Below are 55390 nucleotides of genomic sequence, written 5' to 3' on the forward strand. Positions count from 1 at the left end.
GGGCGAAACGGGCGTTTTTTGTAAAGCCGGGCAGCTCTGTAACCCAGTCGTCAGTTCGATCTTTGCAAGAGCTGTGTTGTTTGTCGGGAGCGGCTTGTACCGCTTGCCGAAAACGCGTTTCGCTGGATTCTTGCGCTTGTGCCGCCGGAAACGCGAGGATTGCGCTTCCCAGAAGACCTGCGGTGATCCCAATGGCGTAACGCATTAGGAAGTTGCCTTGGACCATCTCAGATTCCTTTGTCCATTCTACTGGATCGCTGCCTGCCAAGCAAAGCAAGTGGAATGCTCTTGCTATCATTCCCTGCAAGAGCGGCAATAGCAGACAAGTTCGTATGGCGCATGAGGTAGATACCTCAACCTTATATAGTCGCATCTGCGCCTATGCGATGGTTGGAAAATTAGGGTACCTACCTAATCGCAAGGGCACGAGCATCGACCAAGTTGACTATTTGAAAGAGTGAATAGCTCGATACAAATTTTTGAAAGCATGGAGATAGTGCATGGAACGGTTTGACCTCATCGTTCGGAATAGGCTGGTTTGGCTTGGGCTTGGCATTGCAGCTCTTATGATAACGGTGATGTGGTGGCGTGGCTGGTTCATCGAACATGCATTTGGCGCTGAGCGCAATCAGGAGGAGCCAACTCCCCTTAATCCCAAAGGCTTTGGAGACGGTAATTTTGATAGTTTTCGAAGTATCGAAAGCCAAGCTCGGATCAATATTGCCGCAGGGGATCTGCGGCCGTTCATTTCGCACGGTTTTAATGAACCGATTCCGCATGGATTCTCTTGCGAATACAATTTCTACGATGATTCTCACAGTCTCGGGTTCTTTTCAGATATCGAGGGTGAAACCGAAACAGAACCTGCCATACCTTGGACCGATGCGGAGACTTATAACATCATTCTGTCAAAGGAACCGAAGTTCAAGGAGATCACTAATTGCGTGCCATATTCCTTCAACCGATGACTTGGTTTGATAGTGATCCTTCCGCTTCAGTGACCACGGAGCCTAAAGCAAGCCGTCCGCTTTCACCCCCAAATACAGATACAATCCCCTCTAAGTTGTCGCCCGCTTTTCCAGCTCCTCCAGCAATTCCTTCAGCTGATCCTCGATAATCGCACCGCTGTCGCCGCCGCCATAGTTCAGCGCGCCGCTTGAAAAGGTGGTGCCGAAGGTCTCGGCGAGCGTGTGCGTTTGCAGCACGCCGCTGGCGAAGTCGCGGGTGGTGAGGCTGTCGAGCGGATGGATAAAGGCTCCCCAGACGAGGCCTTGGCCGATGGCGTAGCGTGCATCGAGAGCCGTGTCGAAATTGGCTTGCATCAGGCGCTCCATCGCACCTTCGGGCAACCCGGCGACCTCGGCGATTGGCGTAATCACCCGCATCCGCCCGGCATTGGTGTCGGTCACCACCAGCATCATCCGCTCGTCGATCTGGAATTGCCAATTGTTGCCGGTTCGCTCGGCCTCGCCGTCGAGCGCGGTGATCACTTCGTTCATTTGGTCCAGCACTTCGAGCATCTCGGCCGGTGTCTCGGGGGCTTCGCTGTCCGGGGCTTCGCCTTCCGGCTCTTGCAAGTCGGAGAAATCGTCGGAGAGTTCTGGCGGCGGCGCGCGGTCCTCATCCTGCGCTGCCACAGAGATCGGGGAGGCGAGCGCCACCCCGGCAGCCAAAGCAAAAACGGGCAAGCGATGAGACGGCGTGCGGGACATGACAGAACTCCTGAAAAAGCGAGACGACAGAAGAGCTTCGCAGGCTAGCGGAGTAAAGTTACAGCGCCAACGCGGCGCGCGCTACGGTGTGAGAGGTTTTCCTACACGCCGGATTGCCGCTAGATTCCGCGCGGCTCTTTCAAATTTTCGATCCGCAAGCGCCAACGCGCGAACCGTTTCAGGTTGGAGAAGTGTCAACTTCGCCAGAGGGTTATATTTCTATTCTTCTTCAGATGCTTACCCTGAAAACAAGAGGGTGACAGAGTGTCAATTGTGTCAACTTCCTTCGCGCCTGCAAAACAAAAGGCCGCCAGATCGCTCTGACGGCCTCTCGAATTTCAGTGAGCGAAGCCCCTAGCCCGCCGGATCGTTGAACATGTTGGGCAGCGCGGCATTCACGACGCCGCCATCGACCGTCACTGTATCGCCGATCACGTAGTCGCCTGCGCGGCTGCACAGGTAGATCGCGGCCGCAGCCATATCTTCCTTGGTCCCGATCCGCTTGGCCGGGATCATCGAAGCGCTGGCATCCGGCGCGTTCTTCGCAGCCTTGTTCATTTCGCTGGCGAAAGCGCCGGGAGCGATCGAGGTGACAATGATGTTGTCCTGGATCAGGCGCGCCGCCATCCGCCGGGTCAGCTGGATCACACCAGCCTTGGACGCCTGATAAGCATAGGTTTCCCACGGATTGATCCGCTGCCCATCGATCGAGGATACATGGATCACCTTGGCCGGGTGATCACCCTTGCCCGCCGCGACCAGCAAATCGTGCAGCTTCTGCGTCAGGAAGAACGGAGTCTTGACGTTCAAGTCCATCGTCCGATGCCAACCTGCCTCGTTAAATTCGAGATATGGCTGGCCCCATGCCGCACCTGCATTGTTGATCAGGATGTCGAGCCTGTCCTCGCGCTTCGCCATCTCGTCGGCGAGCGACTGGATGCCGTCCATCTGGCTCAGGTCTGCGGGGATACCGATGACCTTATCCTCGCCAAATTCCGCAATGGTCTCCTGCATCTGATCGACCTTGCGTGCCGAGATGTAGACCCGCGCGCAGCCTGCCGCGAGGAGACCCTCGACGAACATCTTGCCGATGCCGCGCGAACCGCCCGTGACGAGCGCAATGCGGCCGTCGAGACCGAAGAGTGATTGAATGTCCATGTCAGTGTCCTCAGTATCCGCTCATTTCAGCGACGCGGTTGGCGTGGAAATAGGCATCGCCAAGGAACTCCTGAAGCGCGCGGTCACGCTTCATGTAAAGGCCGATATCGTATTCGTCGGTCATGCCAATGCCGCCATGCATTTGAACACCTTCCTTGACCGCAAGACCGGCGGTTCTGGAAACCTTGGCCTTGGCGACCGAACTCATCAATTCGGCTCGTTCGCTGCCACCATCGAGAAGTTGCTGGGTTTTGATGACGACCGCACGAGCGATCTCGACTTCGGAATAGAGGTGCGAAGCGCGGTGCTGGAGGCCCTGGAACTCCCCGATCAGCTTACCGAATTGCTTGCGCTGCTTGAGGTAATCGACGGTCATATCCATCGCACCGCGAGCAACACCGACACCTTCGGCAGCGGCACCGATCCGGCCTGCCGTGAGCATGGAGTTGAGCACTTCGCGCCCGCCATCGACTTCGCCGATCACAGCATCGCCGTCCAATTCTACGCCGTCGAACTTGGTGTGCGTGGCAACCGAGCTGTCCACGAGCCGTACCGCATCGTGGCTCATGTTTGCGGCGTCCTTCGGAACCGCGAACAGCGTAATGCCATCATCGTCATCATCCGCGCCGCTGGTACGGGCGGCAACGATCAGCATATCCGCGCTCGCGCCTTGGATCACAAAGCTCTTGGAGCCGGTCAGCTTGAAACCGTTGCCCGATTTCTCAGCCTTGGTCGTGATACGTTGCGGACGGTGTTTGGCGGTTTCATCGACCGCGACTGCGAATACGCTTTCGCCTTCGATCAGACCGGGCAGGTAGCGCCCTTTAAGATCGTTCGATCCGTGTTTGAGCGCGGTTGCCGCCAGAACGGACGAGGTCAGGAACGGCGAAGGCGTCAGATTGCGACCAATCTCTTCAAGCACGATCCCCGCTTCGACATGACCCATGCCAAGCCCGCCATCGTCCTCGCCCACCAGCATTCCGGTAAAGCCCATCTCAGCCATCTGCTTCCACAGGTCATGGCCAAATCCATCGGGGCAATCGCGGTCACGCCAATGGCGCAGCTGTTTCGCAATATTGCCTTCTTCGGCCATAAAACTGGTCGCGGTGTCCGCCAGCATTTGCTGATCGTCGTCGTGATAAAGGGGCATTGGAGTTCCTCTCCCGGAATTCAATTCGTCATCCCGGACTTGATCCGGGATCGTTGTTCAGTTTTGGAAACGATGGCGGGGCGGCCCCGGATCAAGTCCGGGGCGACGCCTTGTTTACGATCCCGGCAGGTCGAGAATGCGTTTCGAGATCACGTTGAGCATGACCTCGCTGGTTCCGCCTTCGATCGAGTTCGCTTTGGTCCGCAGCCAATTGCGCGACGGCTTGCCGCCTTCGGTCTCTTCGCTTTCCCATTCGAGACTGCGCGAACCGCCGGTTGCCATCATCAGTTCGTGGCGGCGCTTGTTCAGCTCGGTCCCGGCATATTTCATCATGTTCGGCTGCGCTGGATGCGCCTTGCCGACCTTGATTTCATCGAGGAACTTCTCGCCCATCGCGCCATAAGCCAGCGCATCGACATCGAACATCGCGAGTTCGGCGCGCAGTACGGGATCGAGCTCGTCGCCGTTCTTGGCCGCATGGCGCGACATGGCCGCACCGATAGCGCTGGTGCGATCGCCGCCGCCAGCGCCAGAGATCATCTCACGCTCATGGCCGAGCAAATACTTCGCCACGTCCCAGCCGCGATTGATCTCGCCGACATAGGCAGGAAGACCTTCGCCATAGCTCTTGGGCACCTTCACATTGTCCATGAAGGTTTCACAGAAGGGCGAATTGCCGCTGATCAGCTTGATCGGCTTGGTCGAGGCGCCTTCGCTCTCCATGTCGAACAGCATGAAGGTGATGCCCTGATACTTGTTCTCCTTGTCCGTGCGGACAAGGCAGAAAATCCAATCGCACTGATCGGCGTAGGAGGTCCAGACCTTCTGGCCGTTGACGACCCAGTGATCGCCCTTGTCTTCGCCAAATGTCTGCAAGCTGACAAGATCGCTGCCCGAACCCGGTTCTGAATAGCCCTGACACCAGCGGATCTCACCGCGGGCGATCTGGCCAAGGAAGTGCACTTTCTGCTCTTCCGTACCGAAATGCAGCAAAGCTGGGCCAAGCATCCAGATGCCGAACGAGCTGAGCGGTGGACGCGCATTGATGCGGCTCATCTCCTGACGCAGCACCTTGGCTTCGGCAGGGTTCAGACCAGCGCCGCCATATTCCTTGGGCCATGCCGGAACGGTGTAGCCTTTGGCGAGGCATGCCTCGAACCACGCCTTTTGCGCGTCGTTCTTGAACTCAGCACGGCGACCGCCCCAATAGACGTCTTCTTCGTCACGCACGGGCTCGCGCATTTCGGCCGGGCAATTTACCTCAAGCCATGCGCGCGTCTCAGTACGGAATGTTTCCAGATCGGACATGGTGCCGACTCCTCTCTCAATAAGCTCCCACTTGACGCTAACGTTATGGTGATTTGCCCGGTGCCTGCAAGCACGGAAATGGGAGGTGCGCATGCCGTAGCGTCAGCCGGTTTACGTTGACGCACCCGTCAGTCCGCTTAGGTTGCAAATCGGGATTGAGAGAGGAAATGCTTGATGCGATTCTCTGGAAAGGTCGCTGTCGTCACGGGCGCAGCGTCGGGAATTGGGGCGGCCAGTGCACGGCTATTGGCGAGCGAAGGCGCGATCGTTTTTGCCAGCGATATTGATGATGAAGGCGGGCAAAAGCTCGCCTCCGAAAGCGATGGCGACATTCGTTTCAAGCATTGCGATGTCAGCGATCCCGCTTCGATCAAAGCGCTTATGGACGACGCCGCAGCAGAAGCGGGCGGCATCGACATTGTGCTCAACAACGCCGCTGCTGGCGGTGCACGACCTCCAATCGACGAGATCGAACCTGCCGAATGGGACGGGACGATGGACCTTGTGCTGCGTTCGGTCGCATTCGGCATTCGCTACGCCGCGCCGCATATGAAACAGCGCCCTGGCGCAAGCATCGTCAACATCTCTAGCGTCGCGGCAGTTGGCCCCGGATATTCACCAACGGCCTATGCCGTCGCGAAAGCTGGCGTACTGCATCTCACGAAATGCACGGCAACCGATCTCGCGCAGTTCGGAATTCGGGTAAATGCCATCCAGCCCGGCTTCATCAACACCAACATCTTCACTTCGTCGCTCGAGATTCCTGATGAGATGAAGAGCACCGCCAACGCGGCCATCGCGCAGATTTCCTCTAACACACAGCCGATCCGACGCGGCGGACAGCCGCAGGATATTGCCGAAGCCTTTGCCTATCTAGCGAGCGATGCCGCCAGCTTCGTCACCGGCACATCCATACTGGTGGATGGCGGGCTTACGGTCGGCCCCCGGCACAGCTGGGACCCGGAAGAACAAGGCATCCTGAGCGCGCTTGAATCTATGGAAGAGCAGGCGCGCGCTGCAGCGCGAACAGACGCCCAAACGAGCGGGGCGAACGCCGAATGAGCCGCATTCAGGGCAAGCTGCCGCTCAAGCTCAAACTGATCCATGGTTTCGGTGCAGTCGCCTTTGGCGTGAAAGACACCGGCTTCCAGTTTTTCCTGTTGTTCTTTTACAGTCAGGTGATGGGCATGGATGCGGGACTTGTCAGCCTCGCTCTGCTGTGCGCGCTTCTGATCGATGCAGTTGTTGATCCGATCCTCGGCAATCTCTCTGACCGGACCTACACTAAATGGGGCAGACGCTTGCCTTGGCTCTATGCAGCGCCAATTCCGCTTGCGATTGCATGGGTGATAATGTGGTCTCCACCGGGCGGCGAGGCGCCCACATTTCTAGGTTTACTGGGAATTGCGGTGGTCGTTCGCATTCTGCTGTCGGCCTGCGAAGTGCCATCAATCTCTCTGCTCCCCGAAATCACAAGCGACTATGACGAGCGGACGACCCTGTTCCGGTTCCGCTATATTTCCGGATGGCTTGGCGGCATATTGATGATGGTGCTTGCTTACACCGTGTTCATGGCGGGTGAGGACGGCCTGCTGAACAGGGAAGGCTACAGGGCATGGGCAGTAACCGGCGGCTGCCTGATTGTGCTGTCTGTGATGGGATCGGCCTGGGGTCAGCACAAGCTGGTTGCTCACCTCCCGGAAACAAAACCTGCGCCATTCACGATAAAGGCCTGTTTCGAGGAAATCTTCGAGGCATTCAGGGAGCGGGCTTTTCTGATCTTCGCTGCAGGCGGACTTGCGGCCTATATCAATCAAGGCCTGACTTTCTCGCTCACCAATTATCTAACGCTGTATGTCTGGCGCCTGGATACCGCGCAAATGCCCTTGCTGCCCGAAGGAGTGACTGCGCTGAGCCTTTATCCGCTCGCACTTTTCCTGTCAGCGATCCTGATGTTCTTTGTGGTCGGGCCGATGCACAAACATTTGGGAAAACCCAGAAGCGCGGCGCTTTCCGCGATTGGGACAATCATCTTCACGCTCGTTCCATACATGGCGCTTTATGCGGGGATCTGGCCACCGCTGAACACTGCCGTTTCTGGTCTTATGCTCCTTGGCTTGCTGATAATTGGCAACACGCTCGGGATCGTTGTGTTGATTTCGGCAAGCTCGATGATCGCGGAAATCGTCGAAGCCTATCTTGAGCGCACAGGCAGACGTGCAGAAGGCGCATTCTATTCGGGCAATTGGTTGATCCAGAAATGCGCGACCGGGCTTGGCATTTTCCTGACTGGTCAGGTCTTGTCCTTCATCAGTTTTTCGCGCGATGCCGCCCCCGGTGAAGTGCCTGAGGCAACTATCGGCAGCCTGATCCTGTTTTATGCGCTTGCAACATCAATGCTTATGGCAATCGCAGCATTCTGGCTGGCCCGCTTCCCGATCGATCGCGAGCAACACGAGGCCAGGGTTAGCGCTTTGACCGCCGCGAAGAGTTGAGCTGACAGGCATAAATGAGAGCTTGGCGCAGGTGGCACGCTCTGCCACGGTCTGCGCAACAGATTCGATTGCATTTCAGGACTTGAGAGAGGAACTCCCCCATGGATTTTGAACCCACCGAGCGCCAAGCCTATTGGCGCGACCGCGTGCGCGACTTCATCGAAACGCATGTCCGCCCGAACATAGGCACCTATTACGAACAGGATGCCGAAGGTGATCGCTGGAAAGTCATCCAGATCATCGAGGACAAGAAGAAGCTGGCGAAGGAAGCCGGCATCTGGAACCTGTTTATGCCCCCGCGCAATGACAGCCACCACCATGTCGACGACACATTCGAATTCGACGGCCCCGGCCTGACAAACCTCGAATACGCGCTCTGCGCCGAGGAAATGGGCCGCATCGGCTGGGCCAGCGAAGTCTTCAACTGCTCCGCACCCGACACCGGCAATATGGAAGTGTTCCACCGCTACGGCACGCGCGAGCAGAAGGAAGAGTGGCTCAACCCGATCATGAATGGTGAGATTCGCTCCGCCTTCCTGATGACCGAACCGTTCACCGCTTCGTCTGACGCGACCAATATCGAAACCCGCATCGAGCGGGATGGCGACGAGTACGTCATCAATGGCCGCAAATGGTGGTCTTCGGGTCTCGGCGATCCGCGCTGCAAAGTGTCGATTGTGATGGGCAAGACCGATTTCGAAGCCAAGCGCCATGCGCAGCAATCAATGGTGCTGATGCCCAACGATGCGCCGGGCGTGAACATCATCCGTCACCTGCCCGTGTTCGGCTACGACGATGCGCCCCACGGCCATATGGAAGTCGAGATGAAGGACGTTCGCGTCCCTGTCTCCAACATGCTGCTGGGCGAAGGACGCGGTTTCGAGATCGCACAGGGTCGCCTCGGCCCAGGCCGGATCCACCACTGCATGCGCACCATCGGCGTTGCCGAAGAAGCGCTGGAGAAGATGTGCAAGCGCCTGCAAGAACGCGAAGCCTTCGGCAAGCCGATCTACAAGCATTCGGTTTGGGAAGAGCGCGTTGCCCGTGCCCGCATCGATATCGACATGACCCGTCTGCTGTGCCTGAAAGCGGCCGATATGATGGACAAGGTCGGCAACAAATCTGCCAAGCAGGAAATCGCGATGATCAAGGTTCAGGCGCCGAACATGGCCCTGAAAATCATCGACGATGCGATCCAGGCCCATGGCGGCGGCGGCGTTTCGAACGATTACGGCCTCGCCAGCGCCTATGCGCACCAGCGCACTTTGCGCCTCGCCGATGGTCCGGACGAAGTCCACGCCCGCTCAATCGCGCGCATGGAATTCGGCAAGCACATCCCGCAGGAAGGGCCAACAGCCAACGCCCTTCGCGGCGGAGCGGGTGGCGCGGCCAATGACGGCGGAGCGTTCAGTTCCGGCGACATGGGCGTAGCGCGCTAAACACGCAAAAGCTCTAGGGAGAGGGAGCCAAGCATGGCGAAAGCAGCAATCCTGGAAACTCCGGGCGAAGGGCTAGTGATCGGAGACGTCGAGTACTCCGATCCGGCCCCGCACGAAGTGCTGATCGACACCAAGGCCTGCGGGCTTTGCCATTCGGACTTGCACTTTATCGACGGAGCCTACCCCCACCCGCTTCCGGCTGTACCTGGCCACGAAGCGGCAGGCGTGGTGCGCGCGGTCGGCAGTGAAGTGCGCTCAGTGAAACCGGGCGATCACGTTGTCTCGTGTCTGTCGGCGTTCTGCGGCCAGTGCGAGTTCTGCGTGACCGGGCGGATGTCGCTGTGCCTGGGTGCAGCCACTCGTCGGGGCAAAGGCGATGCGCCGCGCATGACCCGCGCCGATGGTTCGCCGATCAACCAGATGCTCAACCTCTCCTCTTTGAGTGAGCAGATGCTGATCCACGAAAACGCCTGCGTTTCGATCGACAAGGACATGCCGATGGATCGCGCGGCTGTGATCGGTTGTGCGGTGACCACCGGTGCTGGCACGATCTTCAACGCCTGCTCCGTGACACCCGGCGAAACCGTACTGGTCGTCGGTTGTGGCGGCGTTGGCCTCGCTGCGATCAACTCGGCCAAGATTGCGGGTGCGGGCAAGGTGATCGCCGCCGATCCGCTGCCGGAGAAACGCGCGCTGGCGGAAGCATTGGGCGCGACGCACACAGTGGACGCCCTTGCCGATGATGCAGCCGCGCAGATCCTTGAGATTTCCGGTGGCGGTGTCGATTACGGGATCGAAGCGGTTGGTCGTCAGGCAGCAGCAGATCTTGCGGTGGCCTCGCTAAGGCGCGGCGGGACGGCTGTGATCCTCGGCATGATGCCGCTCGATTGCAAAGTCGGCCTGTCGGCGATGGACCTGCTCAGCGGTAAGAAGCTGATGGGCGCAATCATGGGCGGCAACCACTTCCCGGTCGACCTCCCTCGCCTCGTCGATTTCTATATGCGCGGCTTGCTCGATCTCGACACAATCATTGCGGAGCGCATTTCGCTCGACGACGTGAATGCAGGCTTTGACAAGATGCGCGAGGGTCATTCGGCGCGCAGCGTGGTGGTATTTGACTGATGGCTAAGAACGAAAGCGGCATGCCCGACATCGACTTCGACAAGGAAATGGTCGGCACGGTCGAAGTGCCAGACGCGGACAAGCTCGATCTTGAGAAACTGACGACATGGTTTGAAGCCAATGTCGAAGGCTTTGAAGGGCCGATCAGCTACACGAAATTCAAGGGCGGGCAATCGAACCCGACCTATAAGATTGAAACGCCCGGTGCGAACTACGTGCTGCGCCGTCAGCCATTCGGCAAGTTATTGCCAAGCGCGCACGCGGTTGACCGCGAATACAAAGCTATGACCGGCCTGCATCCCACCGGCTTTCCGGTACCAAAGACATACGGACTTTGCGAAGACCCCGACGTGCTCGGATCGAAGTTCTTCGTGATGAGCATGGCCGATGGCCGCTCGCTCTGGAATGGCGCATTGCCCGGGTGCACGCCGGAGGAGCGCCGCGAGCTCTACAACGCGCTGATCGATACCATCGCCGATATGCATCTCAACAAGCCGGACGAAATCGGCCTTGGCGATTATGGCAAGCCAACCGACTATTGTGCGCGGCAAATCTCGCGCTGGTCGAAGCAGTACAAGCTGTCCGAAACAGAGCACATGCCCAAGATGGAGCGGCTGATCGAATGGCTGCCGGAAACCATTCCGCCGCAGCACGAAAGCAGCGTTGTTCACGGTGATTACCGGCTCGACAATGTGATCTTTCACAAGACCGAAAACCGGATCATCGCGGTGCTCGATTGGGAGCTTTCGACACTCGGCGATCCGATTGCCGATTTCAGCTATCTGATGCTCAACTGGTTCCAGCCTGCCGATGGGCGTGCGGGATTGCTCGGTCTTGATCTGCCGGAACTCGGCATTCCGACAGTCGAGGAAGCGGTCGAACGTTATGTCGCGCGCACTGGCTATCCGGTGCCGCCGATGGACTGGTACTTCGCCTACAACCTGTTCCGGCTCGCAGGGATCATGCAGGGCATCAAGAAGCGCGTCATCGATGGCACCGCTTCATCTGCGCACGCCAAGTCAATGAGCGACCGGGTACTGCCGCTGGTCGAACGCGCGTATATGTTCGCGCGCGACGCCGGGATGCCCGAGTAAGCTCTAGAACGAAGCGTTGAAGCCGACTAGCACGCCCGTATCGGCGGGTGCGTTGGCGAAGTGTCCCGGTTGATGCCGGTAGAAGAAGCTCGCATTTGCGTAGCCGAATAGCAGTGGCGAGCCCCACGCCAGCTCGCCCATGATTTCGCGACCCTCGGGCGAGAGCGAGAGGGTCTGGCGTCCGATGATCGGGCTTTCGGTTGCGTAATCGTATGCCACTGGCAAGTCGAGGGCGAGCGTACCTCCGCTGACACGAAGGGGCTGACTCAGGCGCAAGCCAATACTGTCGCCTGATGCGAATGTGCTGCGCTTCGTCAGGTCTAGCGACCATGCTTCACTGAACAATTGCGACCCGTCGCCTATCAGTGAACCACCACGCGGGCGGGTCAGTCCGCCTCGCAAGGCCGCGCTGATACGCCAATTCCGTGCGAAGGAATGCGCAGCCTGCGCGTCGACGAAAAGCGTGTCAGCCCCTTGTAGCCCGAACGCCGAGTTGAAGTGCGCGCCAAGTAATGTGTTGTCTTCGGTCAACCACGTCGCTGACAGCACTGTGTCCAGCCCGCCAAACGCTCTGTCCGCAGCCAAACTGAAGCTCGAAGTTGGTCGTCGTTCACGCAATCCAAACACAACGTCGCCCGCGCGGCGCCTGTCCCCTAACCAGGCGCGTCCGCGCTCAGCTGAAACTGTCAGACCCCACGGGCCGACCGTGTGCCGGGCTGCAAAGGCAATCTCGCTGCTGTCGAGGAATCCAGCATCGCTGCCCGCTTGGGGCCCAATGGCGAAGGCAGGTCGGTCTGCGCCTTGCAGTTGCCCGACGAGCCCCTTCGCTCCCTGCGAAATCGCAAAGCCCAGCTGTAAATCGGGTGCCACGCGCGCTGCAACGCGGGCGGCCAACACGCGTGCGCCATCAGCTTCATCGGGCGTCAGTTGCAGATTGCCGGTCCAATTCAGCCCCGCAGCACGCTGCCCCTCGCCTATCGTTACGGCGGCGGCGAAACCGCCGCCTGAAACCGAGCGGTTGATCCCGGCCCGCTCAACCGCGCCTCGCAAACGCTGAAGCTGCGCTGCATTTCGGGCGTTGCCGCCCAACGCGACATTGTAGGCCCGGTCATAGCTATCGAGCACCGTCGTGTTGATCTGCGCGCCGCTTAGAGCATCACCCATCGCTGCAGACCCGAGCGCAAAATCGTCCGCCAGAGCCAGTGCCGTCCCAGTACCCGCCACAGTGGTCGTCCCCTGCGGTGCAATGGCGGCGGCGATGTCGAGAATACCGGTTCCGAAGACCGCATCGTCGCCAGTCGTCCCGGCATCGCGCGCCGTATCGAGCAGGATCTCGACGATTTCATTGGCCGTCAGGTTTGGAAAAGCCTGGGCCAGAATTGCGACCGCCCCCGCCACCTGCGGAGCGGCAAAACTGGTGCCGGAAAACAACGTTACAAATTGATCGCCGCCGATCGTTTCAACGAACACTTCGCCGTTGTCGTAGACGCAGCAAATGCGATCTCCGCGCGCCGAAATATACGATCCAGCAAAGTTTCCGGCGCGATTGCTGAACCCGGAGGCGTCGCCATTGGCGTCGACCGAGCCGACGATTATGACATTGCCATTGCCCGCCTGCAGGATGCTTGAAGCAAACGGGTCGGGTTGATCAGGGTCGATGCCGGGCTCCGATCCATCGCCGCCATTGCCTGCTGCCACGACAACCACAATCCCGGCATTCGCGGCACGGCCAATCGCATTGAGCAACACTTGCGAGGCAGCGCCGCCGCCGAGACTAAGATTGACGACTGTGGCACCGTTGTTGACTGCCAAATCGACACCAGCAGCGATATCGCTATCTGCAAACACACACCCAAGCGTGGCATCTTGCGGAGTGTCTGCACCGCACGAACCCGGTTGATCCGCCCGAGCCGATAGGATCTGCGCATCGAATGCGATGCCAAGCACACCGTCATCATTGCGAGCGGCGGCCGCGACGAGGGCGACGTTTGTTCCGTGATCGTCTTCAGGATCAATCCCGCGATTGCCCGCGACGTCGGCAGAATTCGGGTGGACGCGTCCCGCAAATTCGGGGCTGTCGCTGTCAATGCCGGTGTCGACCACCGCGATGATCTCGCCATCGCCAGTGAAGTTTTCCGTCCATGCCGCATCGGCACCGTGAAATTCGGGTCCATCGGACCGACGAAACTCGGCAGTGTCGAAATTCGTTGGCGGAGGAGGTGGTGGAGGCGGAGGCGGAGGGGGCGGCGGGGGTGGAGGTGGCGGTGCCGCAATCGGACCAGGATTCACACCGCCTCCCCCGCCCCCGCACGCAGTCAGTGCAGCGCACGCGACGCTCGCCGCAACCACCTTCCAGGTGATAGGAGCGCGCGGATCATTCGCGACGGGAACAACCTTCTGGGAATGCAGCGTGGGGGTTTTGGGCATATGGTCCATCCTTACATCACCCCTTGGCATCGATTCATACGCACATGGTTATCGCGATTACAAGGGATTGCCCGTGGGTCAGGTGCAACTTTGCGTTAACGCGCTCAGCGGCCTTGCCGCGCTTGTCGCACCCCGCTAGCAGCGCGAGCGCAACCACGCGGGCGTCGATTTGTTCGCGTGCCATTCTTGGCCTGTCGCCGGAGGAACTATGACCGACACCCTTATCGCCGAAATCGAAGCCGCTTGGGAAACACGAGGTGAGATCACGCCGGGCAGCGAAGTTCGTCATGCCGTCAGCGACGCGCTGGCACTGCTCGACAATGGCGAAGCGCGCGTTGCCGAGCCCGATGGGAGCGGCGGTTGGCGTGTCAATCAGTGGCTGAAGAAAGCGGTGCTGCTGTCATTCCGGCTCAAAGACAACCGGGTGATGGAGAACGCATCGGGCGGCGCACCGGCTTTCGATAAGGTATCGACGAAATTTGCCGGATGGGGTGATAATCGTTTCAGAGAAGCTGGCTTTCGCGTGGTGCCCGGTGCCGTGGTGAGGCGCGGCAGCTTTATCGGCAAAGACGCTGTGTTGATGCCGAGCTTCGTCAATATCGGCGCCTATGTCGGTGAGGGCACCATGGTCGACACTTGGGCAACTGTCGGCTCGTGCGCGCAGATTGGCAAAAACGTCCACATTTCGGGCGGTGCCGGGATCGGCGGCGTGCTCGAACCTTTGCAGGCGGAGCCGGTGATCATTGGCGATGGTGCGTTCATCGGAGCGCGCAGCGAAGTCGCCGAAGGCGTGCGCGTGGGCGAAGGCGCCGTGCTTTCGATGGGCGTTTACCTCGGAGCGTCGACCAAGATCGTCGATCGCGCGACAGGCGAAGTCCACATGGGCGAAGTGCCGCCCTACGCTGTGGTTGTGCCCGGATCGCTGCCGGGCAAGCCACTACCCGACGGGACACCTGGGCCGTCGCTCTATTGCGCAGTGATCGTGAAAACCGTCGATGCTCAAACGCGGTCCAAGACTGGCATTAACGACCTGCTGCGCGATTGATTGGGCAAGAGATTTCCCAATCCTTCTCGGAACGAGTACACTGCCTTTCCGTTAGCATCCCATAGGGAAAACACCGGAGGGACTATGACCGACCAAGACGAAGCCATTCACATCGAAGACGACGATGCACGCGCTGCGAGCACGCCGGGCATTCTTCGCTATGTTCTCGGCATCAGCCTGTTCCTCGCGGTGATCGCGATGAGCCTAGTCTGGATTATTCCAGCGCTTTATGGCTGATCACTCTCCGTCGCCGGTTGGGATCAAAGACTCAATCGGCGGCTGACTGGTGACGCTAGCGGCGTATTGTTCGGCCTGACGCAGCACGCGAATTGCGTTGCGGCTGGAGATCAGTTCCAACTCGACTTGCGAGTAGCCACGCCGGGCGAGTTCTTCGAACAGCGCAGGATAGCCGCTGGTGTCTTCGAAACCGACGGGGCCAGTCGGCATACCATCGAAATCGGCGCCAATCCCGATGGATTCCACACCAGCATTCTCGCGAATATGATCGATGTGGTCGGCCATGTGGCTGACCATGGTTTGTGGTTCGGGGTTTTCAGCGTCCCAAGCATCCATCGCCGCCTTCACGACATCCGGCTGCCCTTGAAACAGCGATTTCTGCTTGGCCTCAAGCGCTTCCCGCTCGGCATACCACTGCCGGCGCTCGTCATTCAGGAAGCCGGGTAGCGCCACGACCATCACGATCCCGCCATTTTCGGGCAGGCGCTGGAGCACGCTGTCGGGTACATTGCGCGCATGGCCATTGATCGCGCGCGCGCCCGAGTGGCTGAAAATAACCGGAGCCTGCGCAACATCCAGCGTGTCCATCATGGCCGCTTCACTGACATGGCTTAGGTCGACCAGCATGCCGATGCGGTTCATTTCGCGGATCACATCCTTGCCGAAATCGGTCAGACCATCGTGCTCGGGCGTATCGGTCGCGCTATCGGCCCAAGGTGTGTTCTTCGAATGCGTAATCGTCATGTAACGCGCGCCCAGTGCGTACATCTGGCGCAGCACCGCGAGGCTTGATCCGATCGAGTGGCCACCTTCCATACCGAGCAACGATGCGACCTCGCCATTCGCCATCGCGCGCTCAACCTCATCGGCGGTCTCGGCGTAGCGCAGGCTGCCCGGATAGCGCGCAATCAAGCGCTTCATCACGTCGATCTGCTCCACCGTCATCTGCACCGCCTCCGGCTCGCTAAGGCTGACGGGCACGTAGACCGACCAATATTGCGCGCCCACTTTCCCTTCGGCGAGGCGCGGAATGTCGGTATGCATCACGCGGCCTTCCGGATGGGTTTCGCCGGTACCGGTCGTGTCGAAGAAATCGAAGTCGTTAATCTGGTTGTCAAATCGCGCGCGCAGCTGGATCGGCACGTCGTTGTGGCCGTCGAATATGGGAGCCGCTTCAAGTGCTGCGGTCGCCGTGATCACCGCTGGGTCGGTCTCAACCACTGGGGCGATGTCTTCCTCCACGCTTTGCGCGGCTAACGGAGTGGCCAGACAGGCGGCGATGGCGACAAGCGAAGTGGCGAAACGTTGCATGATGATCGAAACTCCCAGTAGGGCGGCGACAAAGGGGATGTGTTGTGAAACAGACCGATAGCGCGCGCGCACTGATCGAACAATTGGAACTCGCACCTCATCCTGAAGGCGGATGGTATCGGGAGACGTGGCGCAGCGATGAAGAGGCGTCTGGCCGGGCGAAGGGTACCGCGATCCTGTTCTTGCTGACGTCAGATCAGCGATCGCACTGGCACCGGGTTGATGCGGATGAACTATGGTTCTGGCAGAGCGGCGATCCGCTCGATTTGTTGATTGCCGATGACGATGCCGGACCCGTCAAGAGCATCACCCTTGGCAGAGATGTCACGTCAGGTCAGAGTTTGCAGGGCCTCGTTCCGACCGGAGCTTGGCAAGCAGCCGAGCCATCCCCGCCAAGCGAAAAGGCCGCCGGCTACACACTCGTTTCCTGCGTGGTGGTACCTGGCTTTGAATTCGCTGGGTTCGAGCTTGCTGCGCCGGGCTGGAGCCCGGGCGCGTGATCAAATCCGGTTTGCGGATATTGCTGGCGGCATTCTACGCCTTCGCAGGGTATGCGCATATTGTGAGGCCGGAGCCGTTCCTGACGATCACACCCGACTGGGTGCCCTATCCTGAGGCGGTGATCTTTTGGACCGGCATTGCAGAGGTTGCCGGTGCTATTGCTCTCGTACAACCGTTCTCAATGAAGCTGCGTCAAGCCGGAGGCGTGGGTCTCGCCCTCTATGCGCTGTGTGTCTGGCCGGCGAACATCAATCATTTCGCGATAGATATGGCGCGCGAGGATGGCGGGTTGGGCCTCGTCTATCATGTGCCGCGCATGATCGCTCAGCCACTGTTGATCTGGCTCGCGCTATGGGTTGGTGGCGTGATCAAAAAGCCATGACATCTGACGCCGAAAGCGCGATCATCGAATTGCTCGATCAGCGCGGGGCAGGAAAGACGATCTGTCCGAGCGAAGCGGCACGGAGCTTAGCTCACGGCAGTGGCAACTGGCGCGAGCATATGGATGGGGTCCACAAAGCTGTCGACACGATGGTCGAAGCCGGGTCGATTACCCTATCGCGGAAAGGAAAAGCGACCAGCCGGCGGCGCGGGCCATATCGCATCGCGCGCCGCCAGCCGACCTGATGTGCTTCACCTGAACTTAGGTGAGGTGCTTTGAAACAGCAGCAGTCATCTTGAACATGGAGATCTGGTCCTTGCCGATCACCGCGCCAAGCTTCGCATCAGGATTGATCTGACGCTTGTCTTTGCTGTCCTGAAGGCTGTTCGCCTTGATGTATTCCCAGACCTTTGAGGTCACCTGAGCGCGAGTCATCGGACCTTTGCCGATCACTGCTTCGAGTTCACCCGAAAGTTGCACCGGTTTCTGCAGTGCGTTGGTTTTTCCAGCCATGATATTCTCCCTTGTAGTTCTGGCAGGTTAGTCGAGATCTTCGTCATCCCATGCCTCATCATCACCAGCCGTGCCGGTGAACGGAGCGGTTAGTACCGCGCAGCCCATGACATTGCCTTCGAGTGTCTTGATGAGATCGGCCCGGCTTGCGCCCGGCATGAGAGTGAGTGGAAGGTCGGTTGCAAAAATCTGAAACACATAGTGCCGCGTTTCGCCTTCGGGCGGATCGGGCAAAAGCCATTCCGAGTTGCCTTGAGCATTCTTACCCGTGCGCGGCGGGACTTCTCCTTCGAGGAGCTTACCGCGCTGTCCGGCGAGGCCCCATACCAGCCAATGGCACTGCGGCTCATCACCAGCGGTCGTCGCGTCCTCGACAATTACGATCAGCTCCTGCGCGCCAGGCGGCGGTGCCGTCCATTCCAGCGGCGGCGCGACAGCGTCTTCTTCTTTCGCGGTAAAGCACGGATCGAGTTCTTCGCCGCTATCGAACGCAGGGCTGCTTAAAGCAAAGCCTCCGCGCCCAAACGAGCGCGCATCACCAAGGCTCGCAATCGCGAGGCCTCCGTGGCGCGCGGCTGCGGGCAGCTTCGAAGAGAGCCAATCGGGCAGTTCAGGCATGATTCTGTCGTCTCATGATGGGGCGACGCTAGTCCCTTCCCCGGCGAGAAACGAGGGACGCCCAAGGAATTTGCCCCGGATTCTGCGGAAAACCCGACGAAAATCGTGTAAATTCAGCCACGGTCCATCGGGAATGGGGTGATTGTGGATGCAAATTCTTGCTCAGCAGCCCGTCGGCGGGCATGTTTTGCCTGAATTTGTCGCATACCAAAAACGGAATATCCGGAGTCGCACCCCCATGAAAATCGGCCGCACAACGCTTTCTGCAACCCTTGCCCTTGCGCTTGTCGCATGTGGAGGTGGTGGTGGAGGATCCAATGCACCTCCCACGCAAGGCGGCCCGACCCCAACTCCAACCCCGACCACCGCAGCCTGCGCAATCTCGGAACAGATCGACTTTGCGGATCGCGTGCTGGACGAATGGTATCTATTTCCAAACCTGCTCGACAATTCGGCCAATGCCGCAAGCTTCAGTGATGTTCAGTCATTCCTGGATGCTCGTGTTGCGCCAGCTCGCGCGCAATCCTTTGACAAGGGTTTCACCTTTGCGACCTCGATCCAGGCCGAAAACGATCTGATCAATTCAGGGGCGAGCGCCGGCTTCGGCATTCGTCTGGCCTATGACACGGTCAATAATAGAGTTTTCCTGCTCGAAGCATTCGAGAACGCCAATGGCTTTGCCGCCGGGATGGACCGCGGCACGGAATTGCTCGCGATCGGAACCTCCAGCGCGAATCTGCAGACGATTAGCTCGCTGATGGCGTCAGGCGGACCTCAGGCGGTCGTGAACGCGCTGGGCCCGTCGAATGCCGGTGTTTCGCGCGTGATCCGCTTCGCGCAGCTTGGCGGCAATGTGATCGAGACCACAGTTACCAAGACCGATTTCGCGCTCGATCCGATATCGGACCGCTATGGTACCTTGATCCTCGACGACGGCGGCAAGAAAGTCGGCTACCTCAATCTGCGCACATTCATTGTCTCCGACGCAGCCGATCAGCTTCGCGCTGCCTTCGGTGAGTTCGGACGCGAAGGTGTCACCGAGTTGATCCTCGATCTGCGCTACAATGGCGGCGGATTGGTAAGCGTTGCGGACACGATGGGCGATCTGATGGGACAGGGCCGTGTCGGTCAGTTGTGGAGCGAGACTGTGCTGCGCGCGTCGAAGTCATCGGAGAACTCTTCCGAGCTGTTCGAAAACGAAGTCAACGCGATTCAACCGACCAAGATCGCAGTGATCGGCACGCGCAGCACAGCTTCGGCTAGCGAGCTCGTGACCAATTCAATGATACCCTATGTCGGCAACGGCATGGCTCTGATCGGTTCGAACACGTCGGGCAAGCCTGTCGGCCAGTTCGGATTCGACCTCGCCGCCTGCGATCTGCGCGTGCGCGCAGTGACCTTCCAGACGCTGAACGCTGACGGCAACGGCGAGTACTTCACGGGCCTTGCCAGCGTGATGCCAAATACGTGCCGTGCCGACGACGACATCACGAAAGCGTTCGGCGATCCGACTGAGGATTCCATCCGGGTCGCGCTCGACTTCCTTGGTGGGCGGACATGCGCCGCTCCGATTAGTGGCGGTGCGGGCCAAACGGCGCAAAGCGTCGGCGGGCGCGAGGTTCTCCAACCGACGCGTCCTAACGCGGCGCAGTACGAGATCCCCGGATTGTACTAAGAGCGGCTTCGACCGCGATCAGTCGGCAGACAGTCCAGCGCCTGGCGATCCCGGACCAGCCGATGCGACAACAGCGGTCGAAATGACGTATTCGGCAGCGGCGGGCTTGGCGATCAGCTGAGCGTGCAGCTGACGAATGCGTTCATTGTGTCTGTCGAGATCACCGGAATGTAGCACGTATGGGATTTTCCGGCGATCCAATTCTTGGGCGACCGGAAAACACGTATGCCCTTGTCCCAGTGACACATCGAGCACCGCGACATCGATGGCATCGCCGCAGTCCGCAAGCAGATCGAGCGCCGCCTCGCATGTCGTTGTCGAATGCACGGTGTAACCCTGATCCTCAGCCGCAAACTCAAGATCCATCAGGATCAGCGGCTCATCTTCGAGCAAGAGGATGGTAAGCTTGTCCGCCATCACTCTTTTCGCGTCGGCAGCGAGATTGTCGCTGTCAGGCCGTTTCCATTCCACTGACGATCAATCGAGCCTTGCCCGGCTGCGAGGAGCCGGTCGACGATTGCCGTACCTGTTCCAGCCATGATCGCATCGGGATCGACACGTGGCCCTCCTTCTTCGGCCCATGTTATGACCAAGGCAGATTCATCGTCCGTGGTCTGCCAATCGACCACGATTTTGCCGTTTTCGTTCGCCCACGCGCCGTGTTTGGTCGCATTCGCGGCCAGTTCGTGCAGGATCAGGCCTACGATCGAGATGGCAGTGAACGGCATGCGCACGTTCTCGCCTTTGAAGATCAGGCGCTCCTCATCGCGGTCATACGGCAGCAACACCGCCTTGATCGCTTCGCCGATTTCGATGCTGCCGCTTGAAGCGTCGTCGAGTGTGGTCTCATAAGCGCGGCCCAAGGCCTGAATGCGCGAATTGATCTCACCCGCCTCGCCTTGAATGCCGCGAACCCGGCCCGTCACATTGACGATGCCAGATATCACCGCGAACATATTTTTCATGCGGTGCGAAAGCTCACGCGCCATCTCTTTGGCGTGGCGCTCTTCGGCTCGCGCGGCGCGGACGTCGGACACGTCCCACTGACTTCCGAAGAAGTAAACGAGTTCGCCTTTGTCATTGTAGATCGGACCAAGGTGCAGCGCGTTCCAGAACGTCGTGCCGTTCTTGCGGTAGTTCAGCATCTCAACCACCACGACGTCTTCGTTGGCGATCGCCTCGCGAATGCGCGCCACCGGCTCCGGATCGGTCTTCGGGCCTTGAAGGAACCGGCAGTTGCGGCCCAGGGTTTCTTCCTCGGAATAGCCGGTCAGCCGCCGAAACGCGCGGTTCGCAAAGACAATGGGCAGATCGGGTTTATGCGGGTCGCACAGCGTGATCGCCATGCGCGTTTGCGCCATCGCCTGTTCAAACAGGACACCTGAAGCGCCAGAAAACTGGTCACTCGTATTGCCCGCTCGAAAGCGATCGGGTGCATCGTCGAACCGCAAGGAGGCCTGGTCGGACCTCCTCCGGTCATTCTCGTCGTCGGTATTCACTGTTACCTGCTTTCCCGCCGCTCACTCCGATTTAGGGGAGAGTGCCGGCGGTTGATATGTCGTTACCTGCTAAACGGAGCGACGCACTGCGCGTTCCGAAAAACTGGGCTTTCGACACGAAATTGGAAGCAAGTATCCGAGTTTCCTAGTGTTTATTTTGCAACTCATTTGCAATCTTTGCAGGCCAGATCGACTGTCAAAGCAAACGAACTCGATCTCACTCAAAGCCCGTCGGGCACAGTTTCAAATCCGGGGATGTCGCCCAACCCGATCCAGTCCTGCTTGCTCTTGGTATAGCAATGGAATGCCGGCTTCAGGTTTGACGTGTCGTCGAGCGTGCCTGCCTTCACAAACATGACACCTTTTGGCTCATCGACCAATGTGAAGACCGGCGATCCACATTCGGGACAGAACTGCCGCCGAACAGTCGCGCCGCTATCACCGGTGTCGTTGTACGTTTTGAGCTCTCCCGTGAAGCTCACCGCATCTTCTGGAACGCCCACGATGACGGAAAGCGCAGTGCCGGCCTGTCGCTGGCAGTTCTTGCAATGGCACGTCACGCACATCAGCGGCTCAGCTGCCACCGTGTAGCGCACTGCTCCGCAAAGACATCCACCTGTTTGTTCCATGCTGCGTTCCTTGTCGTGCGGGGCGGTTATCGCCCGCTGCTGCGTGTCAGAAGAAATGCCAAAAAGCCGAGCGCGAACACAACGTCCAGAACCAAGACTCCAGCAATCAGTGGCTCACCACCCTCTCCAAATGTCTCTGGCCCCAGAAGCGCAACCACACCCAGTTTGCCGATGACACCGGCCCACAGCACGGGAGCAAAACGCAGCGGGTCACGCGCGACCAACAAGTAGATCACGCCCATACTGAAAACCAGGAGGCCGATGATGCGCGCGTCGATCGTGGCTTCGGGCGATAGCATGCCCGCGAGACCGACAAGAAAATTGAACACGGTTGCCGCCCAGAAGAAGCCGCGCCACCCTTTGCCGACGGTCTCGTCACCGCCCAACTGCATGCCGATCTGTGATGCGTTCATGATGCCTCCTCACCGGTAAATGGCTGACTATCCGTGTAGCCGCAGCCAAGCAGCGTAGCCTCGCCCCATGATATAGTCGCGGTGAACGGGTAGGACCGATCGCTCATGCCGTCGCTGCAATCGCCCGGCGTGATCGCGATCTGGAGCGGTTCGTCTTTCAGCTCGCCCGAATATCCCAGCCCGTTATTCCCGGCGAAGCGGGTCACCGTGATGCCGACCCCGTCGAGATCCTCTGGCGAGGTGAATTCTGCGGCCTCGCCCGAAATCTCGAAGCTCCAAAAGGGCTCCGTGCCCAGCAGATGCAAAGTCTCGTCCTCGGCGATTCCGTCATAGGGTTCAGGATTGTTGCTGATCGAGTCTCCCTGAGCGCACCCAGCAAGCAAGATGGCAGCAGCAACACCGCTACATTTCGCAAATCGAGCGATCATGACTTCCCTTCCCTCAACGCGGCTGATCCTACCGTGCAGTCTACTCAAACGCAAAAGGCGGACCTCGCCAGAGGCCCGCCTTCGCAAATGTAGATAGGTCGTGCTGCGCTTACTGCGGCATCAGAACCGTGTCGATCACGTGGACCAAACCGTTCGACGCTTCGACATCGGTGGCGGTCACGGTCGAGGTGTTGCCGGCTGCGTCGGTCAGTACAACTGCGCCGTCGACCGCGGATGCAGTGAAGGTTCCGCCGCCAACGGTTGTCACCGTGTAGCCACCTTCACCAGCTTCTTCGATCGCTGCGGTAAGTGTGCCGGCGTCGATTGAGCCTGCGACGACGTGGTACTGCAGAATCGCACCAAGCGTTTCGGTGTCATTGGTGGTCAGCTCGGTCAGCGTCGCTTCGTCAATCTTGCCAAACGCATCATTGGTCGGCGCGAAGACGGTGAACGGACCTTCGCCCGACAGTGTGTCACCGAGGCCAGCTGCGGTCACGGCAGCAACGAGGGTAGAGAAGGTTTCGTCGCCCTGTGCGACTTCGACAATTGTGCCGTCTGCGGTCGCTTCTTCGGCAATTGCGGTTTCATCGGCGGTGGTGTCATCGGTCGCTTCGCCGCCGCATGCAGCAAGCGAAAGCGCGATGGCCGAGACAACTGAGAGTTTGAGGGTGTTCATGGCAAATCCTTGGAATTGGTTGATTTTTAAGTGCGAGGTTTGGGTCGCGAGGACACGGTAGTAAAGCGCGGCCTCTGTACATATACGAATGCATCGTCCCGCCGGATGTTCCGAAAGATATGTCTTGCACGTGAAACATAATTGCGCACTCCAGCTTCGTTCGGGGGAACCGTAAAGCCCAGCTCTGGTTGCTACTGCATGCACTTTGACGCGACCCGTGAAGCCGGTCTTGCCCGCCTCGCCGAATTCCTCCCGCGCGCCGGACGCGCCTATGCCAACAATCGCAATCATGACGATGGGGTCGAGCGAACCAATGTGTCGCAGCTCTCCCCTTGGCTCCATGCCGGGTTACTGAGCGAAGCGGAAGTGGTGGACGCAGTGTTGGCTCAGCACAGCCCTGGTGCAGCCGAAAAGTTCATCGCCGAGGTTTTTTGGCGGGTCTACTTCAAAGGCTATCTCGAACAGCGGCCAGCCATTTGGGATGATTATTGCGAAGGGCGCGATGCGGCACTCTCCGCGCTCAAGGGCAATACTGGCCTGACCACCGCCTACACCAAGGCTGTTGAGGGTCGGACCGGGATTGAAGCGTTCGATCACTGGGCCCGCGAACTTGTCGAAACCGGATACCTCCACAATCACGCAAGGATGTGGTTTGCGAGCATCTGGATCTTTACGCTCAAGCTTGATTGGCAGCTTGGCGCGGATTTCTTTCTTCGGCACCTGATCGATGGGGATGCTGCGTCGAACACGCTAAGTTGGCGTTGGGTCGGCGGACTGCACACCAAGGGCAAGACATATCTTGCGCGGCCCGACAACATCGCGCGCTACACCGCCAATCATCCCGATGGACCGTTCGCTGCGGATGGCCTTTCCGACGACGCTCTGCACCTTGAAGAAGGTCACGAGTATAGTCGGCAACAGCTCGACCTGCCTGGTGCTCCGCCTTCCAGCATGTTCGACAAACCCTACGCGCTGCTATTGCACGATGAAGCCGCCAGCCATGTGCCGCTCGACCTGCCAAGCCCTCCGACACTCGTAATTGGCGCGGCCCGGCCAGAGGCTCGTTCGTCCGGTGAGATAGGTGCTGATGCGCGCGTATTTGCCAATGGTGCCGTGCAGAGCGGGATGGAAGAAGCTGCAGCCGCTTTTGGATGTCCGGCACGCCCATGGCCGGCCGAAACCAAGCTCGCCGATATCATCGCGCATGACGGGATCGAGCGCATCGCCGTCCCCTACCTGCCAACTGGCTGGACCCGTGATGCGTTGATGCCGGAACTCGCGCCGATGAGCGATGCTGGCCGGACCGTCTTCCTGCTCGACGATCTGAACCGAGCGACCTGGCCACATGCCAGAGCCGGGTTCTTCGGAGTGAAGAAGAAGATCGACGGCGTGCTAAGCGAACTTGGCATTGCCGGGACCCGCGACGAGGCACAGTCCGCGCTCCCACTCGGCTAGTCGATACTCACCGGCCCGCCGCCCGCACCACCGCATGCTGTATTCTGCTTAAGCAAGGCAGCTTCATTGGGCACCGAAGGGGCCGACAGAGTGTACTGAAAACCGGAGAAACTGTTCACCTGCAGCATATCGCCGCCTTGCGCGCGGTAACGTGACGTGAACGCCCTGTAGCGCTCTTCCAATTGCTTTTTGGCTGCGTCACCCGCGGCGCCAACGGCATTGGGAACCTTGCGGCTGATCCGGCGGATCACCCAGCGATGCGCGTTCGGATTGCCGGGTTCTGCGGTCATCGAAACCAGCACAGTGGTCGGATTGCCTCCGCCAGATGTGAAAGTGCCCTGCATCGTCTGCGTCTCGCAGGCGGCGGTCACGCCTTTCATGCCCGCCAGCGCGCCATTGTCGAACCGGCCATCCGCGAGATAGCCGATGATCCCGGCGAATGAGCCGCGATAGCGGTTGTTGGTCCGGTTGGTTTCACCGCGCCCGAGCGAGCGGGATTTGGATGGCTCGGGATTGCGCTCGCTTCCCGGCTTGATGGCGGTGTCCCATTGAACGCCTTCGAGCGCTTCGATCCCATCGCCCAGACAGAGATTGTCGACGCAAGCGCGCCCTTCCTTTGCATACTGCGCCCAAGCAGGCGCCCCAGGCAGTCCTGCCACCAACACAGCACCGCTCAGTGCCAAACATCGCTTGATCATGTTTCCCCCTCTCATTGTTCCAGCCTCAATGCCCAAGGCGGCGCCCGAAGAATTGTAAAACCTCGTCAGAGGCGCAGTTAACCATCCGATTACGCCTGATCTTTATGGTCCCTTCGAGGAATCAACCAGGGTCGGACATCATGCAATATCCCAACCGCATTCAGGCCGCGCTTGTCTTCGACGAGCGGATCGACGTGCTCGATGACATCGTGCGCGATTTCGCCAAGGTTGAAGAGATGAAGACAGGGACGGTCTTCAACGTGCCTGAATCCAACCCCGGCAAGTTCCACCGGCTGTTTGGCGGCGGCGAATTGATGCTAACCTTTGAGTACATCGAAGGCCCTGCAAATCCGGAAGCGTTTCGAGGGGCACTCTCTTCGGCGATCACCGGGATCTACTGCCCAGACATTCGCCAGCGTCTGGAACGTTCGAAGAGCCATATTCTTTTGGAGGCATCGCATGGTGCGCTGGGCGGGGTGGAAGAGAACCCCAAGATCGCGGCAATGTTCGAACAGATCGGGCGCCGTCCGTCCGGTTTCAGCCAGGCGGAGTTCGAACGCAGGCTAGAAGTTCTGGCATTGATGAGCCGCATCGTGACCGATCATGCAATGCCGAGCGCAGTGCATTGGACCCAGTCGGACCAGTTGATCGCGGGCGAAAATTTCGACGATTTTGCGGCCGCTGAACCGCCCAGCCCACTGCACATCCACCCCTATCTGTTCAGCCCACCCAAGGCGCTCGGCGAGCAGCAGGCGGTGGGCATACGCACATTCGGAGCGCGCCACTGGCTGGGCCGCGAAATCCTGATCGAGCCCAGCGTTCTGCCATGGGCTGCAAACTACGAGACAATCCTGACCTTCCTGCGCATCGCGACGGTCGAGAACGGCTACGTCATTCCTGATGGCGACACCTTCGGCCCTGAAGATCGCAGCCAATCCTACCGCGTGACTTATCACGATGCTGGACAGACCGAGGACGACCTGACCGCCGAAGAAGGTGGCGTCCCGCTCTACAAACTCACTCCGCTCAAACACACCGAATATGACTTTCTCGATGAGAGCCATGTGCCGGACGAGAACGTGATCGACGACCGCACATTTCCCCCAAATCTGATGCCTGCCGATCAGGACGCCAAGATGGAAGAGGCCAATCGCTGGCGTGAGAGCCGCGCGCTCGCCGAAGGCATTGGTGCAACTTTCGAAGTTCGTGCACGCGGCGAAGGCAGTGAAGCTCCACCCGAGCCACCTGCTCCGCCGCCGACACAGGTCAGCGCTCCAACGCCCAGCAATCCCGGGCTTCCAGCGGTCAGCGGTCGCGGCCTGCGAGCAAAGGTGTTTGGGCGCAAAGAAGCGTAAAGCCTAGGCACCACGCCCCAGATTGCGTGCCCGAGCACGCACCGAAGCTGCCGTATCCTGTTCCGCCGCTTGCAGCGCAATGCCAAACCGCGCATCATATTTCGGGTGCTCCCTGGCAAGCCGGCCAAGCGCATCAAGCGACCAAGCCCGCAGGAACGGGCGCTCGTGATTCAAAAGCGGCTTGAGCCAATCGGCCAAGCCTGCCGCACTGGAAGTTGAGATTGGCAAGTATCGTACCGACTGGCAAAGATGCAATTGCGCTGGCCATGATCTGACCTGAGGCAGCTGAGCAAACAGCGCATCGACTTGATCCAACTCAATCGCCGTCCCCGCTTCGATCGCCGCCTTGAGCAGCCACGTTGCACCATCAGCAGTGTTGCCATCGGGGTCCGCAGCGAGATCGATCAGTGACCGCAGATAGTCAGTCCCGCCTCCAAACTCCGCTTCGATTTCGCCAAGAATTGTCGTCGCACGCCCATCATACTGAGCGAGCCTTTTGCGAAGCGACTGCGCAAGCGTTCCTGCCATGCCGCAACCTAAACAGAGGCGGCTTGCCGGGGAAAGGTCACATCACCTTGTCGGGACGCTCGTCGTGCTTGTGCTTCTCACCCTTTCCGAAGATGCGCTCCAGACGCTGGGCGAGCGTGTTCGCCGCGATGCGTGCAGCGGAATCCACGTCAGAAGCCTTGCCTGTCACGCCAATCGGCTTGCCACCACGCGGGCGAGCTTCGATTGTGCAGTGCTTGTCATCGTCGCCGCCTTTGCGGGCGTTCTCATCGGACACATGCACTTCGACGCGGGTCAGCCGGTCTTCGAACCGCGCGATCTTGTGACGGACCGCAGCCTCGATACGTTCGGCAACGTTCTCCGTGCCCATAACCGAGCTGTCGGAGTTGAACTGGAACTGCATGCTGGACATGGGGGATGCCTTCCTCTCGAATGCTATTGTGTACCATTCGATATGGTGAGCAGCGCGCGATTTGCCAGCGAAATCGCATTCGATTTGCGGCACAAAGTGCCAGGCCAGCGTTACTCGCTGGCAAGCGCCTCGGCTTCGCGTTTTGCAGCGCGCTCGGCATCGGCCTTGGCCCGGTCATGCGCGACTTTGCGAGCCTGGTCGGCAAGTGCGCGCCAGGTCTTTTCGGAGCGAAGCTCGCGCTCTCGCACATTCTCAAGAGTAGCCTTTTCCGCAGCAGCAGCAGCAGCGTCAGCGCGCTCGGAATAGAATTCGTATGTCTGGGCCATGGGCCAACCTTTTCCTGTCTTTTGGGCTTTTCGGAGAATCGGTGAAGGGCGCACGCCGTAGCGCGCGCCCTTCCGAATGCGATTAGTCAGCAGCCGACAGGTTGACGGCGGCTTCCTTGCCATTGCGACCAACTTCAACGTCGAAATTGACGCGCTGGTCCTTGTCGAGCGACTGCATGCCAGCGGCCTGAACGGCGCTGATGTGCACGAAGCTGTCGTTGGAACCATCGTCAGGCTGGATGAAACCATAGCCCTTGTCGGTGTTGAAGAATTTTACGGTGCCAGTCTTGGCCATGTGGTGTTCCCTTCGAGAACGTAAGTGCCCGCAAGCGAAATTGCCTTTGGGTGTAGTGTACAGCCGGTTCGCGGATGCGAACTGGAGGCGTCAAATCGTTCTGAGAAAGGAAGTCGTCGTCTGGTTTTCGCCGGGGGCCTGTGAAGCCAAGCGGCGGTCGTCAAATCTCGAAGTCCGTCGCAAATTCCGACGTCGGCACAGGTCTACTAGCAGGTCTTGTGGAAAACTCCTAATTTCCGCGTCGCGGCGAGTCTTTACCGCGCTCGTGGCAATGATCGGAATGCCGCTGGCCTTGCCGCCCAATCCGAGGCAAGATCAACGCTTATGATCCGAACTGCGCCTCACCCTTTCTCCATCCGAGCGTTCATTCTGGCAACGTGCGCGGCGGGATTGTCCGCCTGTGTCGGTGCGCCCGGCCCTGTTGGGAATGCCTCGGTCCCGGAGCCTGCCCGCCCGGTTTCGCTCGCCGCATATCTTGGCCAATGGTACGAATATGGCCGGTACGAAGCGCCGTTCCAGAAAGGATGCGAGGGAGTTACGGCGGAATACTCCCTGCGTGAAACCTCAGGCGACGCCCGCATTCGTGTGATCAATTCGTGCTACAAAGATGGACTGGATGGCGAGTTCGACCAATCGACCGGCAAGGCCAAGGTCGTCGAAGGCAGCGACGGAGCCAAACTGAAGGTGAGCTTCTTCGGCCCGTTCTATGGCGATTACTGGGTGCTGGATCGCGGCGAACCGGGAGTGGACGGAACCTACCCATGGTCAATCGTGGGCGAACCGAGCGGCCGGTATCTCTGGATGCTGACCCGAGAGGCGCAGCCGGATGCGGCGCTGAAAGCTGCTCTGGAAGCGCGGGTAAGAGAGCTTGGCTATGATTGGAGCCTCGTGCGACTGACCCAGCAGCCGCCCCCATGACGGCCCCCGCAATCACCATCCTCGTCGATGCCGACGCCTGCCCGGTGAAGGACGAGGTGTACCGCGTGGCCGACCGCTTCAAAGCCGAAGTCCGGATCGTCTCCAACTCCCCGTTCCGCATCCCGGACAATCCCCGCATCAAGCGCATCGTTGTCGATGATGGCTTCGATGCCGCCGATGACTGGATCGCCGAGAACGCGACCGACCGTTCGGTGGTGGTCACCGGCGACATCCTGCTGGCCGAGCGCTGCCTGAAAGCGGGCGCACAAGTGCTTGCGCACAATGGCAAGCCCTTCGATGCCGCCAGCATCGGCAGCGCCATCGCCACCCGCGCGATCATGGAAGACCTGCGCGCCGGAATGGACGGCATCGGCGGAGGGCCGCCGCCGTTTTCGAAAGCAGATCGATCAAGGTTCCTGCAGGCATTGGACCGGGTGCTGGTGGGTCTAAAGCGGTAGGTCCGCCACCCAGCCAATCTACACAGAACGCTCCCACCCCTCATTCTGGAGCACCAGCGACTGGATCGCGACCGCATTGCTGTTCGCGTCCAGCTCCGGCATCGCTTGGTATTCGGACACCCAGCAGCGATAGATGTTGTAGGCCATCACAAGCTGCCCCGCCTCGTTATAGACCTCCAGGACAATGTCTTTGCGAAAATCCTTGAGCGACACGTCCTTGTTGCCGCTCGAACTTCCCTCTTCGCTCACCGTATTGTGATAGTCCCAGACCTTGTTCGCCCATTGCTCGAACGCGGGATCATGCGTCACGCCGCGCTCAAGCGTGATGGCTTCATATTCGCTCTGCCCTGGCATGCGGCGCGGGCCCGATGGGTCTCCGCCTGACCGATGAGCGACAATTTTGGTGGACCGTGAAAGCCCGCTGACCTTGGAAATGGCGGCGACATAACGACCGTCCCATTTCACCCTGAACTTGAATGAACGATAGGGATCGATGCCGGCAGTAGCTTTGGGAAAATCACTCATGAGCCTTCCTCTGCCACCGGCGTTACCCGCGCCACGATCTTGATCTCGACCAGCCCGTCTTCGGCGAACAGTCGGTCGATATCGATCGCAGTCCAGGCCGGGAACGGCGCCTTGATCACCTTGTCCTTCGCGGCAGAGAGCGCGGGCATCGACTGCTCGATATCGACATGGAACGTGGTGATATCCAAAGCGTCGTCCCAGCTTGACCCGGCGCGCTCCAGCACGAACCCCAGATATTCGAATGCGCGGTCATAGACCTCCGCCTCAGTTTGTCCCTCACGCGGCGGGCCTACGATCACGCCGGAGAGGTAGACGGTGCCATCGTGGATGACCGCTTCGGAGAAACCGAACTCTTCGAACATTGTCCGCCCGCGCTCGCTGGAGGGCATGATCGTTTGCTTGGCGGCAGGGGCCTCACTGGTCTGGTGCTCATCGGCCAGAGCCGGGACGGCCGAGATCGACAGGGAGGCGGCGATTGGAGCGGCGAGTTTGATCATGCGGCAGGGTCCTTTGCGAAATGCACCTATCTGCCCGCAAGCTATCGCAGATGGCCCGCATCGGCCACCGCCTCTGCCAAAGGCTCAGTTCCGCACCCGCCGCAGCAAGCTCGCGGCGACATGGCCCTCCACCTCAGGGCAATAGCGCCAGTTGCGGTTCGGGATGTCCGCCGCATCGGGAATGGTGCGCCCGCAGCGCACGAAGTCGCCGGTTTCGAGGCGGTCGAGCATCGTGCTGCCAATGGTAGGGCGTGAGCGGACGGCGGCCCAGCCATCGCTGCGAGAGACCACCACGAACATCCGGGTCTCGGTCGCATCTCGGCTGGTATCGGCGGGTGTCTCGTCACGGCCCACGGCGTCGCTCAGCTCAGCCTCATCCTCGCCCACTTCCGGATCGGGCATGTCGGGCACGTCCGCGGGCGCGTCCGGATCGGCTGGATATTCCTGCTCTTCCTTGGCTCCGCCGCCTTCGCCGATGACGCCGGAATTGCTGAGCACCGTGATCAGCCCGCCAATCGCGACGATCATTCCGGTGCAGGCGGTGATGATCCCTTTGACCGAGCCGAGAAAGCCCAGCGACATTCCGGATGCAGCGCCGCCCTCGCTGTCGCCCTCTTCTTCCTCGCCGCCCTCTTCCAAGAGATCTTCCTCAGCCCTCTCTTCGGAGGCTGGCCCGTCACCATCTTCCATGTCCTCGTCGAGCATATCTCACCGCCCCCTACCGTCCAGATTTGCCTTTCAAAGACCAACAGGCACACCGTGTCCATGGATGAAGTAAAGATTGGCGCGAACATACAATGCTATTCAAGAATACTGTCGGGATTGTACAAATTTGACATTCGGCACGGCCGCCAATCACTTACCGTTTCGAATCAAATATCAGATTCATTTCTAGCGAATCCAACCGAAGTTGACACAATTGACACCCTGTCACCCACATGGCTGAGCCGGAAACCCGCAGAACTCTGCGAAAAATCGCTGGTTTTGCGAAGTTGACACTTGTCCAACTCGATCAACCCTCCGCTTCCTCGCCAAAATCCTCGTCGTCGAAGTCATCGTCATGGCAGTCTTCATCGTCGGCATATTCCTCGTACAGCGCCTCGCGCTCCAGCCGCATTTCCTCAGCCCACGTCTCCGGCCCGGTTTCGACCCGCGTCAAGAGCCGTCCGAACTCTCCATCACGGTAGGCAAAGCCGGGATGCGTTTCGCCCATATAGGGCGGAGCAAACCGATCACGCATCAGCAGCAGCGCGACCGTCAGCCGCTCATCGAACTTACGCGAGGTATGGACCAGCTCGCCTTTGTAGAAGTGCGGAACTTCGACGCCGTTCAACGCCCGCTCCATCGCTGCCTCGGCAAGCGCATCGAGCCTGCAGCGCAAGGCCGCACCCCAAGCCAGATCGAACGGCTCCCCCTTGAGCCGCGCCCTCAAGGCATAGGCGGATTGCCGCGACATCCCCGCTGCGCGAGCGGCCTGCGCGACGGAGTGCGACGAGGCGAGCGCGCGCAGGAAAGTGGACTGGCGGTCGGTGGTCCAGCCATCGTGGCGCCGGGTTGTGGTGAGGGCGCCAAGAGAGGCTGGAGTGAGGGTGTTTTCGGTGCTGATCATCCTGGAGGATAAGGCAGAATTTGGCTGAGTAGGAAAGGCGCGCCCGCAATGGGACTTGCTCCATTGCGAGCGCGCAATTCCAGCTATCCCGGCCATCTGGTGGCCGGATCGTGAACGTTCAGACTTTAGTTGAACAGATTGTTGTCGACGACGGTCGTCCCGTCTGCAGCGAGGATTGCGTAGCCATCATCCTGGACATCATTCGACTTGAGACGGCCTTCATAGCCAACCCGGTACTGGAATGCCGAGCCATCGCTTTCGAACGACACCTGCGTCCATGCGTGGGCGCTGTATTTCTCGTCCAGCTGCGCAGCATTGTCCTCGAAGAACTTGGCGATCGGAGCAGCGTCCACTTCCGAAAGCGGGATCAGGTAGTTTTCCAGATCGAAATCCTCTGGATCGCCGGAAACGGAAACTTCGACCGGATCGGGACCGCTGAACATCTTGGTGTAACCGTTATAGGAAAGGCCGACCAGTTTGCGGGGATCTTCCGGGTCCTGATAGTAGATGTTGCAGACTTCGACCGCACCGGCTTCTAGTGTTTCGCTGGCATCGACGTCGGTCCCGGCGCTGAACATGGTGGTGATGTCGGAAACCTTGGTTTCCGGGTCCAGCTTTTCCCTGGCCGCCTGGAAACACACATCATGCCCGTCGGCAAAATTCATCTCCCCAGCGCCAGCGACATTGGCAAGCTCACCCGCCAGATCCTGCGCGCCATCACAGGCGGCAAGGCCTAGCGAGAGCGAAGAGACAAGCAATACGGAACGAACAGACTTGGATTGAAACACAGTAATAACCCCCCTTGAAAATACGACAGCGCAGGTCGCTAGCGCAAATGGCGGCGCAGTCAAATTTGCTTGGGTAATTTCAGGGGGATGGGGAGCTTGGTTTGGCTCTTTGAACAAGTCGAAGCTTATGACTGAACTCTTGGTTCCAGCCTCTTCAAATGCGCCCAAACTTCCGACCGAGCCTCTCACATCGGCAAATTTCAACGTTCGGGCCCGCAATTACAACGCTGGCTAACACGCTGGCTACAACGCCACGCCGTTATTGGCGATCACCTGCAGCGCGATTTGCCTGCAGCACGTGAAGGGTCGCAAGCCCGCCCGCTCATCGGACCGGAGAGCGAAAAGGTGATGGCTTGCGACCCGGATCGCAGAAACCGGTCCAACAAGGAAATTCGTAATGGCTACCCCCTCTACTTGCTCGTCAAACTTCCGCCTTTGCCTGCTGGGAACGTCCGCAGCCGCTGCCATCCTCATCGTCAGCCCCGCGCAGGCACAGCAGACCTGTGACGCAACGGGCGCTGGCACCCCCGCAACTGCATCTGGCACCGGCAGTGTGGCTTGCGGCCCTGACAGCGTCGCCAATGGTGAAGCTTCGGTCGCAGTCGGTTCGAATGCTTCTGCCGCAGGCGACGAAACCGTGGCTGTTGGCTCCGGCGTTGTGGCAACCGGCGAAGAGGTCTCCGCAGTCGGCGTTCGTTCGACTGCGCTCGGACTGGAATCGTCGGCAATCGGATACGAAAACCTCGCAGACGGCTTCGGCGCATCGGCGCTCGGCGGTGAAAACGAAGCGACCAGCCAATTCGCCACCGCGGTCGGCTGGGCCAACACCACCACTGGTCAGAATGGCCTGACAGCTGGACGCGGAAACCAGGCCACCGGTCTGAACTCCGCCGCAATCGGCAACCAGTCGCTTGCCAGCGCTGAAAGTGCACTGGCTGTCGGTGACAATGCGCAGGCGACAGGCCTTGGCAGCGCGGCTGTCGGCCTTGGATCGATCGCCAGCGGCGAGGAAGCATCGGCCATGGGTGTCCGTGCAAGCGCACTCGGGCTCGAATCTGCGGCGTTCGGTTATGAGGTCGTCGCAGACGGCTTTGGCGCCACGGCTGTCGGCGGGGAAAGCGTCGCCACCAGCCAGTTTGCGACTGCGGTAGGCTGGGCGAATACCGCCAGCGGTCAGAATAGCCTTGCCTCCGGTCGCGGGAACCAGGCCACCGGACTGAACTCCGCCGCAATCGGCAACCAGTCGGTCGCAAGCGGAGCGAGTGCACTCGCCGTTGGTGACAACGCGCAGGCCACCGGCGAAGGCAGCGTTGCTGTCGGTGTCGGTTCCGTTGCGAGCGGTGAGGAAGGCTCGGCTGTAGGCGTCCGCGCAACCGCGCTTGGTCTGGAATCTGCCGCTTTCGGTTATGAAGTCGTCGCCGATGGTTTCGGAGCAACCGCGCTGGGCGGTGAAAGCGTAGCAACCAATCAATTCGCAACATCGGTCGGCTGGGCAAACACCGCCAGCGGCCAGAACAGTCTTGCCGCCGGTCGCGGAAATCAGGCCACGGGGCTGAACGCGGTCGCTATCGGCAACCAGTCTATTGCGTCGGGCGATAGCGCGGTCGCAATTGGCGACAACGCCCAGGCCACAGCCGCATCGAGCGTCGCAATTGGCACAGGCTCCATTGCCGAGGAAGAAAACGTCGTCTCGGTCGGTTCAGCTACCACGCAGCGACGGATCGTAAACGTCGCCGCAGGCACCGCCGCGACAGACGCTGTCAATGTCGCGCAGCTTCAGGATGCGTTCGATACACAGTCGCAGCAATTCCAAGACGCCTTCGATGTACAATTCGGGCAGCTTTCGAGCGGCCTCGCCGATCTCGATTTCCGGTTGGAAGACGCGATCGACGATTCCAACGCCGGTATCGCAGGCGCGATGGCGGTCGCGAGCATCCCTCAGCCGATGAATGTCGGCAAGACAATGATCGGCATGGGCACCGCGACGTGGGGCGGCGAAGTCGCCTTTTCCTTAGGCGCCTCGCACGCGTTCAACGGCGGAGTGTTCAAGGCTGGCGCGACAATCGACGGGCGCGGCAATGGCGGCGCGAACGCCGGCGTCGGCTTCGAATTCTAATAACAACTCGGGAGGGTGCGCGACCCGATCCTCCCCTGACTGTGCCACTCTCGCTGACGCGGGAGTGGCCTTTTTTTGCCTGCCGCGCCTTACCCGATCACAAGCAGCCCAGCCTTCACGACCTCCGCAAAGTGCCCACGCGCCAGCGTGTGATTGTGATGCGCGATTATCTGTTCGGCTACGGCTAATAGCGCAAGCATATCAAACGCCGTGTGTCCGTCCGCGATCGACACCTCCGCAGTTCACCCAGCCGCCAAACATCTGTCGAATCCGTACAACGTGATCCCGGACCAAGCTGGTAGCCTGATCACCGGTCTGGCTCATAAAACTGCTTGGCTAGATAATATGTCGACGTGGCAAGGGGAAAACCAATGGGCCGTTCAAACACGCTCTTCGCAGGTGTGGCGCTGCTCGGCGGAGCCTCGCTTGCGGTGGCTCAAGATAGCCGGCCGATCATGAATGTCTGGTCCACCTCCGAAGGCGAGATGGAGCTACCCGTCGAACCGTTCGTAGGTGCCCCTTTCCGTGCGCGCTACGATCAGGACAGCGGCAGGATCATCGGGACATTCTCGTATAACGAAGACGGCGAGCTTCAGTTGGTCGGGAACTGGATTGAAACCTCCTCGAGCCGGAACTGCGACTATCCTATCGACGGCAGCATCAATTGGGGCACATTCGTCTACACCTTCAAAGGCAACTACTCATCTTTTGAAGGGCTCTATGGGTGGTGCGACGAGAGGCCCAATGCCTACTGGACCGGCCAGCATTCGCGCAGCAAAACCGACGCCAATGCCGCCCCTTCCAGCGCTGCAGTCAAGAATCTGATCGAGCGGCTTAAGATTGAGCGCCAGCGATCTGGTCCGCGACCGGCGGGCAGCGGGCCTGCAGATTATAACGACTACGACCTGTCCCAGCTTGGCGATCGGCTGGATGAGCTTGGGATCCCGGATCAGGACCTCCAGACGCTGATCAGCCAATTCTTTGGCGAAGACGGTGCATTCGATCCGGGCAAGTGGGACAAGTTCTACGATTTCGCCAAGAGGATGCGCGTTACGCCATCGCAAAGGCAGGCCGCCCGCAGCTTCGAACGTGATTTGCAGGACCTGCTCAAACTACCGGACGAGGCAATCGAGTACCTCAAGGGTCGCTTCTACCAAAGCGATGGGCTGCATGACGACATCATGAATCAGGTCTTCGGAGGGAGTTACCAGGACTTCGCACTCAACTCGCTCGCCAAAGATCCGAAACTTATCGAGCTAATGGGTGAGGATGCGAAAGCACGCCTGTCGGAGCTGACGGACACCAGCCCCAAATTCCCAACGGTTCGCGCACGCGGCGCTGATGATACCGATCTTCACCCCCGCGATTGCAGCTACAACGCAGTCCTTGAAAGAATGAACCGCGCGGATCCGAGCTTTGCCATCAAGTACCGGATACATGTCCTGTATGGATCTGCCCTATCAACGATTTCAGGCCGCCAGGGCGGCGTCGGTTCTGCGGTGACCCGGACCCGTTTGATAGCGGGAGTTCGAGACGCAATTCGTCAATGCGAACGCGACCGAAGCAAGTTGTGAGCAGGGGGCATTGGCTAAAGAAGTGCGGCGTGGGCTGCGTACCCGCTCACCTTGCCATAATGCCAGCAACCTAGCTTACGCCCTCACCGCTGCCGCACCCATTTCTTTCCGTCGGACAGGCGCCATTGCAACTGGCCAGGAAGCTTGATCGAGTTGGGATCATTCTTGGGAATGAAGATGGTCGCTCGGGTTTGGTTCCACGCGGCCTGACCGAACTGCTCCCCCGCCTCTCTGCTAGGCATCTTGGCCGAGAATTCGGCGCCCGAATTGACCCACACAAGCCATGTCCCGCCATCGACACCAGCGAGGCGATAGCCGCGCAAGATCTCCATCCCATTGCTGTAGCCGTAATACTCCATCCGTTGATTTGCGGCGCCAACGAATGCGGACAATGTGCGATCTGCTTGCAAGCGAAACTCAATCGATCCACCCAGCTCAAGGTTGACCCAGGTTCCCAGGATCGGAGCCAAAAGGTTGCAATCACGCTCATAGTCCGGGTCGAGCAGCTCGCCATCGACACGCTCGCACAGGTCTTCTCCCAGCGGATCGGCCGCTGGCTCGGGTGGAGGGCCAGACACATCGTCAAGCTCGATCACTTCGCCATCTGTACAGACATCGCCGCCATTCGGCGTCGACTTCTGCTTCGCACGGTAATCGCGGACGGCTTTCTCGGCACCCTCGAAAAAGGGCGGCGCGTTGACCGTCCAGATGCTCACAGCCTCGACGTCGATCGCTGCCGTGTTTGCGACGCCGACGCCACCCTTGCTCACTGTCCGCATCTGATCGCCGATCAGTTTCAGCTGACGGCGAATTCCTCTGAGCTTGCCGAGTTTGGCTTCCGCACTGTCCAGATCGCAAGCCTTCAAATCCGCATCCAAAGCATCGCTGAGGTAGCGCGGGTGACAGGCCTTTTTCATGCGTGTGTGATATTTGTCGATCGCGGTTTTGGCGTTCCCCATATCGACGATGGTCTTGAAACGCCGGCGTCGCTCCGCAGTCGACTTTCCTCGTATGGTTGCAGTCAGCAGAGCGATACGCTGATCGTAGTTCGTTTTCGTTTGCTCGAATTCTTTCTCGAGGAGGAAATATTCGGCCACAACGCAGCCTGCCTCCATGTCCGCAACCCGCTGTCCAAACACGGTCTTCATCCGAACGGTTTCGCGGTTTTCGTCGGTGATTGCGGTCTCTTCTTGCGCGGACGCTGATTCCGCAAAAGCCTCACAGAGTGGTGTTGTAAGGGTGGCTGCGACGACACAAGTAGCGGTGAGCAGCTGGCCTGAGAATGATCTGCGCATGCCTGTCCCCCTTGTGAGTGCGAGCGACCGCAGGAGAACGATTAGCACGGTGCTGCGAAACAAGGTTGTAACGCCGCGACAAGCGGTCGATCACGCATCTGCCCGCGAGTTCAAAATCCAAACCCAAGCTCCGCAGCTTCCACAACCTCCGCAAAATGCCCACTCGCCAGCGTGTGATTGTGATGCGCGATGATCTGTGTTGCGGGCAGTGCCGTTGTGTCGAAGGTCGTGTGTCCGTCCTCGATCAGTGTCACAGCCAGACCGCGCTCGAATGCGCCGCGCACGGCGGTGTCCACGCAGAATTCGGTTTGCATGCCGCCGATGATGAGTTCGTCGATGTTGGCGGCGCGCAGTTTGTTGATCAGGTCCGTGCCGTGAAATGCGCTGCATTGGCGTTTGATCGTTACGTCTTCATCGCCTCGCGGGGCGAGTTCGTCGACAAAGTGAAAGCCCTCGCCATCGCGGGCCAAAGGGCTTCCTTCCCCACCATCATGCTGGACGAAGAACACGGGCATGCCGTGCGCGCGGGCCTGTGACAGCATGCCTGCGAGCTTTTCGACCACCTCGCGGCCCTTGTGAGGCTCGCCGTGGCTGAACATGCCTTTCTGGACATCGATGATCAAAAGCGCGCGTGTCACGGTATCCCTCACTCTTCCGGCAAATAGTGCCGCTCGCCAATCGCTTTGTACACCCGGCTCAATTCGCCGGTTCGAGCACCCGGGGCGTTGCCACGAAGGGCTGCTCCTCGATCACCCGCAGGCATGATGCGATGCGCGTCCTGTCGCTGATCAGTCGGACGAACTGCGCGTCGCAACCCGATATCGGCTGCGGGTAATCGGTAATCTCCGCCCCAAGCAACTCTCTAGCTCGTTCCAATGCGCGCTGCGCCGTTTCCAGTTCGGCCTCGTAGGGTAGCTGACTCATCTTGGATCCTCCGCCTTCACATACAGATCCCCGCCGTCGCGATATTTCTCGCTCATCTCTTCCATGCCCTTCAGCGCGGCGGCCTTGCTGGCTTCGGCGGTGTCCGCGCCCAGCTTCTCTGCGGCGAGGAAGGTTTCGGGGCTTTCGTTCTGCCTGGCGGCGAAATCGCGGACTTCCTGGCTGATCTGCATCGAGCAGAATTTTGGCCCGCACATGGAGCAGAAATGCGCAGTCTTGGCGCCTTCGGCAGGGAGCGTCTGGTCGTGGAATTCCTCAGCCGTCTCCGGGTCGAGCGACAGGTTAAACTGATCCCTCCAGCGGAATTCAAAGCGCGCTTTTGACAACGCATCATCGCGGACCTGTGCAGCCGGGTGACCTTTCGCAAGGTCAGCGGCGTGAGCGGCGAGCTTGTATGTAACCACGCCGACCTTCACATCGTCGCGGTCGGGCAGGCCGAGGTGTTCCTTCGGAGTCACGTAGCAAAGCATCGCGGTGCCGTACCAACCGATCTGCGCTGCGCCGATGCCGCTGGTGATGTGATCGTATCCCGGAGCGATATCGGTGACGAGCGGGCCGAGCGTATAGAATGGAGCTTCGCCGCACACCCGCAGCTGTTTCTCCATGTTCTCCTTGATCTTGTGCATGGGCACGTGGCCCGGCCCTTCGATCATGACCTGCACGTCATGCGCCCATGCGCGGTGGGTCAGCTCGCCGAGAGTGTAGAGTTCGGAGAATTGCGCTTCGTCATTGGCATCCGCGATCGAGCCGGGACGCAGGCCATCGCCGAGCGAATAGGCGATGTCGTAGGCCTTCATGATCTCGGTGATGTCGTCGAAATGTTCGTAAAGGAACGATTCCTTGTGATGCGCGAGGCACCATTTCGCCATGATCGATCCGCCGCGGCTGACGATGCCGGTAACCCGCTTGGCCGCCATCGGGACGTAAGCGAGGCGCACGCCTGCGTGGATGGTAAAATAGTCGACGCCCTGTTCGGCCTGCTCGATCAGCGTGTCGCGGAAGATTTCCCACGTCAGGTCTTCAGCGACGCCGCCGACCTTCTCCAGCGCCTGATAGATTGGCACGGTGCCGACCGGCACGGCGGAGTTGCGGATGATCCATTCGCGGGTGTCGTGGATGTTGCGACCGGTGGAAAGATCCATGATTGTGTCCGCACCCCAGCGGGTGGCCCACACCATCTTGTCTACTTCGTTCGCGACGTCCGATGCGACGGCGGAATTGCCGATATTGGCGTTGATCTTGACCAGGAAATTCCGCCCGATCGCCATCGGCTCGCTTTCCGGGTGGTTGATATTGTTCGGAATGATCGCGCGGCCCCGCGCCACTTCATCACGCACAAATTCCGGGGTAATGATGGTAGGAATCTCAGCCCCCCAGCTTTCGCCGTCACGCACGAGATCGGCGGCGATTTCGCGGCCCAAATTCTCGCGCTCAGCGACGTATTCCATCTCGGGCGTGATGATACCTTGGCGGGCATAGTGCATCTGGCTGACATTGCTTCCAGCCTTGGCACGCAGTGGGTGTTTGACCGTGTTGGGGAATTGCGGGACGCCGCCTGAGCGGTCCGGGCCTAGCTGGCCGTTATCCTCCGGCTTCACTTCGCGGCCTACATATTCCTCCACGTCATCGCGGGCCATGATCCAGTCCTGGCGCAACTGCGGAAGGCCTGCGTTGATGTCGATACTGGCTTCGGGGTCGGTGTAGGGGCCGGAGGTATCATAGACCCGTACCGGCTCTTCACCGCCCTCCAGATCGATCTCGCGCATCGCGACCCGGATGCCGGAGCCTGTGCGCGCGCCAACATGGATCTTGCGGCTGCCACGAATGGGGCCAGTGGTTACGCCAATTTCTACGGGGGAATTGATATCGGCCATGCTTGCGCTTTCTCCTAAAGGCGGAGTGCGGGCCGGAAATATGAAACCGCCCGCTCCCTCCGCCGATGCTAATCGGTTCAGGTTCAACGGGTCGTGGGGCGCTACGCCCACCTCTCAGCATTTTCCGTCTGGCCGCTCTCGCAAGCGGTTCGCGGAAGGCGCGCTCCCCGGGGATAGCCCCGGCATAGAGTTTATTGGCGCCGGAATCCACCCTTGGTGTGCTGCCGCTACGCTTCAGTTGCGCGCACAGTCTTGAGCGCGCGCTTGCTTGGACCTGGTGGTATTCTTGGACGCGACATAGGAGCCCGAGAGCGCGATATCGATCCGCGAAACCTTGGACAGATCGATGCCCTTGTTGTCCTTCTTTGGCAGCGTAAGCGTCCATGACGCGAACGGAGAAACGCCGATGAACGCGCCGCCACCCCCGCCAAGATTGCCACCGCTCGGCTTGTTGGGCCCTGAGGTATAGTACGCATATGGCGCCATGCGCTGCTCGTGCGAGAAATCCATCGCCGTACCGTCGGGAGCAAACAGTCGGCTCGCCCCGTTCTGCGTCAGTTCGGCATAGATTCGATGCTGCTGCTTCTTGCCCGGAACCGCACCCACAAGATCGATAGTGACCCCCGAAATCATCACATGTGCAAACCCTTGGAAGAGCGGATCGTCATCGGCAAATGCAAAGTTGATGGTTCCGGTCTCCAGGAACTCGGCAAAGGCATCCTGCCTTCCATCTGCATCGATCGAATAGACCAAGCTAGGGAACGTCTGTTTCGGGCTCTTCATCGCGTTCATGCGATTAAGGATCTTGCCCTTCAGCGAGAGATGGAATTTTGCCATTTCGGCGACTGTCTCATCACCAGTGGCGAACTTGTTCTTGGTGAGCGCCCAGTACTGGAACGCCTGATTTTCCTGATAGAGATACCGCAACAGATGCGATTTGGCATCGCGGATCAATCCCAGCATGTAGCTTCGGTTATGCGCCAACGAAGGATCTTGAACTTCGGCCCAATTGGCGCGGATCCGGGCCAAGGCGGCATTCCGCTGCTTGATCTCTGCCTCGATCGTTGCCTGACCGATCAGGGCTTCGTTGTATTTGACCAGCTTTGCGTTGCGCGCCTTGATCAGATTGACGAAGGCATGGACCTGCTTCTTGTAGGCACGAGCCGCGGGAAGGTTGAGATAGGGCTGGATTTTCTTATCGAAATCGGCAGCACTGGCGACCAGTTTCCCACCGTCGGGTTGCTTGGCAGTGATTGCACCCTTCACCGAAGCCCAGTTCTTCTGCATCTCCTTGAAGGCCTTGCCGAGCTTGGCCAGCTTGGCGATGTATTTTCTTGCATCCACCGCCGCGCTTTCAAGCTTGCCCATCGCTTCAATCTCGCCGTAGCCATCTTCGAAATTGCCAGCGATCTGAACGATCGAAACGACGGCATTCAAAATGTCCATGAACGAACAATTGGGCAGCCGGTTCTCGACCGCTTTCTGAAACGCTGCGTTGGCGGAAGTAAGCGACGCGCTCATCGCTTGCTGCTGAACCCCCAGTGCATCAATTTCCTTGCCCAAGGCAGTGCGCGCCGTGATCGTCTGCGCGAGTGAGGCGTTTAGACGATTGATCGCGTTTTGCGCGTTGACGAAGGATTGCTCAAACACCGTCCGCTGCTTGGCGAGTTGTCCGGCCTGCTTCACATAAGTGTTCGCCTGACCTTCGATATCTTTGGCCAGCGTAACCATAGAATCCAGCGCCGATTGGTAGTAGCCGAGCGACACCACCGGGACGTGATTGGTGAACTCCCCGAAATATCCCATGCCATGAGCAAGTCGATTTTTCTGCGACACCACGCGGTCGTGCATTGCGACCCACTCATTGGGATCGATCAACCGCTCGGATTCCTCCCACCCGGTCGACATGAAATGTTCGGGTGCTAGCTTCTCGTGGTTGGCAAAGCGGACACAGCTGCCATCATCAAGGAAGAAGTACGAATTGCCGTCGATCTTGTCCCAATTGACCGCCGCACAGATCTTGGTGCCGTATTGCGACATGCCCGGCCATAGATCATCAAGCGGCTTCGGCCCTTCATCGACACGGTCGAGTTTTTGGTTGAAGCGCAGATACTTGGCATTTGAAAGGAGGAAGTAGGTGTACCCACCCTCTTCGTCGGTCAGCGCGGCTACTATTTTCTTTTCGAATCCGTCAGTGCCTTTCCAGCCCCCGGCAGTCCAGGCAAGGCCGCTATCAGTTTTGCCTGCGCCCACATTGAAGCGGACGTAGCGCCCTTTCTTCAGGAAAAAGTAGATGTGACCATTGTGCTTTTGGTAGTCGGCGACGGCAATGATGTCCTTGCCGTATGGCGCCATCCCGCCAAAGATATCGATCTTGTTCGGGCCGGCATCGAACTTTCCTTTCAGCAGGTTGTATTGATAGTATTTGCCGTTGGTCAGATAGAAATAGGTGCAATGATTGGCCGACACCGTCGCGCACAATTTCTTCCACGGCACAGGTGGTAGGCTGCCCGCGTCCTTTGAGTCGGCAGGCGTCACTTTCTCCAGCCATTCGTATAGAGTCAGCGCCTGTTTGTAGTCGCCCGACATGTAGTGAAGGTCAGCGGCATGGAGTGCGATTTCACGCTGCGCCAGCCGGACTGGGTAGGTTTTGTAGAAGTCCGAATAATCGGTGATGGCCGCGATCTCGGGCGCGAAAGCCTTGCCGGGATTGGCCGATGCCGCCGCGTCGCCGGATTTACCGGTTTTGCCATTCGCCCCGGACGCAGCGAACTTGTTGATGGTGTTGCAGTAGGAGACCGAACTGCCGCCTATCCAGTGGTTATGGCAAGCCATCCATTGTCCGCCTTGCCCGCCATCCCCTTTGGCGCCACCAGCGCCGGGCTTCGCGGTCGGGCCTTTGGGGCCTGCCTTAGCGCTCTTGGTCAGCTTCCCCGATCTTTGGCAACTCGCCACGGCAATATGGCCACCATTTCCGCCATTGCCGGATTGCCCAGCTGTACCACCTTTGCCACCATCGCCTCCCGGCCACCCCTTGGTCGGGGGCGTAATATCCCCATCGTTATCAGCGGTCGCAGCCACACCAGCCCAGCCCAGAGCGCCATCGCCGCCCTGCCCGCCATCCTGTCCACGGCCACCGATTCCGCCATCGGCCTTTAGTTGCAGCGCCCCTTTTATCGTTTCGGCAACAATCAAGATATCGCCCGCATCTTTTCCGTGCGAGGCTGCTGCACCGGGCTTACCTTTTGCACCATTTTCCAAATATTGAAGCGGTTTCGGGAAAAGGCCGCGCTGGCCTGGTTTTGCTTTCCTGGGGGCATCGCCTGAAGTAAAGCTCTTGTCCGGCGCGCCGCCGCTGGTGTCGATCGTACAGCCATTGGCGTTGATCTCTCGCGCGATCAATCTGATCGGCAAGCCGTGCAGAACCAGATTCCCATTCGCCGGCAAGTTGATCACATCCGCAAACACTGTGAAGGATTTGTCCGGCGCGATCATGGCTGCCGTAAGGTCGATTTCCATCGCGACATATTCGATCGCCGTCGGCGTGATATGCTTTTGCGAGGCGAAATAGTCGGGCAGCTTCGCGGTCATAAAATTCCCCGTTGGCAAAGTGAATAACGTTGTTTTCCGTTGCACAGGGACGCAACCGTTTGTTCTGATCTACAGATTATTCAAGCTGTGCAGCCTTAGGGATAGATTCATTTGCACTCTATTGCGAGCGGATAGAAGTGATAGGCAGCACGGGTCAGTTCTGACTGGCGCGCAACAAACCAAAAATTGCTTCGCAACCGTGCCCCGGCGACGTGACGTCGTCGTATGGCTTAATTATGCGACTGGGCATTGGCGTCGGGTCCGCCCTTTGTGTCAGTCTCCTTTGGCCACACCCAGCAGGCACACCGCCAGCAATACCGTAGCAAGCACGCCCGAACCGCCGGCCAGCGGTAGTTCGCCCAGAAAATCGCGGCCCATGGCCATCGAACCGGCATTGGCGACCATCGCGACTGCGCCAACCGCCACGGTCAGCCAGCCGATCACCTTCCCGCCCGCCTGCGTGCAAGCCATTCCGAACACCACTGCAGCCAAGCCTAGCAGGATCTTCGCCGCGTTGTAGACCATGAAGGAAAACGCGACGACTGCTCCCGCTGCCGGGGCAAGTCCCTCGACTTCGCCAGCCGCTTCGAAAAACGGTCCGAACATCGTCAGGCCCACGCCGACCTGCACGACATTCAACACAGCGCTCATCGCGATAGCCGAGAAGCCCAGCGTATAGCGCTTGGCGGCGACCAGGGCTGAGCCTGCGAAAGCGGCGAGCAGTGTGAAGATCAGACCTTCCGAGCCCCAAAGCAGCTGGCGCGGCGGCGCTTCGACATCGATCCCACTTTCTCTGGCGACGTAAAAGCCGGTATAGACCGCCTGCGTCACAGCCGCCAGAATGAGCAAGACTGCGACGATCTGAACGGTGCGTTTGAGTGTGAATTCCATTATGTCAGCCCCTGCAAGATACGTTTCTTTCATCCGTGTTCGAACCGCCCTAGCGCAAGGTTACGTGCAGATGAACGAAAATGCCGATTGGGGCTTGGGCGCGGTTGGAGGCGCAGGGGTCTGACACAGCTTTACCGTCTCGATACGACTGCCCCTGCAATCGCGGACCGGTTCTGCGCGCGCCTTGGCGAAGACCCGTGGCAGGGCGGCTATGTCGCGCCTCTCAAGTTTGCGCCGATTGTCACCGCAGGGCGCGAACTTATCGCCGGACCTCGGCCTGCGGGCGGGCGGCTGCAACCGCGACTTGTCCCGCGACTTTGGGGCGTGGCCCCTCCCCCTTCGGCAGATGATCCGATGCGGCGGGTCACGACCGTGCGCAATCCGGACAGCCCGTTCTGGATCGGCAATTTGCGCAACAGTGAGTTCCGCTGCCTGATCCCGGTGACGTCCTTCATGCTTTGGGGCAGCGAGACCGACTATGAAGGCCGGCGTTTGAAGCACTGGTTTGCGCCGCCGGACGAACCGATCTTTGCCATGGCTGGTGTTTGGAAAGACGAAGAAGTCCCCGGCTTCGCGCTGCTAACGCAGGATGCACGGGGCGCACCGAAAGAGGTCGGTTGCAAGGCAATGCCCGTGGTCCTGCCCGATGAAGAGCAGGCACGGCAGATCTGGTTGCATGGCGGATGGGACACAGCGCGAAAGCTGATCGAGCAAGGCAGCCCGCCCTTGATCGAGCATCCTTTCAAAGCAGGCTGAGCACGCTGACGCCCCTCAACTAAAGCCCGATCACCGTCTCCTGTGCCGCTAGCGAGAATGTCCGCTTGTCCGCTGCGTTGGGCAACAATTCGTTCCGCGCCGCGAGGAACCGGTCGAGATCGCCGCCGTAGGAGTTCGCCAAGCGCCCGCCGGTCAGATCGTGAAACTTGCCCCAATGCTGCGCATAGGGAATCTCCGCTTCATCCAGCGCGCGGCGGATATGTTCGACAATGGCGTGGGTGTTGACCGAGTTCAGCCCGTCCATGTCGATCACGCAGCTTGGATCGTAGCGGGTGAAGGCGAGATGGCCGGGTGATTTCTGCACGAAGCGGCAGGCAAAAGCGATGGGTGCTGGTCCAAAGCGGGCGTGGGTCTTGAGCGCAATGTCGAGCGCTTCGTCGCAGCGCGCAGCCGGGACAGCCACCGACACCCCGGCGGTCTGCGAGCGCGGCGTGGTGAAATTGAACATCTCACCCCAAGACCCGATTTCGTTGCGGAACAACTTCAATTGCAGCTTGAAAATCTCGGTCGTCACAAACGGCGTCAACGGATCGAGCACGTCGAGCAGTTTGCCGACAAAGCCGGGCAGATCGTAAGCTGGACCGAACTTGCCCTGCTGGCGGTAGTCAATCTCGTAGTCCGGGTCCCAGGGCAGCTCATACATGATCTTCACCCGCGCCGGATCGTCGGGCGCATGCGGGTTGAAAACGGCCTGGAAGAAATACGGCTGCGGGTTGCCCGGCGGGATGGTCACATCGCCGGGAATGTCGAGCGAGCGCGGGTCGAAATTGCGCATCGCCTGGCGGAGCGTGTCGTCGTAAGGATGCTCGAACTGCGAGGCGCTGAGTAGAAATCGCGGGCGCGTTTCGATCACCACTGAATGGATCACGCCGAGCAGGCCGAGGCTGACAAGCGCGGCTTCGAACTTCTCGTCGTCGCGGGTGAGGACTGCGCCGAAGCTTTCAGCGAGACTTTGCGCCACAACAGGTCGGGAGGGGCGTTCGAGCCATAGATTCTGCCCATCGACAGTCAGCAACTGGATCGCGACCACCAGGCTTTGAATGCCGCCATGATCGATCGCCGAACCATGCGTGCCCGTAGACATCGCGCCGACGATCGTCTGCCCATTGCTGGCACCCGAGGTCGCGAGCGATCGCTCACGTTGGCGCTCGAGGTATTGGTTGATCTCGTGAACCGACGTCCCGCATTGCGTCAGCAGCAGGCTGTCCGGATCGCCGGTAAAGCCGGGATCGAGCGCGGCAGGTCCGAGTAGCGCTTTGCGATTGGCGGGTGAGGTGTCGAGCAGCCACGCATCCTGCTGCGCAGAAACCTGCGAGAATGACCAATTCGCACCCATCGGCCTGATGGTAGCACCGGCCGTCCGCGCCTCCTCGATCAGATCGAGCACCAGTTCTGCCGACCGTTTGAAACTCGCGGGCCGGAGCGATCCGGATGCCGGACGCAGTTGCAGATGCCGCGCCGCATCGACAGCATAGGTGCGGTGCCAGTTGATCCAGTTGGTGTTGGAAATCTCGCGGATTTGCGGGTCAGTCGCCATCGCTCGCTCCCTCGCCTTCGGGCGATCCCCCAAGGGTCGGCACTTCGCCATCCGCTTCCTTGGCGCAGACATATTCGATCTTGGTGGATTGATAGCCGCCCAGGGTGATCGTGCTGAGCAGCGATTCAAAGAAGCCCCGCTTCACAAATACGTCAGCGACGCCGTTACTCTCGCATTCGAGGATTTCGACATTGGCAATCGCGCCGCCGAAGCTTTCGACTTTAGCAGGCTGAGCGCTGCCTTCGCGAACAGGAAGCTCGATCTGGAAATGATGGGTCGTGCTGCATCCGCTCAGCAAGAGTGCGGCGACACACGCCGATCCCCCCAAAGACAGTTTGGTCATCGCACGCCCTCCCTATCGCAGAAGGTGCAACTGTACTCTATTCGGGCCGGATTCTCAATTTGACTTTATTTGTCGTTTATTTCGAAGACTCTATCCGATACGCGCGTTCATTGCTCTGAGACTTCCGCAATTGGAACCACCTGACCTTCTTCGGTAAAGTAATCCCAGCCGCTATCCTTGAGTGAGGCGGGTTCCTGCGCGGGAACATGCATGCCGACCGCCCCTTCTGCATTGAGCGTTGTGTCGACCAGCCCCTCGGCATCGTCTTCGCTGAAGAACCAGAACGGTACGATGGCGAGGCCACTACGGGCGCTTGAGAGGAACTCGGCATGCGGCTCGTAATATTCGGTGCCGGGATCGGCGTCACCCAGATGCATGACGCGGTGCGCCATCTGCGCGCCGCTCGCTGCGGACACGCGGAAGGTGATGTTGTGAATATCGGCATGGCGATCTGGCCAACCGCTATGGGGTGATCGGAACGCCTCGACCTTGGCCGCGCCGATTTCGAAGCTTTCGGCCTGCGCTCCATTGTCCAGCGAGATTGCCCTGATGCGCGTCGCGAAGGTCGGATTCCACTCCTCAACCGCGCGCATCTGCTCCACTGCCTGTGCAGGGGCTACCAATTGCAGCTCCGGCTGCGCCGCGAGCATTCGGGTGATGTGACGTGCCGAGAAATGATCGCCGTGCGCATGGCTCACGAAAACGGCGGTGACATTGTCGTAAGGTGCCTCACCCGCCACAATGCGCTCGATCAAGGCTGCGTCGAGCTGCTCAAGCGATCCGAAATGGTTGTCGTATAGCGGGTCGAACAGGAACTTCATCGCAGCGTCCGGCGCACCAATCTGCGCCGTCACCCCGGCATTGAGGATCGAGGTGGCAGTGCCGGTCGCCGAGCTCGCTCGCGTGGCAGCAGAGGCTGGAGCGCCAGGTTCTTCGTTGGCGCAACCTGCGAGCGCCACAACCATTGGAACCACCGCGGCCATGAGTGTTCCGAACCTTACCAAGTGTAGCCTCCCCAGCCGTTATCTATTGGCAACGTCATAGGAAATATTTGAGCCGATGTCCCCGTGATACTTGCGCGCTTCATACTCGTCGCCTTTGATACGTCCCAACAGGGGCGCGAAGAATCGATGGCGAATTGCCATCACTGTCCCTTGCTGTGTGAAAACGAAGGGACGTCCCATGAAGACCAAATATCTGCTTTCGACCGCTCTGAGCGTGGGTGTTGCTGCGAGTGTATTGGCGATGCCGGAAGATGCGCGGGCGGATGACTGCCTGCTGGACCGCGACGATGATGGCGTCGTTGATGCCGCTACCGACAATGACGGCGGGGCGGATTCGCTCAATCGTGACGACAACCTAGCATGCGGCGTCGGCGCGAGCGCATCTGGCTCATTCACCACGGCCATCGGCGGCAACGCTACATCGGGTTCGTCCGCCGTTGCCTTGGGATTCGGCGCGACAGCGACCGGAGCAAGTAGCGTTGCATTGGGTAGTTCCGCGTCGGCAAGCATGGACTTTGCGACGGCTGTTGGAAGGTTTAGTAGTGCTAGTGCACAATTCTCAACAGCACTTGGATACCGTGCAACTGCGGAAGCTACCAGTGCATTGGCAGTCGGAACACAATCTGTTGCAAGCGGTGCATCTTCAGTTGCCTTGGGGATTGGATCTGAAGCTACTGCGAGCGATGCGGTTTCGATTGGAAGTCACGCGGAAGCTACAGGTCGCGGGGCGATCGCTATAGGTGGCGACGACAACTCGAGTTCACCATTCCAAGGGCCAATTGCTTCGGGGTTTGCAAGCATCGCAATTGGTCTGAACGCACGCGTCGATACCGGCGAGCGTGGAGTTGCGATAGGGTTTGCTTCTTTGACTGGAGAAAACGGTGTTGCGGTAGGCCAAACTGCACGCGCTGGGGAGGAAAGCGTGGCAATCGGAAGCAACGTTGTCACAAGACTAGGCTCCGTAGCAATCGGTGCAAACAGCTTCAGCGATTCCAACGTCGCCGACGCGGTGGCCATTGGCCACACTGCTCTCGCCAGAAGAAACAATAGCGTAGCTATCGGAGCCAGAGCTCAGACACTTGGCACGAACAGCGTCGCATTGGGCGCTGACTCGCTCACCAATGAGCTCAATGTCGTCTCCGTCGGCAACGACAGTCTTAAGCGCCGGATTGTGAATGTCGCCAATGGCACGGCCGACACCGATGCTGCAACCGTTGGGCAGCTCAACGCTGTCGCTGCGATGGCTGGCAGTAATCCTTATGTCGATATCAACTCAACCGGCTCCGGAGCACTCGCCTCCGGAGCCGATGCGATTGCGATCGGAGAATCGGCAATCTCTTCGGACAATGGAACGATTGCAATCGGCGCCAACACCGCATCGAACGAACCGGGTGCCATCGCGATTGGCTCTGGCGCGCAAGCGTTCTCATCTCTCACCGGCGTGACTGGTATGATCGCTTTAGGCCAAGATGCTTCATCAAATTCAACCGGGGCAGTCGCTCTAGGACGCTCCGCGTCCGCGTCCGAAATCGACGCACTCGCGTTTGGAGCTTTTTCAAATGCTTCCGGGACTGATGCCGTGGCCATCGGAGAACGCTCGAATGCTAGCGCATTTTCTGTAGCGCTAGGCGGAGGAAACAGCACAGCGACCGGCAACGGCTCGGTTGCTGTCGGTTGGCGTACTGATGCGAGCGGCGCAAGTTCGACTGCAGTGGGATCCGGCGCAGACGCGACCAGTGACAACGCTGTTGCCATCGGCTCGGGAAGCGACGCGCGCGCAACCAATGCAGTGGCGTTGGGCTTTGGAACCATTGCAAACAGGGCTGATTCTGTAGCGGTAGGCGGACGCCAGATTGTTAGCGTAGCCGCTGGCACCCAAGACAACGACGCGGTCAATCTCGGTCAGCTTAACGCTGCGATTGCGGGCGTGTCTTCCGGTGGAGGTGGGAGCGCCTATTTGGCCGTGAATTCCACCGGAATTGCAGCCAGCGCGACAGGCGACGAAGCCATTGCCATTGGTGGGAATTCAACCGCCAATGGCAATGATTCTCTCGCGATTGGGACAGGGGCAATAGCAACAGAGGCTCAATCGACAGTAGTTGGTGCATCTGCGCAGGCAATCCAATTCAATGACATTGCGATTGGTTTCCAAGCCCGAGCGGATGGGAGGAACGCGGTTGCCTTGGGCGTCAGCGCGGAGGCGGGAGGATTCGGAGCCTTGGCCTTGGGTTTTGTCGCAGAAGGCCTTGCAGATCGCGCTACGGCAATTGGTGGCTTTTCTGACGCGACTGAGGACAACGCAAGCGCATTGGGCTATTTCAGCTTAGCTCTTGCGACGAACGCAACCTCGCTCGGGGCATTCGCAGTCGCATCAGGCCAAGCTTCTGTCGCAATCGGGGGCGACGGCTCGTTCGATTCCAATGATGGCGATTTCGGAGCACGCGCCACCGGCACACAGACCACCTCTGTCGGTGCCGACGCCTTCTCGTCCGGGCTCAACACCACCGCGCTCGGCGCGGGATCTAACGCCACGGGCGTGCAATCAACCGCCGTCGGTTCCGGAGCGGGCGCGAACGGTACCGGCGCTCTCGCATTTGGCGCGTTCAGCCAGGCGCGCGGGACTTTTTCGACCGCGCTTGGCTATGCCAGCTTTGCGCCAGCTGCGCGCTCGACGGCGATTGGCAACACGGCTCAAGCAACCGGTGAAGAGGCAACCGCGATAGGCTTCGGCACGCGCGCTCGGGCCAACAACGCGACTGCCGTCGGCGCGGGTGCCATCGCGGATCAAACGGGCGCCACCGCAATTGGCGCAGGGGCCTCCACCACCGCCGCCAATCAGGTCGCCATCGGCGGCACGGGCAGTGCGGTACGGATTGGCGATATCGAGGCGTCCACCCTCGCCCAGTCTGGTCCTGTCGATGTCGTCACAGTCGATCAGAACGGCACGCTCGGTCGCCAGCAGGTAGCGACAGCTGCTTCGGTAGCCAATGTCCGCACCTCTGTGAACGCTTTGGCGCAGGTCAGCGAGACCCAGTTCAACCAGCTCTCCAATCAGGTGCTTGCCCTGGATGGCCGGGTCAGCGGGCTGGAGTTCCGGCTTGAAGACGTCGATCAACGCGCGCGCGGCGGCATTGCGGCAGCCGCCGCGCTCGGCAGCGCCATTGCCCTGCCCGACAAGGACTTTGTCGTTGCAGGCAATGTCGCAACCTATGGCGGCGAACAGGGTTATGCGCTGTCACTGGTCGGGCGCGCGACCGAAAGCTTCGCTCTGACAGCTGGCGTGGCAGGCAACACAGGCGACGGCGATGTGATCGCGCAGGCGGGCTTTGCGCTCGGGTTCTAAGACCGCAATCGTCCGGCTCTGGTACGGAGTGTCACTTATTCGACACTCCGTACCACCAACCCGCAGAAAATTCCTGAAAATGCCGCTGAAATACATGACATCCATGATTTGAGACGCTTTTGTCCCGGATTGCGGGGGCGCGAAACGGATTTGCTGTGACACTTGATCGTCTCCCCCTTTGTTTTGACGAGAGGGACTGACGATGAAAACCAAACTGCTGCTTTCGACCGCTTTGAGCGTAGGTGTTGCTGTGAGTGTGCTGGCAATGCCGCAAGAGGCGCGGGCGGATGCAACGCCCCCATGCAACAACAATCCCGTCGGTCCCGATGGGGTTGCTGCAACTGACGACGAAGGTCTCGAATGCGGCGAAAACTCCATGGCAACCGGAAGCGATTCCACTGCACTGGGTGAAGACACCTTCGCGGCCGGATTTGAATCGATTGCTATTGGCAAGAGCTCTGCAGCCACCGGGTCATCAGGCATTGCCATCGGGCAATCGGCGGACGCTACACAAGCGGCAGCGGTGGCTATCGGTCGCAACACTCAAGCGGGTGGCGGCGCGTCTATTGCTATCGGTGATACTGCGAGCACCAACGACTTTGCGCAGATCGCGCTCGGATCTTCTGCGACCACAACTGACCGTGAATCCATCGCGATAGGTCAGGCAGCAACCGCCTCCGGTTCCTACGCAATCTCGCTTGGCGCCGGGACGGTAACCAACGGGCTCAGCTCGATCGCCATCGGCTGGTCGGCGAATGTGCAGTCGCAGCGCGCCACAGTGGTCGGGGCAACTGCAAGCGTTGCTGCCAATGCGGAGAACAGTGTTGCGCTTGGTCACCGAGCGTCCGTTTCGAGCGGCGGAACCAATGGTGTCGCAGTCGGCAACTTTGCAAACGCCGCAGCAGTGAACGCGGTAGCCATCGGCAACTTTTCTGAGGCCACCGGAACCGGCGCGTTTGCCTTGGGGACCGAATCCGAAGCGACCGCGGCCGGAGCCATCGCCATTGGATCGGAAAACAGCGAAACCTTCGAATCTGAAACCGTCGCCAGCGGCGAAGGTAATGTGGCTATCGGACGCGGTGCTCGTGCAGCTTTCGGTATCGACAGCGTAGCAATCGGCGACAACGCCGAGGTTCGCGGCGGACCCGGCATCTCGATTGGCGCAGATGCCTACGCGCAGGACAATGCCATTAGCATTGGCGTCAACGCTCAGGGTGTCAACGAAACCGTTCTGGTCGGAAACAACACCAGCGTCGGAACAAACGCGCGTAACATCGTAGCAATCGGCAACAATGCCTTCAGCGAAGATGGCGGTGTTGCTCTCGGCGACGGAGCTGCCGTGAATGGATCGGGTTCTGTTGCACTCGGTCGGAATTCGGAGACCTCAGAAATCAACGTGGTTTCCGTCGGCAGCAGCAGTAACAGGCGTCGGATTACCAATGTGCAGGACGGTATCAACGCCAACGACGCCGTAACCGTGGCGCAGCTCAATGCAGCGGTCGCTGGGGGTGCAGGCTCGAACCAGTTCATCGACGTTGACGGATCGGGGAACCCGGCCTCGGCTAGCAACAATTCCATCGCCATAGGTTCCGACGCTACCGCCAACGTCATCTCTTCCGTTGTCATCGGTGATGGAGCCAACTCGACAAACAGTCGTTCGGTTGTGCTGGGCAACAACGCCGACTCCTTCAATGGCACAGAATCCGTTGCCATCGGCGCTGATGCCGATGCCTTTGGTAGTGGAAACGTCGCAGTCGGTGTCGCTGCTGCGGCTTCGGGCGGGTCTGTCGCGGTTGGCGCGGGTGCCGACACTTCGTTCTCTGCAAATGCCGTCGCGATTGGTCTAGGCAGCTCGGTGTTCGGCGACGGATCGGTTGCAGTCGGCACGGGTTCGGTTGCGAGTGGAACAGGCGTCTTCTCTATCGGGTCGGAGACGATCAAGCGCCGAATTACCAATGTCGCTGCTGCCTCTGACGCCACCGACGCGGTCAATCTCGGCCAACTCAATGCCGCGATTGCCGGAGTATCTGGCGGCGGTGGCGGTAGCGCATTCCTTGCCGTCAATTCCACTGGTTCAGCTGCCAGCGCGACCGGTACAGATGCAATTGCAGTCGGCACCGCTGGCGCCGAGGGTGACCGTGCTATCGCAGTGGGCGCAGATGCCTTTGCCGGGAATGTCGATAGTGTCGCAGTTGGTTCTGATGCCAATGCGGAAGGCGATCGTGCAGCAGCCTTTGGCAGCCTTGCTCGCGCTGATGCGAACGATGCGGTGGCCATCGGCTATGCTACCTCTGCCACAGGATCGGGTTCTGTTGCCCTAGGCGGTGACGGGAATGACGATGACACCAACGGTACATTCGGCGCGCAGGCGCTCGGCACCCAGACCACTTCCCTCGGTGCTGATGCATTCTCGGCTGGTCTCAACACC

The 55390-nt window shown here is 59.6% G+C and carries 57 protein-coding genes and 1 riboswitch (2 of these 58 running past the window's edge); of the genes, 21 read left to right on the forward strand and 36 right to left on the reverse strand.

Going from position 1 to position 55390, the window contains the following annotated elements:
• On the reverse strand, positions 1 to 205 hold the 5' portion of the coding sequence (locus Q0837_RS11400) for a hypothetical protein (protein ID WP_298469058.1). 1013 nt of this gene lie to the left of the window's left edge; the window shows 205 of its 1218 coding nt (coding positions 1-205); its start codon is at positions 203 to 205; its stop codon lies beyond the left edge, outside the window.
• Between the two features lie 295 nt (positions 206 to 500).
• Between Q0837_RS11400 and Q0837_RS11405 the strand changes: the two genes are divergently transcribed.
• Positions 501 to 968 carry a hypothetical protein gene (locus Q0837_RS11405; RefSeq protein WP_298469061.1) on the forward strand — a complete coding sequence of 156 codons (468 nt, stop codon included), beginning with the start codon at positions 501 to 503 and terminating at the stop codon, positions 966 to 968.
• Between the two features lie 90 nt (positions 969 to 1058).
• Here Q0837_RS11405 and Q0837_RS11410 read toward each other — a convergent pair whose 3' ends face one another.
• From Q0837_RS11410 to Q0837_RS11425, 4 genes are all read right to left on the reverse strand, one after another.
• Positions 1059 to 1712, reverse strand: a complete 654-nt coding sequence (locus Q0837_RS11410; protein ID WP_298469064.1) for a hypothetical protein — start codon at positions 1710 to 1712, stop codon at positions 1059 to 1061.
• A 354-nt stretch (positions 1713 to 2066) separates the two neighbouring features.
• Positions 2067 to 2870 (reverse strand): SDR family oxidoreductase, encoded by an 804-nt coding sequence (locus Q0837_RS11415; RefSeq protein WP_298469067.1) that lies wholly within the window; start codon positions 2868 to 2870, stop codon positions 2067 to 2069.
• A 10-nt stretch (positions 2871 to 2880) separates the two neighbouring features.
• Positions 2881 to 4020: an acyl-CoA dehydrogenase family protein gene (locus Q0837_RS11420; RefSeq protein WP_298469070.1), complete on the reverse strand. Its 1140-nt coding sequence runs from the start codon at positions 4018 to 4020 to the stop codon at positions 2881 to 2883.
• Between the two features lie 114 nt (positions 4021 to 4134).
• The gene (locus Q0837_RS11425) at positions 4135 to 5328 is read right to left on the reverse strand and encodes an acyl-CoA dehydrogenase family protein (RefSeq protein ID WP_298469074.1); all 1194 of its coding nucleotides are present in this window, start codon (positions 5326 to 5328) and stop codon (positions 4135 to 4137) included.
• Positions 5329 to 5502: 174 nt separating this feature from the next.
• Here Q0837_RS11425 and Q0837_RS11430 point away from each other — a divergent pair, with 174 nt between their 5' ends.
• The 5 genes from Q0837_RS11430 (at position 5503) to Q0837_RS11450 (ending at position 11478) form a co-directional block, all read left to right on the forward strand.
• Entirely contained in the window at positions 5503 to 6390 is an 888-nt protein-coding gene (locus Q0837_RS11430) for an SDR family NAD(P)-dependent oxidoreductase (protein WP_298469077.1), read from the forward strand.
• A complete protein-coding gene (locus Q0837_RS11435; protein WP_298469079.1) occupies positions 6387 to 7823 on the forward strand; it encodes an MFS transporter in 1437 nt (478 codons plus the stop codon). The genes Q0837_RS11430 and Q0837_RS11435 overlap by 4 nt, the downstream gene beginning before the upstream one ends.
• Positions 7824 to 7924: 101 nt before the next feature.
• Entirely contained in the window at positions 7925 to 9262 is a 1338-nt protein-coding gene (locus Q0837_RS11440) for an acyl-CoA dehydrogenase family protein (protein ID WP_298469082.1), read from the forward strand.
• Positions 9263 to 9295: 33 nt separating this feature from the next.
• Positions 9296 to 10384, forward strand: a complete 1089-nt coding sequence (locus tag Q0837_RS11445; protein WP_298469085.1) for a Zn-dependent alcohol dehydrogenase — start codon at positions 9296 to 9298, stop codon at positions 10382 to 10384.
• On the forward strand, positions 10384 to 11478 hold the full coding sequence (locus Q0837_RS11450; RefSeq protein ID WP_298469087.1) for a phosphotransferase family protein: 1095 nt from the start codon (positions 10384 to 10386) through the stop codon (positions 11476 to 11478). Before Q0837_RS11445 ends, Q0837_RS11450 begins: the two co-directional genes overlap by 1 nt.
• 3 nt (positions 11479 to 11481) lie before the next feature.
• Here Q0837_RS11450 and Q0837_RS11455 read toward each other — a convergent pair whose 3' ends face one another.
• Positions 11482 to 13905 (reverse strand): S8 family peptidase, encoded by a 2424-nt coding sequence (locus tag Q0837_RS11455; RefSeq protein WP_298469090.1) that lies wholly within the window; start codon positions 13903 to 13905, stop codon positions 11482 to 11484.
• A gap of 34 nt (positions 13906 to 13939) precedes the next feature.
• The gene (locus Q0837_RS11460) at positions 13940 to 14089 is read right to left on the reverse strand and encodes a hypothetical protein (protein WP_298469092.1); all 150 of its coding nucleotides are present in this window, start codon (positions 14087 to 14089) and stop codon (positions 13940 to 13942) included.
• Between the two features lie 24 nt (positions 14090 to 14113).
• On the opposite strand from Q0837_RS11460, the gene dapD reads away from it, so the two are divergent.
• Positions 14114 to 14950, forward strand: a complete 837-nt coding sequence (gene dapD, locus Q0837_RS11465) for a 2,3,4,5-tetrahydropyridine-2,6-dicarboxylate N-succinyltransferase (RefSeq protein WP_298469094.1) — start codon at positions 14114 to 14116, stop codon at positions 14948 to 14950.
• 84 nt (positions 14951 to 15034) lie between these two features.
• A complete protein-coding gene (locus tag Q0837_RS11470) occupies positions 15035 to 15187 on the forward strand; it encodes a hypothetical protein (RefSeq protein ID WP_298469096.1) in 153 nt (50 codons plus the stop codon).
• On the opposite strand, the gene Q0837_RS11475 is transcribed toward Q0837_RS11470, so the two are convergent.
• A complete protein-coding gene (locus tag Q0837_RS11475) occupies positions 15188 to 16498 on the reverse strand; it encodes a dipeptidase (RefSeq protein ID WP_298469099.1) in 1311 nt (436 codons plus the stop codon). It abuts the gene before it with no gap.
• A 44-nt stretch (positions 16499 to 16542) separates the two neighbouring features.
• On the opposite strand from Q0837_RS11475, the gene Q0837_RS11480 reads away from it, so the two are divergent.
• Genes Q0837_RS11480 through Q0837_RS11490 form a run of 3 tightly spaced genes read left to right on the forward strand, consistent with a single transcriptional unit; the run spans position 16543 to position 17626 of the window.
• Positions 16543 to 16998, forward strand: coding sequence for a cupin domain-containing protein (locus Q0837_RS11480; RefSeq protein WP_298469100.1), 456 nt, complete (start codon positions 16543 to 16545; stop codon positions 16996 to 16998).
• Positions 16995 to 17381, forward strand: a complete 387-nt coding sequence (locus Q0837_RS11485; RefSeq protein ID WP_298469102.1) for a DoxX family protein — start codon at positions 16995 to 16997, stop codon at positions 17379 to 17381. The genes Q0837_RS11480 and Q0837_RS11485 overlap by 4 nt, the downstream gene beginning before the upstream one ends.
• The gene (locus Q0837_RS11490; RefSeq protein ID WP_298469104.1) at positions 17378 to 17626 is read left to right on the forward strand and encodes a DUF3253 domain-containing protein; all 249 of its coding nucleotides are present in this window, start codon (positions 17378 to 17380) and stop codon (positions 17624 to 17626) included. The genes Q0837_RS11485 and Q0837_RS11490 overlap by 4 nt, the downstream gene beginning before the upstream one ends.
• A 16-nt stretch (positions 17627 to 17642) precedes the next feature.
• On the opposite strand, the gene Q0837_RS11495 is transcribed toward Q0837_RS11490, so the two are convergent.
• Positions 17643 to 17894 (reverse strand): SWIB/MDM2 domain-containing protein, encoded by a 252-nt coding sequence (locus Q0837_RS11495; protein ID WP_298469106.1) that lies wholly within the window; start codon positions 17892 to 17894, stop codon positions 17643 to 17645.
• Positions 17895 to 17921: 27 nt separating this feature from the next.
• Positions 17922 to 18512 carry a YbhB/YbcL family Raf kinase inhibitor-like protein gene (locus tag Q0837_RS11500; RefSeq protein ID WP_298469108.1) on the reverse strand — a complete coding sequence of 197 codons (591 nt, stop codon included), beginning with the start codon at positions 18510 to 18512 and terminating at the stop codon, positions 17922 to 17924.
• Positions 18513 to 18750: 238 nt separating this feature from the next.
• Between Q0837_RS11500 and Q0837_RS11505 the strand changes: the two genes are divergently transcribed.
• Entirely contained in the window at positions 18751 to 20187 is a 1437-nt protein-coding gene (locus Q0837_RS11505) for a S41 family peptidase (protein ID WP_298469110.1), read from the forward strand.
• Between the two features lie 18 nt (positions 20188 to 20205).
• On the opposite strand, the gene Q0837_RS11510 is transcribed toward Q0837_RS11505, so the two are convergent.
• The 6 genes from Q0837_RS11510 to Q0837_RS11535 all read right to left on the reverse strand — a co-directional run bounded on the left by Q0837_RS11510 (position 20206) and on the right by Q0837_RS11535 (position 23832).
• Positions 20206 to 20604 (reverse strand): response regulator, encoded by a 399-nt coding sequence (locus Q0837_RS11510; RefSeq protein WP_298469112.1) that lies wholly within the window; start codon positions 20602 to 20604, stop codon positions 20206 to 20208.
• Positions 20604 to 21686 carry a PAS domain-containing protein gene (locus Q0837_RS11515; protein WP_298469115.1) on the reverse strand — a complete coding sequence of 361 codons (1083 nt, stop codon included), beginning with the start codon at positions 21684 to 21686 and terminating at the stop codon, positions 20604 to 20606. Before Q0837_RS11515 ends, Q0837_RS11510 begins: the two co-directional genes overlap by 1 nt.
• Positions 21687 to 21907: 221 nt before the next feature.
• Positions 21908 to 22315 (reverse strand): GFA family protein, encoded by a 408-nt coding sequence (locus Q0837_RS11520; RefSeq protein WP_298469117.1) that lies wholly within the window; start codon positions 22313 to 22315, stop codon positions 21908 to 21910.
• A 26-nt stretch (positions 22316 to 22341) separates the two neighbouring features.
• Positions 22342 to 22728 carry a hypothetical protein gene (locus tag Q0837_RS11525; RefSeq protein WP_298469119.1) on the reverse strand — a complete coding sequence of 129 codons (387 nt, stop codon included), beginning with the start codon at positions 22726 to 22728 and terminating at the stop codon, positions 22342 to 22344.
• Positions 22725 to 23156, reverse strand: coding sequence for a hypothetical protein (locus Q0837_RS11530; RefSeq protein WP_298469120.1), 432 nt, complete (start codon positions 23154 to 23156; stop codon positions 22725 to 22727). The genes Q0837_RS11525 and Q0837_RS11530 overlap by 4 nt, the downstream gene beginning before the upstream one ends.
• Positions 23157 to 23265: 109 nt before the next feature.
• A complete protein-coding gene (locus tag Q0837_RS11535; RefSeq protein ID WP_298469121.1) occupies positions 23266 to 23832 on the reverse strand; it encodes a fasciclin domain-containing protein in 567 nt (188 codons plus the stop codon).
• Positions 23833 to 24030: 198 nt separating this feature from the next.
• On the opposite strand from Q0837_RS11535, the gene Q0837_RS11540 reads away from it, so the two are divergent.
• Positions 24031 to 25287, forward strand: a complete 1257-nt coding sequence (locus Q0837_RS11540) for an FAD-binding domain-containing protein (RefSeq protein WP_298469123.1) — start codon at positions 24031 to 24033, stop codon at positions 25285 to 25287.
• Here Q0837_RS11540 and Q0837_RS11545 read toward each other — a convergent pair.
• Entirely contained in the window at positions 25284 to 25985 is a 702-nt protein-coding gene (locus Q0837_RS11545) for a hypothetical protein (protein WP_298469125.1), read from the reverse strand. The two genes, Q0837_RS11540 and Q0837_RS11545, sit on opposite strands and share 4 nt — an antisense overlap.
• Before the next feature lie 140 nt (positions 25986 to 26125).
• Here Q0837_RS11545 and Q0837_RS11550 point away from each other — a divergent pair, with 140 nt between their 5' ends.
• On the forward strand, positions 26126 to 27340 hold the full coding sequence (locus Q0837_RS11550; RefSeq protein ID WP_298469129.1) for a hypothetical protein: 1215 nt from the start codon (positions 26126 to 26128) through the stop codon (positions 27338 to 27340).
• 3 nt (positions 27341 to 27343) lie between these two features.
• Here Q0837_RS11550 and Q0837_RS11555 read toward each other — a convergent pair whose 3' ends face one another.
• The 4 genes from Q0837_RS11555 to Q0837_RS11570 all read right to left on the reverse strand — a co-directional run bounded on the left by Q0837_RS11555 (position 27344) and on the right by Q0837_RS11570 (position 28880).
• The gene (locus tag Q0837_RS11555) at positions 27344 to 27868 is read right to left on the reverse strand and encodes a hypothetical protein (RefSeq protein ID WP_298469130.1); all 525 of its coding nucleotides are present in this window, start codon (positions 27866 to 27868) and stop codon (positions 27344 to 27346) included.
• A gap of 37 nt (positions 27869 to 27905) precedes the next feature.
• Positions 27906 to 28259, reverse strand: a complete 354-nt coding sequence (locus Q0837_RS11560; protein ID WP_298469132.1) for an HPF/RaiA family ribosome-associated protein — start codon at positions 28257 to 28259, stop codon at positions 27906 to 27908.
• Between the two features lie 110 nt (positions 28260 to 28369).
• Positions 28370 to 28585, reverse strand: a complete 216-nt coding sequence (locus Q0837_RS11565) for a hypothetical protein (RefSeq protein WP_298469135.1) — start codon at positions 28583 to 28585, stop codon at positions 28370 to 28372.
• 82 nt (positions 28586 to 28667) lie between these two features.
• Positions 28668 to 28880: a cold-shock protein gene (locus Q0837_RS11570; RefSeq protein ID WP_298469137.1), complete on the reverse strand. Its 213-nt coding sequence runs from the start codon at positions 28878 to 28880 to the stop codon at positions 28668 to 28670.
• A gap of 324 nt (positions 28881 to 29204) precedes the next feature.
• On the opposite strand from Q0837_RS11570, the gene Q0837_RS11575 reads away from it, so the two are divergent.
• Together Q0837_RS11575 and Q0837_RS11580 are read left to right on the forward strand one after the other, a co-directional pair.
• Positions 29205 to 29798: a lipocalin family protein gene (locus Q0837_RS11575; RefSeq protein ID WP_298469139.1), complete on the forward strand. Its 594-nt coding sequence runs from the start codon at positions 29205 to 29207 to the stop codon at positions 29796 to 29798.
• On the forward strand, positions 29795 to 30256 hold the full coding sequence (locus tag Q0837_RS11580; RefSeq protein WP_298469141.1) for a YaiI/YqxD family protein: 462 nt from the start codon (positions 29795 to 29797) through the stop codon (positions 30254 to 30256). Before Q0837_RS11575 ends, Q0837_RS11580 begins: the two co-directional genes overlap by 4 nt.
• A gap of 18 nt (positions 30257 to 30274) precedes the next feature.
• Here the strand turns inward: Q0837_RS11580 and Q0837_RS11585 are convergent, their stop codons facing one another.
• From Q0837_RS11585 to Q0837_RS11605, 5 genes are all read right to left on the reverse strand, one after another.
• Positions 30275 to 30781 (reverse strand): phage tail protein, encoded by a 507-nt coding sequence (locus Q0837_RS11585; protein WP_298469143.1) that lies wholly within the window; start codon positions 30779 to 30781, stop codon positions 30275 to 30277.
• Entirely contained in the window at positions 30778 to 31278 is a 501-nt protein-coding gene (locus Q0837_RS11590) for a Rid family hydrolase (protein WP_298469145.1), read from the reverse strand. The genes Q0837_RS11585 and Q0837_RS11590 overlap by 4 nt, the downstream gene beginning before the upstream one ends.
• 84 nt (positions 31279 to 31362) lie before the next feature.
• Positions 31363 to 31983: a hypothetical protein gene (locus Q0837_RS11595; RefSeq protein ID WP_298469147.1), complete on the reverse strand. Its 621-nt coding sequence runs from the start codon at positions 31981 to 31983 to the stop codon at positions 31363 to 31365.
• A 307-nt stretch (positions 31984 to 32290) separates the two neighbouring features.
• Positions 32291 to 32887, reverse strand: coding sequence for a hypothetical protein (locus Q0837_RS11600; RefSeq protein WP_298469150.1), 597 nt, complete (start codon positions 32885 to 32887; stop codon positions 32291 to 32293).
• Positions 32888 to 33012: 125 nt separating this feature from the next.
• Entirely contained in the window at positions 33013 to 33675 is a 663-nt protein-coding gene (locus tag Q0837_RS11605) for a hypothetical protein (protein ID WP_298469153.1), read from the reverse strand.
• A 397-nt stretch (positions 33676 to 34072) separates the two neighbouring features.
• On the opposite strand from Q0837_RS11605, the gene Q0837_RS11610 reads away from it, so the two are divergent.
• Positions 34073 to 35791 carry a YadA-like family protein gene (locus Q0837_RS11610; protein WP_298469155.1) on the forward strand — a complete coding sequence of 573 codons (1719 nt, stop codon included), beginning with the start codon at positions 34073 to 34075 and terminating at the stop codon, positions 35789 to 35791.
• A 201-nt stretch (positions 35792 to 35992) separates the two neighbouring features.
• Here the strand turns inward: Q0837_RS11610 and Q0837_RS11615 are convergent, their stop codons facing one another.
• Positions 35993 to 36115 carry a hypothetical protein gene (locus Q0837_RS11615; protein WP_298469157.1) on the reverse strand — a complete coding sequence of 41 codons (123 nt, stop codon included), beginning with the start codon at positions 36113 to 36115 and terminating at the stop codon, positions 35993 to 35995.
• 47 nt (positions 36116 to 36162) lie between these two features.
• On the opposite strand from Q0837_RS11615, the gene Q0837_RS11620 reads away from it, so the two are divergent.
• A complete protein-coding gene (locus Q0837_RS11620) occupies positions 36163 to 37365 on the forward strand; it encodes a hypothetical protein (protein ID WP_298469159.1) in 1203 nt (400 codons plus the stop codon).
• A gap of 83 nt (positions 37366 to 37448) precedes the next feature.
• Here the strand turns inward: Q0837_RS11620 and Q0837_RS11625 are convergent, their stop codons facing one another.
• The 6 genes from Q0837_RS11625 to Q0837_RS11650 all read right to left on the reverse strand — a co-directional run bounded on the left by Q0837_RS11625 (position 37449) and on the right by Q0837_RS11650 (position 45958).
• A complete protein-coding gene (locus tag Q0837_RS11625) occupies positions 37449 to 38660 on the reverse strand; it encodes a hypothetical protein (protein ID WP_298469161.1) in 1212 nt (403 codons plus the stop codon).
• A gap of 110 nt (positions 38661 to 38770) precedes the next feature.
• Positions 38771 to 39298, reverse strand: coding sequence for a cysteine hydrolase family protein (locus tag Q0837_RS11630; RefSeq protein WP_298469164.1), 528 nt, complete (start codon positions 39296 to 39298; stop codon positions 38771 to 38773).
• Between the two features lie 58 nt (positions 39299 to 39356).
• Positions 39357 to 39584: a hypothetical protein gene (locus tag Q0837_RS11635; protein WP_298469166.1), complete on the reverse strand. Its 228-nt coding sequence runs from the start codon at positions 39582 to 39584 to the stop codon at positions 39357 to 39359.
• Positions 39581 to 41476, reverse strand: a complete 1896-nt coding sequence (gene thiC, locus Q0837_RS11640) for a phosphomethylpyrimidine synthase ThiC (protein ID WP_298469169.1) — start codon at positions 41474 to 41476, stop codon at positions 39581 to 39583. Before thiC ends, Q0837_RS11635 begins: the two co-directional genes overlap by 4 nt.
• A 36-nt stretch (positions 41477 to 41512) precedes the next feature.
• Positions 41513 to 41656: riboswitch (TPP riboswitch) on the reverse strand.
• Positions 41657 to 41710: 54 nt separating this feature from the next.
• Positions 41711 to 45067, reverse strand: a complete 3357-nt coding sequence (locus Q0837_RS11645; RefSeq protein WP_298469172.1) for a hemopexin repeat-containing protein — start codon at positions 45065 to 45067, stop codon at positions 41711 to 41713.
• Between the two features lie 273 nt (positions 45068 to 45340).
• Complete coding sequence (locus Q0837_RS11650; RefSeq protein WP_298469174.1) at positions 45341 to 45958, reverse strand: thiamine biosynthesis protein ThiC; 618 nt, start codon at positions 45956 to 45958, stop codon at positions 45341 to 45343.
• Between the two features lie 87 nt (positions 45959 to 46045).
• Between Q0837_RS11650 and Q0837_RS11655 the strand changes: the two genes are divergently transcribed.
• Entirely contained in the window at positions 46046 to 46714 is a 669-nt protein-coding gene (locus tag Q0837_RS11655; protein ID WP_298469176.1) for an SOS response-associated peptidase family protein, read from the forward strand.
• Positions 46715 to 46733: 19 nt separating this feature from the next.
• Here Q0837_RS11655 and Q0837_RS11660 read toward each other — a convergent pair whose 3' ends face one another.
• The 3 genes from Q0837_RS11660 to Q0837_RS11670 all read right to left on the reverse strand — a co-directional run bounded on the left by Q0837_RS11660 (position 46734) and on the right by Q0837_RS11670 (position 49598).
• Positions 46734 to 48272: an FAD-binding protein gene (locus tag Q0837_RS11660; protein WP_298469180.1), complete on the reverse strand. Its 1539-nt coding sequence runs from the start codon at positions 48270 to 48272 to the stop codon at positions 46734 to 46736.
• Positions 48262 to 48615 (reverse strand): hypothetical protein, encoded by a 354-nt coding sequence (locus Q0837_RS11665; RefSeq protein WP_298469183.1) that lies wholly within the window; start codon positions 48613 to 48615, stop codon positions 48262 to 48264. The genes Q0837_RS11660 and Q0837_RS11665 overlap by 11 nt, the downstream gene beginning before the upstream one ends.
• Before the next feature lie 107 nt (positions 48616 to 48722).
• Positions 48723 to 49598 carry an MBL fold metallo-hydrolase gene (locus Q0837_RS11670; RefSeq protein ID WP_298469186.1) on the reverse strand — a complete coding sequence of 292 codons (876 nt, stop codon included), beginning with the start codon at positions 49596 to 49598 and terminating at the stop codon, positions 48723 to 48725.
• Between the two features lie 199 nt (positions 49599 to 49797).
• Here Q0837_RS11670 and Q0837_RS11675 point away from each other — a divergent pair, with 199 nt between their 5' ends.
• Entirely contained in the window at positions 49798 to 52962 is a 3165-nt protein-coding gene (locus Q0837_RS11675; protein ID WP_298469189.1) for a hypothetical protein, read from the forward strand.
• Positions 52963 to 53164: 202 nt separating this feature from the next.
• Positions 53165 to 55390: the 5' portion of a YadA-like family protein gene (locus tag Q0837_RS11680; RefSeq protein WP_298469192.1), read on the forward strand. Its footprint extends 843 nt past the window's final position; only the first 2226 of its 3069 coding nucleotides appear in the window; its start codon is at positions 53165 to 53167; its stop codon lies off the right edge, out of view.

It is taken from the genome of uncultured Erythrobacter sp., from assembly GCF_947499705.1.
Taxonomy (GTDB): domain Bacteria; phylum Pseudomonadota; class Alphaproteobacteria; order Sphingomonadales; family Sphingomonadaceae; genus Erythrobacter.

What these genes read in the sequence shown, in the direction of transcription:
- Q0837_RS11405 (WP_298469061.1), top strand. Translation starts at nt 501, where the DNA reads ATGGAACGGTTTGACCTCATCGTTCGGAATAGGCTGGTTTGGCTTGGG.
- Q0837_RS11410 (WP_298469064.1), bottom strand. Translation starts at nt 1,712, where the DNA reads ATGTCCCGCACGCCGTCTCATCGCTTGCCCGTTTTTGCTTTGGCTGCC.
- Q0837_RS11415 (WP_298469067.1), bottom strand. Translation starts at nt 2,870, where the DNA reads ATGGACATTCAATCACTCTTCGGTCTCGACGGCCGCATTGCGCTCGTC.
- Q0837_RS11420 (WP_298469070.1), bottom strand. Translation starts at nt 4,020, where the DNA reads ATGCCCCTTTATCACGACGACGATCAGCAAATGCTGGCGGACACCGCG.
- Q0837_RS11425 (WP_298469074.1), bottom strand. Translation starts at nt 5,328, where the DNA reads ATGTCCGATCTGGAAACATTCCGTACTGAGACGCGCGCATGGCTTGAG.
- Q0837_RS11430 (WP_298469077.1), top strand. Translation starts at nt 5,503, where the DNA reads ATGCGATTCTCTGGAAAGGTCGCTGTCGTCACGGGCGCAGCGTCGGGA.
- Q0837_RS11435 (WP_298469079.1), top strand. Translation starts at nt 6,387, where the DNA reads ATGAGCCGCATTCAGGGCAAGCTGCCGCTCAAGCTCAAACTGATCCAT.
- Q0837_RS11440 (WP_298469082.1), top strand. Translation starts at nt 7,925, where the DNA reads ATGGATTTTGAACCCACCGAGCGCCAAGCCTATTGGCGCGACCGCGTG.
- Q0837_RS11445 (WP_298469085.1), top strand. Translation starts at nt 9,296, where the DNA reads ATGGCGAAAGCAGCAATCCTGGAAACTCCGGGCGAAGGGCTAGTGATC.
- Q0837_RS11450 (WP_298469087.1), top strand. Translation starts at nt 10,384, where the DNA reads ATGGCTAAGAACGAAAGCGGCATGCCCGACATCGACTTCGACAAGGAA.
- Q0837_RS11455 (WP_298469090.1), bottom strand. Translation starts at nt 13,905, where the DNA reads ATGCCCAAAACCCCCACGCTGCATTCCCAGAAGGTTGTTCCCGTCGCG.
- Q0837_RS11460 (WP_298469092.1), bottom strand. Translation starts at nt 14,089, where the DNA reads ATGGCACGCGAACAAATCGACGCCCGCGTGGTTGCGCTCGCGCTGCTA.
- dapD (WP_298469094.1), top strand. Translation starts at nt 14,114, where the DNA reads ATGACCGACACCCTTATCGCCGAAATCGAAGCCGCTTGGGAAACACGA.
- Q0837_RS11470 (WP_298469096.1), top strand. Translation starts at nt 15,035, where the DNA reads ATGACCGACCAAGACGAAGCCATTCACATCGAAGACGACGATGCACGC.
- Q0837_RS11475 (WP_298469099.1), bottom strand. Translation starts at nt 16,498, where the DNA reads ATGCAACGTTTCGCCACTTCGCTTGTCGCCATCGCCGCCTGTCTGGCC.
- Q0837_RS11490 (WP_298469104.1), top strand. Translation starts at nt 17,378, where the DNA reads ATGACATCTGACGCCGAAAGCGCGATCATCGAATTGCTCGATCAGCGC.
- Q0837_RS11495 (WP_298469106.1), bottom strand. Translation starts at nt 17,894, where the DNA reads ATGGCTGGAAAAACCAACGCACTGCAGAAACCGGTGCAACTTTCGGGT.
- Q0837_RS11500 (WP_298469108.1), bottom strand. Translation starts at nt 18,512, where the DNA reads ATGCCTGAACTGCCCGATTGGCTCTCTTCGAAGCTGCCCGCAGCCGCG.
- Q0837_RS11505 (WP_298469110.1), top strand. Translation starts at nt 18,751, where the DNA reads ATGAAAATCGGCCGCACAACGCTTTCTGCAACCCTTGCCCTTGCGCTT.
- Q0837_RS11510 (WP_298469112.1), bottom strand. Translation starts at nt 20,604, where the DNA reads ATGGCGGACAAGCTTACCATCCTCTTGCTCGAAGATGAGCCGCTGATC.
- Q0837_RS11520 (WP_298469117.1), bottom strand. Translation starts at nt 22,315, where the DNA reads ATGGAACAAACAGGTGGATGTCTTTGCGGAGCAGTGCGCTACACGGTG.
- Q0837_RS11525 (WP_298469119.1), bottom strand. Translation starts at nt 22,728, where the DNA reads ATGAACGCATCACAGATCGGCATGCAGTTGGGCGGTGACGAGACCGTC.
- Q0837_RS11530 (WP_298469120.1), bottom strand. Translation starts at nt 23,156, where the DNA reads ATGATCGCTCGATTTGCGAAATGTAGCGGTGTTGCTGCTGCCATCTTG.
- Q0837_RS11535 (WP_298469121.1), bottom strand. Translation starts at nt 23,832, where the DNA reads ATGAACACCCTCAAACTCTCAGTTGTCTCGGCCATCGCGCTTTCGCTT.
- Q0837_RS11540 (WP_298469123.1), top strand. Translation starts at nt 24,031, where the DNA reads ATGCACTTTGACGCGACCCGTGAAGCCGGTCTTGCCCGCCTCGCCGAA.
- Q0837_RS11545 (WP_298469125.1), bottom strand. Translation starts at nt 25,985, where the DNA reads ATGATCAAGCGATGTTTGGCACTGAGCGGTGCTGTGTTGGTGGCAGGA.
- Q0837_RS11550 (WP_298469129.1), top strand. Translation starts at nt 26,126, where the DNA reads ATGCAATATCCCAACCGCATTCAGGCCGCGCTTGTCTTCGACGAGCGG.
- Q0837_RS11555 (WP_298469130.1), bottom strand. Translation starts at nt 27,868, where the DNA reads ATGGCAGGAACGCTTGCGCAGTCGCTTCGCAAAAGGCTCGCTCAGTAT.
- Q0837_RS11560 (WP_298469132.1), bottom strand. Translation starts at nt 28,259, where the DNA reads ATGTCCAGCATGCAGTTCCAGTTCAACTCCGACAGCTCGGTTATGGGC.
- Q0837_RS11565 (WP_298469135.1), bottom strand. Translation starts at nt 28,585, where the DNA reads ATGGCCCAGACATACGAATTCTATTCCGAGCGCGCTGACGCTGCTGCT.
- Q0837_RS11570 (WP_298469137.1), bottom strand. Translation starts at nt 28,880, where the DNA reads ATGGCCAAGACTGGCACCGTAAAATTCTTCAACACCGACAAGGGCTAT.
- Q0837_RS11575 (WP_298469139.1), top strand. Translation starts at nt 29,205, where the DNA reads ATGATCCGAACTGCGCCTCACCCTTTCTCCATCCGAGCGTTCATTCTG.
- Q0837_RS11580 (WP_298469141.1), top strand. Translation starts at nt 29,795, where the DNA reads ATGACGGCCCCCGCAATCACCATCCTCGTCGATGCCGACGCCTGCCCG.
- Q0837_RS11585 (WP_298469143.1), bottom strand. Translation starts at nt 30,781, where the DNA reads ATGAGTGATTTTCCCAAAGCTACTGCCGGCATCGATCCCTATCGTTCA.
- Q0837_RS11590 (WP_298469145.1), bottom strand. Translation starts at nt 31,278, where the DNA reads ATGATCAAACTCGCCGCTCCAATCGCCGCCTCCCTGTCGATCTCGGCC.
- Q0837_RS11595 (WP_298469147.1), bottom strand. Translation starts at nt 31,983, where the DNA reads ATGCTCGACGAGGACATGGAAGATGGTGACGGGCCAGCCTCCGAAGAG.
- Q0837_RS11600 (WP_298469150.1), bottom strand. Translation starts at nt 32,887, where the DNA reads ATGATCAGCACCGAAAACACCCTCACTCCAGCCTCTCTTGGCGCCCTC.
- Q0837_RS11610 (WP_298469155.1), top strand. Translation starts at nt 34,073, where the DNA reads ATGGCTACCCCCTCTACTTGCTCGTCAAACTTCCGCCTTTGCCTGCTG.
- Q0837_RS11615 (WP_298469157.1), bottom strand. Translation starts at nt 36,115, where the DNA reads ATGAGCCAGACCGGTGATCAGGCTACCAGCTTGGTCCGGGATCACGTT.
- Q0837_RS11620 (WP_298469159.1), top strand. Translation starts at nt 36,163, where the DNA reads ATGGGCCGTTCAAACACGCTCTTCGCAGGTGTGGCGCTGCTCGGCGGA.
- Q0837_RS11625 (WP_298469161.1), bottom strand. Translation starts at nt 38,660, where the DNA reads ATGCGCAGATCATTCTCAGGCCAGCTGCTCACCGCTACTTGTGTCGTC.
- Q0837_RS11635 (WP_298469166.1), bottom strand. Translation starts at nt 39,584, where the DNA reads ATGAGTCAGCTACCCTACGAGGCCGAACTGGAAACGGCGCAGCGCGCA.
- thiC (WP_298469169.1), bottom strand. Translation starts at nt 41,476, where the DNA reads ATGGCCGATATCAATTCCCCCGTAGAAATTGGCGTAACCACTGGCCCC.
- Q0837_RS11645 (WP_298469172.1), bottom strand. Translation starts at nt 45,067, where the DNA reads ATGACCGCGAAGCTGCCCGACTATTTCGCCTCGCAAAAGCATATCACG.
- Q0837_RS11650 (WP_298469174.1), bottom strand. Translation starts at nt 45,958, where the DNA reads ATGGAATTCACACTCAAACGCACCGTTCAGATCGTCGCAGTCTTGCTC.
- Q0837_RS11660 (WP_298469180.1), bottom strand. Translation starts at nt 48,272, where the DNA reads ATGGCGACTGACCCGCAAATCCGCGAGATTTCCAACACCAACTGGATC.
- Q0837_RS11665 (WP_298469183.1), bottom strand. Translation starts at nt 48,615, where the DNA reads ATGACCAAACTGTCTTTGGGGGGATCGGCGTGTGTCGCCGCACTCTTG.
- Q0837_RS11670 (WP_298469186.1), bottom strand. Translation starts at nt 49,598, where the DNA reads ATGGCCGCGGTGGTTCCAATGGTTGTGGCGCTCGCAGGTTGCGCCAAC.
- Q0837_RS11675 (WP_298469189.1), top strand. Translation starts at nt 49,798, where the DNA reads ATGAAGACCAAATATCTGCTTTCGACCGCTCTGAGCGTGGGTGTTGCT.